48 protein-coding genes and 1 pseudogene (2 of these 49 cut by a window edge) are annotated in these 57671 nt (G+C 56.7%); 21 read left to right on the top strand and 28 right to left on the bottom strand.

Annotated elements, in window-relative coordinates:
- From ACYAR8_RS18205 to ACYAR8_RS18180, 6 genes are all read right to left on the bottom strand, one after another.
- Nucleotides 1-1510, bottom strand: partial view of an adenylosuccinate synthetase gene (locus ACYAR8_RS18205; protein WP_463580630.1) — the 5' portion only. It extends 164 nt beyond the left edge of the window; only the first 1510 of its 1674 coding nucleotides appear in the window; its start codon is at nucleotides 1508-1510; its stop codon lies off the left edge, out of view.
- Nucleotides 1511-1513: 3 nt separating this feature from the next.
- Entirely contained in the window at nucleotides 1514-2053 is a 540-nt protein-coding gene (locus ACYAR8_RS18200) for a phosphotransferase-like protein (protein ID WP_463580629.1), read from the bottom strand.
- A 253-nt stretch (nucleotides 2054-2306) separates the two neighbouring features.
- Nucleotides 2307-2948 carry an HAD family hydrolase gene (locus ACYAR8_RS18195; protein WP_463580628.1) on the bottom strand — a complete coding sequence of 214 codons (642 nt, stop codon included), beginning with the start codon at nucleotides 2946-2948 and terminating at the stop codon, nucleotides 2307-2309.
- A 60-nt stretch (nucleotides 2949-3008) separates the two neighbouring features.
- Nucleotides 3009-3398, bottom strand: a complete 390-nt coding sequence (locus tag ACYAR8_RS18190; RefSeq protein ID WP_463580627.1) for a DUF6957 family protein — start codon at nucleotides 3396-3398, stop codon at nucleotides 3009-3011.
- 406 nt (nucleotides 3399-3804) lie between these two features.
- Nucleotides 3805-4059: a hypothetical protein gene (locus tag ACYAR8_RS18185; protein ID WP_463580626.1), complete on the bottom strand. Its 255-nt coding sequence runs from the start codon at nucleotides 4057-4059 to the stop codon at nucleotides 3805-3807.
- Between the two features lie 106 nt (nucleotides 4060-4165).
- On the bottom strand, nucleotides 4166-4897 hold the full coding sequence (locus ACYAR8_RS18180; protein ID WP_463580696.1) for a metallophosphoesterase: 732 nt from the start codon (nucleotides 4895-4897) through the stop codon (nucleotides 4166-4168).
- A 281-nt stretch (nucleotides 4898-5178) separates the two neighbouring features.
- Here ACYAR8_RS18180 and ACYAR8_RS18175 point away from each other — a divergent pair, with 281 nt between their 5' ends.
- Nucleotides 5179-5634, top strand: coding sequence for a helix-turn-helix domain-containing protein (locus tag ACYAR8_RS18175; protein ID WP_463580625.1), 456 nt, complete (start codon nucleotides 5179-5181; stop codon nucleotides 5632-5634).
- Between the two features lie 321 nt (nucleotides 5635-5955).
- On the opposite strand, the gene ACYAR8_RS18170 is transcribed toward ACYAR8_RS18175, so the two are convergent.
- On the bottom strand, nucleotides 5956-6468 hold the full coding sequence (locus ACYAR8_RS18170; protein WP_463580624.1) for a hypothetical protein: 513 nt from the start codon (nucleotides 6466-6468) through the stop codon (nucleotides 5956-5958).
- Between the two features lie 233 nt (nucleotides 6469-6701).
- Here ACYAR8_RS18170 and ACYAR8_RS18165 point away from each other — a divergent pair, with 233 nt between their 5' ends.
- Nucleotides 6702-7154: a helix-turn-helix domain-containing protein gene (locus ACYAR8_RS18165; protein WP_463580623.1), complete on the top strand. Its 453-nt coding sequence runs from the start codon at nucleotides 6702-6704 to the stop codon at nucleotides 7152-7154.
- 349 nt (nucleotides 7155-7503) lie between these two features.
- Here ACYAR8_RS18165 and ACYAR8_RS18160 read toward each other — a convergent pair whose 3' ends face one another.
- Nucleotides 7504-8493 (bottom strand): toll/interleukin-1 receptor domain-containing protein, encoded by a 990-nt coding sequence (locus tag ACYAR8_RS18160; RefSeq protein WP_463580622.1) that lies wholly within the window; start codon nucleotides 8491-8493, stop codon nucleotides 7504-7506.
- A 253-nt stretch (nucleotides 8494-8746) separates the two neighbouring features.
- Between ACYAR8_RS18160 and ACYAR8_RS18155 the strand changes: the two genes are divergently transcribed.
- From ACYAR8_RS18155 to ACYAR8_RS18145, 3 genes are all read left to right on the top strand, one after another.
- Complete coding sequence (locus tag ACYAR8_RS18155; RefSeq protein WP_463580621.1) at nucleotides 8747-10300, top strand: TIGR04141 family sporadically distributed protein; 1554 nt, start codon at nucleotides 8747-8749, stop codon at nucleotides 10298-10300.
- 475 nt (nucleotides 10301-10775) lie between these two features.
- On the top strand, nucleotides 10776-11342 hold the full coding sequence (locus tag ACYAR8_RS18150; protein ID WP_463580620.1) for an SLATT domain-containing protein: 567 nt from the start codon (nucleotides 10776-10778) through the stop codon (nucleotides 11340-11342).
- Complete coding sequence (locus ACYAR8_RS18145; RefSeq protein WP_463580619.1) at nucleotides 11339-12703, top strand: reverse transcriptase domain-containing protein; 1365 nt, start codon at nucleotides 11339-11341, stop codon at nucleotides 12701-12703. The genes ACYAR8_RS18150 and ACYAR8_RS18145 overlap by 4 nt, the downstream gene beginning before the upstream one ends.
- Before the next feature lie 64 nt (nucleotides 12704-12767).
- On the opposite strand, the gene ACYAR8_RS18140 is transcribed toward ACYAR8_RS18145, so the two are convergent.
- The 4 genes from ACYAR8_RS18140 to ACYAR8_RS18125 form a co-directional block, all read right to left on the bottom strand.
- The gene (locus tag ACYAR8_RS18140; protein WP_463580618.1) at nucleotides 12768-15389 is read right to left on the bottom strand and encodes a UvrD-helicase domain-containing protein; all 2622 of its coding nucleotides are present in this window, start codon (nucleotides 15387-15389) and stop codon (nucleotides 12768-12770) included.
- Nucleotides 15390-16277: 888 nt separating this feature from the next.
- On the bottom strand, nucleotides 16278-17483 hold the full coding sequence (locus ACYAR8_RS18135; RefSeq protein ID WP_463580617.1) for a hypothetical protein: 1206 nt from the start codon (nucleotides 17481-17483) through the stop codon (nucleotides 16278-16280).
- Nucleotides 17484-17862: 379 nt separating this feature from the next.
- Nucleotides 17863-18672 carry a hypothetical protein gene (locus ACYAR8_RS18130; RefSeq protein WP_463580616.1) on the bottom strand — a complete coding sequence of 270 codons (810 nt, stop codon included), beginning with the start codon at nucleotides 18670-18672 and terminating at the stop codon, nucleotides 17863-17865.
- Between the two features lie 192 nt (nucleotides 18673-18864).
- A complete protein-coding gene (locus ACYAR8_RS18125) occupies nucleotides 18865-21225 on the bottom strand; it encodes a hypothetical protein (protein WP_463580615.1) in 2361 nt (786 codons plus the stop codon).
- A 293-nt stretch (nucleotides 21226-21518) separates the two neighbouring features.
- Between ACYAR8_RS18125 and ACYAR8_RS18120 the strand changes: the two genes are divergently transcribed.
- The gene (locus ACYAR8_RS18120; RefSeq protein WP_463580614.1) at nucleotides 21519-22022 is read left to right on the top strand and encodes a ProQ/FinO family protein; all 504 of its coding nucleotides are present in this window, start codon (nucleotides 21519-21521) and stop codon (nucleotides 22020-22022) included.
- A 54-nt stretch (nucleotides 22023-22076) separates the two neighbouring features.
- Here ACYAR8_RS18120 and ACYAR8_RS18115 read toward each other — a convergent pair whose 3' ends face one another.
- Nucleotides 22077-22589: a hypothetical protein gene (locus ACYAR8_RS18115; protein ID WP_463580613.1), complete on the bottom strand. Its 513-nt coding sequence runs from the start codon at nucleotides 22587-22589 to the stop codon at nucleotides 22077-22079.
- Between the two features lie 423 nt (nucleotides 22590-23012).
- Here ACYAR8_RS18115 and ACYAR8_RS18110 point away from each other — a divergent pair, with 423 nt between their 5' ends.
- On the top strand, nucleotides 23013-23690 hold the full coding sequence (locus ACYAR8_RS18110; protein WP_463580612.1) for a hypothetical protein: 678 nt from the start codon (nucleotides 23013-23015) through the stop codon (nucleotides 23688-23690).
- Between the two features lie 223 nt (nucleotides 23691-23913).
- Complete coding sequence (locus tag ACYAR8_RS18105; protein ID WP_463580611.1) at nucleotides 23914-24822, top strand: restriction endonuclease; 909 nt, start codon at nucleotides 23914-23916, stop codon at nucleotides 24820-24822.
- Nucleotides 24823-25093: 271 nt separating this feature from the next.
- Here ACYAR8_RS18105 and ACYAR8_RS18100 read toward each other — a convergent pair whose 3' ends face one another.
- From ACYAR8_RS18100 to ACYAR8_RS18090, 3 genes are all read right to left on the bottom strand, one after another.
- Nucleotides 25094-26362, bottom strand: coding sequence for a hypothetical protein (locus ACYAR8_RS18100; RefSeq protein WP_463580610.1), 1269 nt, complete (start codon nucleotides 26360-26362; stop codon nucleotides 25094-25096).
- Nucleotides 26363-26967: 605 nt separating this feature from the next.
- The gene (locus ACYAR8_RS18095; RefSeq protein ID WP_463580609.1) at nucleotides 26968-28470 is read right to left on the bottom strand and encodes a hypothetical protein; all 1503 of its coding nucleotides are present in this window, start codon (nucleotides 28468-28470) and stop codon (nucleotides 26968-26970) included.
- Between the two features lie 526 nt (nucleotides 28471-28996).
- On the bottom strand, nucleotides 28997-30019 hold the full coding sequence (locus ACYAR8_RS18090; RefSeq protein WP_074889433.1) for a zinc-dependent alcohol dehydrogenase family protein: 1023 nt from the start codon (nucleotides 30017-30019) through the stop codon (nucleotides 28997-28999).
- Nucleotides 30020-30493: 474 nt separating this feature from the next.
- Here ACYAR8_RS18090 and ACYAR8_RS18085 point away from each other — a divergent pair, with 474 nt between their 5' ends.
- Genes ACYAR8_RS18085 through ACYAR8_RS18075 form a run of 3 tightly spaced genes read left to right on the top strand, consistent with a single transcriptional unit; the run spans nucleotide 30494 to nucleotide 32626 of the window.
- On the top strand, nucleotides 30494-31408 hold the full coding sequence (locus ACYAR8_RS18085) for a LysR family transcriptional regulator (protein ID WP_065990323.1): 915 nt from the start codon (nucleotides 30494-30496) through the stop codon (nucleotides 31406-31408).
- Between the two features lie 39 nt (nucleotides 31409-31447).
- Complete coding sequence (locus ACYAR8_RS18080) at nucleotides 31448-31825, top strand: hypothetical protein (RefSeq protein WP_463580608.1); 378 nt, start codon at nucleotides 31448-31450, stop codon at nucleotides 31823-31825.
- A 3-nt stretch (nucleotides 31826-31828) separates the two neighbouring features.
- Entirely contained in the window at nucleotides 31829-32626 is a 798-nt protein-coding gene (locus tag ACYAR8_RS18075; RefSeq protein ID WP_463580607.1) for a hypothetical protein, read from the top strand.
- Between the two features lie 7 nt (nucleotides 32627-32633).
- On the opposite strand, the gene ACYAR8_RS18070 is transcribed toward ACYAR8_RS18075, so the two are convergent.
- The 3 genes from ACYAR8_RS18070 to ACYAR8_RS18060 are packed head-to-tail and all read right to left on the bottom strand — an operon-like array spanning nucleotide 32634 to nucleotide 35189.
- Nucleotides 32634-33881: a DUF4303 domain-containing protein gene (locus ACYAR8_RS18070; protein WP_463580606.1), complete on the bottom strand. Its 1248-nt coding sequence runs from the start codon at nucleotides 33879-33881 to the stop codon at nucleotides 32634-32636.
- Nucleotides 33882-33908: 27 nt separating this feature from the next.
- Nucleotides 33909-34262 carry a hypothetical protein gene (locus ACYAR8_RS18065; RefSeq protein ID WP_074889441.1) on the bottom strand — a complete coding sequence of 118 codons (354 nt, stop codon included), beginning with the start codon at nucleotides 34260-34262 and terminating at the stop codon, nucleotides 33909-33911.
- Nucleotides 34263-34322: 60 nt separating this feature from the next.
- The gene (locus ACYAR8_RS18060; RefSeq protein ID WP_074889443.1) at nucleotides 34323-35189 is read right to left on the bottom strand and encodes a hypothetical protein; all 867 of its coding nucleotides are present in this window, start codon (nucleotides 35187-35189) and stop codon (nucleotides 34323-34325) included.
- 339 nt (nucleotides 35190-35528) lie between these two features.
- On the opposite strand from ACYAR8_RS18060, the gene ACYAR8_RS18055 reads away from it, so the two are divergent.
- The 3 genes from ACYAR8_RS18055 (at nucleotide 35529) to ACYAR8_RS18045 (ending at nucleotide 37361) form a co-directional block, all read left to right on the top strand.
- Entirely contained in the window at nucleotides 35529-35978 is a 450-nt protein-coding gene (locus ACYAR8_RS18055) for a DUF7832 domain-containing protein (RefSeq protein WP_463580605.1), read from the top strand.
- A 248-nt stretch (nucleotides 35979-36226) separates the two neighbouring features.
- Nucleotides 36227-36733 (top strand): DUF4303 domain-containing protein, encoded by a 507-nt coding sequence (locus ACYAR8_RS18050; RefSeq protein ID WP_463580604.1) that lies wholly within the window; start codon nucleotides 36227-36229, stop codon nucleotides 36731-36733.
- Nucleotides 36734-36755: 22 nt separating this feature from the next.
- Nucleotides 36756-37361: an SMI1/KNR4 family protein gene (locus ACYAR8_RS18045; protein ID WP_463580603.1), complete on the top strand. Its 606-nt coding sequence runs from the start codon at nucleotides 36756-36758 to the stop codon at nucleotides 37359-37361.
- A 7-nt stretch (nucleotides 37362-37368) separates the two neighbouring features.
- Here ACYAR8_RS18045 and ACYAR8_RS18040 read toward each other — a convergent pair whose 3' ends face one another.
- Nucleotides 37369-37989 (bottom strand): hypothetical protein, encoded by a 621-nt coding sequence (locus ACYAR8_RS18040; RefSeq protein WP_463580602.1) that lies wholly within the window; start codon nucleotides 37987-37989, stop codon nucleotides 37369-37371.
- A gap of 216 nt (nucleotides 37990-38205) precedes the next feature.
- On the bottom strand, nucleotides 38206-39114 hold the full coding sequence (locus tag ACYAR8_RS18035) for a LysR family transcriptional regulator (protein ID WP_463580601.1): 909 nt from the start codon (nucleotides 39112-39114) through the stop codon (nucleotides 38206-38208).
- A 99-nt stretch (nucleotides 39115-39213) separates the two neighbouring features.
- Here ACYAR8_RS18035 and ACYAR8_RS18030 point away from each other — a divergent pair, with 99 nt between their 5' ends.
- The gene (locus ACYAR8_RS18030) at nucleotides 39214-40383 is read left to right on the top strand and encodes a mandelate racemase/muconate lactonizing enzyme family protein (protein WP_463580600.1); all 1170 of its coding nucleotides are present in this window, start codon (nucleotides 39214-39216) and stop codon (nucleotides 40381-40383) included.
- 87 nt (nucleotides 40384-40470) lie between these two features.
- On the opposite strand, the gene ACYAR8_RS18025 is transcribed toward ACYAR8_RS18030, so the two are convergent.
- The 6 genes and pseudogenes from ACYAR8_RS18025 to ACYAR8_RS18000 all read right to left on the bottom strand — a co-directional run bounded on the left by ACYAR8_RS18025 (nucleotide 40471) and on the right by ACYAR8_RS18000 (nucleotide 47724).
- Complete coding sequence (locus ACYAR8_RS18025) at nucleotides 40471-41511, bottom strand: alpha/beta fold hydrolase (protein WP_463580599.1); 1041 nt, start codon at nucleotides 41509-41511, stop codon at nucleotides 40471-40473.
- Between the two features lie 456 nt (nucleotides 41512-41967).
- Nucleotides 41968-43227: a type II toxin-antitoxin system HipA family toxin gene (locus ACYAR8_RS18020; protein ID WP_463580598.1), complete on the bottom strand. Its 1260-nt coding sequence runs from the start codon at nucleotides 43225-43227 to the stop codon at nucleotides 41968-41970.
- On the bottom strand, nucleotides 43220-43534 hold the full coding sequence (locus ACYAR8_RS18015) for a helix-turn-helix domain-containing protein (protein ID WP_074889692.1): 315 nt from the start codon (nucleotides 43532-43534) through the stop codon (nucleotides 43220-43222). The genes ACYAR8_RS18020 and ACYAR8_RS18015 overlap by 8 nt, the downstream gene beginning before the upstream one ends.
- A gap of 248 nt (nucleotides 43535-43782) precedes the next feature.
- Nucleotides 43783-46185: a TonB-dependent siderophore receptor gene (locus ACYAR8_RS18010; RefSeq protein ID WP_463580597.1), complete on the bottom strand. Its 2403-nt coding sequence runs from the start codon at nucleotides 46183-46185 to the stop codon at nucleotides 43783-43785.
- Between the two features lie 68 nt (nucleotides 46186-46253).
- A complete protein-coding gene (locus tag ACYAR8_RS18005; RefSeq protein WP_463580596.1) occupies nucleotides 46254-47219 on the bottom strand; it encodes a FecR domain-containing protein in 966 nt (321 codons plus the stop codon).
- Nucleotides 47216-47724, bottom strand: a pseudogene (locus ACYAR8_RS18000) (sigma-70 family RNA polymerase sigma factor). The gene ACYAR8_RS18005 and the pseudogene ACYAR8_RS18000 overlap by 4 nt, the downstream one beginning before the upstream one ends.
- A gap of 419 nt (nucleotides 47725-48143) precedes the next feature.
- Here ACYAR8_RS18000 and mexE point away from each other — a divergent pair.
- The 6 genes from mexE to ACYAR8_RS17970 all read left to right on the top strand — a co-directional run bounded on the left by mexE (nucleotide 48144) and on the right by ACYAR8_RS17970 (nucleotide 56985).
- Nucleotides 48144-49385 (top strand): multidrug efflux RND transporter periplasmic adaptor subunit MexE, encoded by a 1242-nt coding sequence (gene mexE / locus ACYAR8_RS17995; protein ID WP_463580595.1) that lies wholly within the window; start codon nucleotides 48144-48146, stop codon nucleotides 49383-49385.
- A gap of 12 nt (nucleotides 49386-49397) precedes the next feature.
- Nucleotides 49398-52589: an efflux RND transporter permease subunit gene (locus tag ACYAR8_RS17990; RefSeq protein WP_074889479.1), complete on the top strand. Its 3192-nt coding sequence runs from the start codon at nucleotides 49398-49400 to the stop codon at nucleotides 52587-52589.
- On the top strand, nucleotides 52589-53986 hold the full coding sequence (locus tag ACYAR8_RS17985) for an efflux transporter outer membrane subunit (RefSeq protein ID WP_463580594.1): 1398 nt from the start codon (nucleotides 52589-52591) through the stop codon (nucleotides 53984-53986). Before ACYAR8_RS17990 ends, ACYAR8_RS17985 begins: the two co-directional genes overlap by 1 nt.
- A 229-nt stretch (nucleotides 53987-54215) precedes the next feature.
- Nucleotides 54216-55313, top strand: coding sequence for a tetratricopeptide repeat protein (locus tag ACYAR8_RS17980; RefSeq protein ID WP_463580593.1), 1098 nt, complete (start codon nucleotides 54216-54218; stop codon nucleotides 55311-55313).
- Nucleotides 55314-55496: 183 nt separating this feature from the next.
- Nucleotides 55497-56198, top strand: coding sequence for a haloacid dehalogenase type II (locus tag ACYAR8_RS17975; protein WP_074889488.1), 702 nt, complete (start codon nucleotides 55497-55499; stop codon nucleotides 56196-56198).
- A gap of 421 nt (nucleotides 56199-56619) precedes the next feature.
- Nucleotides 56620-56985, top strand: a complete 366-nt coding sequence (locus ACYAR8_RS17970; protein ID WP_074889491.1) for a histone-like nucleoid-structuring protein, MvaT/MvaU family — start codon at nucleotides 56620-56622, stop codon at nucleotides 56983-56985.
- Between the two features lie 491 nt (nucleotides 56986-57476).
- Here ACYAR8_RS17970 and ACYAR8_RS17965 read toward each other — a convergent pair whose 3' ends face one another.
- Nucleotides 57477-57671 carry the 3' end of a DUF4946 domain-containing protein gene (locus ACYAR8_RS17965; RefSeq protein WP_245760055.1) on the bottom strand. It continues 309 nt past the right edge of the window, so only the last 195 of its 504 coding nucleotides appear in the window; its start codon lies off the right edge, out of view; the stop codon is at nucleotides 57477-57479.

Here is a 57671-nt window from a genome sequence, read left to right as displayed (position 1 = left end):
CGAACCTGCGCGCCTTGCTATTGGAGGACTTAAGATAATCGGCAAATGTCAGGACGATATCCGTTGGGGCATTCAGGGCGCACGCTTTTCGAAATTGATCCCATTCGAACCATCCGACCCGCCGGCTGCGCTTGGTGGTGGAGGTTTTCTCGGCAGCGTTCAGTGCATCGGCTTCAAGACCCGCAAATGCGGCGATGGCATCAAAAGTGGTCGCATGTTTGAGCGTGCCGGAGGTATGGCCAGCCTCACCATCCGGGTCGCCGACACGAATAGGCATGGGCCGAATCACCATTAGTATCTTGCGGATCCTGCTGGGCGATATCCCAGCCTCAGCCAAGCATCCCGCAACGTTCGTGTCCCTGGACGTCACATGAGGGTAATCACCGTGGAAAATACTCAACCCGCTACCCTGGGTGCCCTCCAGCAAAATTGAATGGCCGCTGCTGTAGGCCTCCTCCAAACGGTCTAACGTGCAACCGTGGTAATTCCCGGGAGTGCCAACGTATGGACGAAGCTCCTCAACATCTCGTGCGAGCCGGATCTCCTTACCCCTGCTCAAAATACGCCGGGCAGCGGCTGCTCCACTTCCGCTGCCTGTTGATGCAATGGTCGAGACCAGATGCCCACCCCTCTCCGTAGCGATATCATCCTCATCGATTATCGTGGCCTGCGGATCAATGAAAAGACGATCTTCACCAATACCGCACTCATTGATTTCCTTCAAAAGCCCAGGTAGATGAATCGTCATGCCAGGGCCGAGAAGCAAACGTGCCGTCACATCTCGCGAACCTGAGGGCAGATGGTGGTAGATATAGGGGCCAGCAGAACTAGCAACCGTATGTCCGGCATTGGGCCCACCGACGCGGATCATTACGTCGTACTCGCGCGCAAGGTAGGAGACAATATTGCCCTTCCCTTCGCTGCCGTACTGCCCGCCGATCAGCACATCCACGCATCTAATTTCGGGCGGCGTGTACAAATGCAGCCGCGCGGCCACCCGTACAAGCGTGTCGTTGGAGTCCGAACGCTCGGTGTAGACCCGCACGTCCGCATCATCCTTGAGCGCCTGGATATCTGCCTGCTCCTTGAGTTGGTTTACCTCATCGTAGGACAATGGATTGGCTTGTCCCTCGATTCGCTTTGCGTAACGCGCATGGAGCGTTGCGTCGCTTGCATAGAGGTGCACATGCACTAGGTTCGCTCCAAAGGCCTGTCGAAAATCCAATACCTGCGCGGGGGTATTCAGGTGATCAACCACTAAAGGACGGCCACCTTTTTCCTGCTCGCACATTGCTCGGGTTTCCCGAAGCATCCACTGATCAATTTCTTCCGCTTCGTGACGACGATCAGAGATGTCGGGTTGCGCGATACGAAGGCGCCAGTCGGGATCATCGATGGCTCGACGATCGAAAACCACGGTGAAGCCGAATTCCTTCTCCAACAAGCTGGCCAATCCACTCTTGCCGCTACAGGTCTTGCCGCTGATCACCACGATCTGCCGAGTTTCCATGTGCTACATCTCCCAGACTTTCATTATCTGATCCGCAATTCGAAACGGGGTGTACGTATGTGTATCGAGAACTATGTCCGCAAAACCGGAGAGCGAACGTGCGCTCTGCTCATTGGGATGCGCCACGCTGGCGATGTATTCGTTGAGATCAGCTGTGCCGCGTGCAACGTACCTCTGCTGCAGGACAGACTCGGGCGCGCAGATGTGTACGTGTTTCACCGCATCGCCGAAACGGATTCTGAATAACTCAACCTGACGGGGCTTGCGCACGGCATCCAGCAACCAGTTCTCAACGGCTGGCCGACCGTGGATGGCCGGGCTTGCCACAGATTCTATGAGCCAGGAGAAGTCAGTCGACATATCGAGGGAGTCACCGAGCTCTTGGAGGCGATGACGATCAAGTGGCTCATTGCGGGCAGCCAACTGCGCGCGCAGAAAGGAGCCACTGCTGATGGAAACAAACCCATGGAATTCTTTTAGGGCGGCAGAAATTGACGTCTTGCCACTCGCAATCGGGCCACTTAGAAGAAGTATTCGCTTCACATTTAGACGATCCCTGTCTCGCTAAATCAATTTAGCGCTAAAGCGTAGCTTAATCGGCGAAAAGGATCGGAATTTTCAATCCGCAGCCAAGCAAGCCCGCGCCCAGTGGTGCTGACATACGTAGTTTTACGCCGCTGCTGCGACGATGAGCGTCCCATCCCGGCCGTAAGAAGGGATCACCGATCGGTGATTCTGAGCTGGCCTCGCTAGCTGCCCGAAAAGCTCAATCCGGTGCAGACAGCGGCTCATGAAGCTATATTTCGCCCTCACGGCCTATTACTAGCTCGGCAAATTGCAGGAGATTATTGACAGCCCCCCGACCTTTACGGTCAAGGCGTAGCCCGATCATCCCGACCAACCTCGGCCCATCCTGGTCACATCTCTTTGAATCACCAATCATCACTACCCGCCCCCGCTCACCGCCAAATACATGCCCTGGCTCGACGTCCATTTGGCTGCAAATCGATCGGTAAATTGAGGGTTCGGGCTTCATAACGCCAAGTTCGAAGCTGAACGCGTACCCGTCCATTTCCGGAAACAGGCGCCTGACTACAGGCCCGTAAGGCGCGCCTAAATTTGAACAGATACCGAGCCTCAACCCCGCGTCTCGTAGACGTGACACTGCCTCAACAGCGTCGGAATAGGCCTCAATTGACGCAAGCTCCTGCTCCATTGCCCGATTCATTTTCCCCCTCTGCTGCAGGGTTAGCTCAATGCCTAGAAATGATGCCATCTCGTCGAATGGCAGGTTTGTCGTCATTACAGAACCAATGCTTTTTGAGCCTAAAACAACCCCTTGTCGACGGCCCTCCCTGAGTAGCTCCCGGTAAGGGTTAGTCGGGCGATTGATGCGAAGGATTGTCCCGAATGCATCGAGCACCACTGCAGCAATCATTTAATTAGCTCCTTGTGAGCAATCCCGACCAGAATCATCACCCTTGCCCTCCGCTACGCTTCAAAACAATCGCACAACAGCTGACAAAGACATGGACGTCCGGCGCCCATTCCCGAGCAAGACATAAAGCTTGTTTTCAGTTTGGAAAAACATGTCGTCAGTAAAACTGATCATCGGCGTCGTACGAAACCAATGCGACGAGGTCGTAGTGGAGCTGTCGTACACCGTATCGAAAACCAGCAGCATGGTCGGCTTCTTCCCTTCAGCCGCCAGCTCTTCTACAACAAGATCAGGCGCATTAAGGTCAAGCCACACCCACTCCCTTGGGATGCAGAAGCTTCGGCCTGGAAATCGCTCTTGGGTAATCCTAATTGCCTCATCCAGCTCAATTCGGCCTGCTGCAATGAATGTGCTTGGGCCGATCATTTGGCCTATATCAAAACCCTCCATCGTCGCTCCTATTTTCATTTAGCCTTTTCGGGACGCTCGCTATGCTCTTCAGCGGGCGAGATCATCACGCGTACCTGTCCCTCCCGCTACGTGCGTTTCAGTGCACAATGCCGTTAACCACCGTGCCCGGAATCAGAAGGCTGCCAACTGCAAAACAGGGTTCGCCTTCGTCCTCAATCAGCAGGTAATGACTGCCGGAGAAAGTAATCACAATCGTCCAGCCCTGCTGCTCCTTAACCCTCCTGATTCGGGATGTTCGGATCAAACGTCCATTTTGAAATCTGCCACTGTGATCCACGTACACCCTCCCAACCAAGCACGGGTAGTCGACCTCAGGCCTTCGCAGAAAAGCACTGACAGGGCTTCGAATTTGATAGCTGCCGCAACGAGAACTTTCGCTGGCCAATCAACTGTCGTAGCCATGGGTTCGCCCCCCTACTCCCTGCTCGGTCACGACGACGTAGTGATCCTTGCCGTCGACGGTCTGGAGCAATATGTGGCTTCCTCGAGCAGCAATCTGACGTACCGAGCGAGTTGCTACTGTCATGCCGTCTAACAATGTTCCCGATTGATCACAGAAGACGGTTGCCGCGTACCGATTGCCGATGCGGGCCGCATTCACCAGGTAGGCATCCACTAGGACACCCCAGTCATGGGCCATCGCTTGGATAACCTCCTTTGGCAAGTCGGACGTGTTCGGCGGTTCGGATCGTAAAGGTGCACCGCCGGCAGCTGCCGTTAAGTTTGATTTCAAATGCAAGCGCTCCTTAGATCTCTATTTCAAGCAAGGGACGGAAGCCCGTTGACTCACCGGGATATCCGCGCGGGTTAGAGATAATTCGGCAGCCTCCCAGCTCGATGTCGACCGCTTCGTGCGTGTGTCCAAACACCCAGAGATCCGCATGTTCTATGAGGTGAGGCCAGTCGTTAGTGTACGCCGCAGTAAGATGCCCCTCATGTGTAGATCCGCTCACAGCTGGACATGGAGCATGGTGGGTAACGACGATTGTTTTGCCGTTGAATGACTTGTTGAGCTCATCGGTTAGCCATTTTTTTGCCCGGTGGTTGCGGGAGATCAGGTCGTCCGGGCGAAGACGTCGAAAGTTTTCGACGCGAATGTATTTAAAGTCGTTCATAGATGCCCTAGCCAAGCTGGAGGCCGCCATTTGGTCGCCGCTTGATGAAAAGTCTGTCCATCCAGTGGTACCTAAAATTCTGACGTTGCCATGCACCAGGGTTTCATTTTCGAGCACGTGCACATGGCCGGCCGCTGCATCTTTCATCTTTTCGAGCGTCCGATCGATGTGGCCGTCGTAATACTCATGATTACCGCACACGTATGCGACCGGGCAGGCGAAAGTCTCATTGGCCCACTTCACCCCCCTCGCCCTCTTGTCGATGTCACCGGCTAAAATCACGAGGTCGACCGCTGGCTCGATCGCGGGAGGGTCAAAGCGGGCGAACTCATGGTGCAGGTCTGAATAGATCCTCAGCTTCATCAGCGTTCCCAATGTCGATTGATACGTCTGCAATCCCGCTTGAGCTAGGACACAGATGTTCATGTGCCCTGCCAGAAGACATGCTTAAATTCGATTTACCAGATAATTGATATTTGACCATCCGGTCTCAGCCATTGCCTCCGCGCCCCATCCGGAGCTGGGGCGGCATCGGGGCAGCTCTTGGCGGAAGCCCCCTACCGTCATGCCCGTTAAAATCAATATATAGATTTGAGTGGGCATTGGCAAACCCGGCATATCATTGCGTTTGCACGAGAACACTGATGATGTCGCTACGCCAAGCGTTCGCAGCAGCGATGAAGCTCCTTAGAGAGCACCACAAGCTCTTGCAGCAAGAAGTGTCTACCGAGCTCAGCCAGGCCCGAATTAGTCAGCTGGAATCTGGCCAGAACAGCCCAACATTAGAGACAACCCAGCGGGTTGCCGAGGCCCTGCGGCTGACTACGACGTCGTTCGTGGCCACTGTTGTCGCGGTGCAGGAAAAGATCACACCCCGTCAGGTTCTCAACGAAGCCCTCAGAGAACTTGAGTCTCTCGGGCTGCTTGACGTGGACATTTCTCAATTCTCCCCCAAGTCAACTCATCCGGTTTCACAAAAGTCAGCCAACACGCGTGCGGAGGTGCAGAAGCTCAAAGCTGCAGGGCATAGGCATGTAGATGTTGTGAGAATGCTGGGCATCGGGAAATCTACGGTGACGCGGTACTGGCGAGAGGATTGAGTGTGGGTAGGTATCAGACGCTGACTTCGAATTGGCAGAGGAGCCTTGGTGCGGGGCACGGGCTATCAGGGCAACCTTCATGCAAATCAATCGTTAAAGAAGGACATCACAGCGCCTTTCATAACCCAACCGCTCAGCGTCGAATAGGCACCTTCAGTTCTCTCAGAAGGTGGCAAGCAACCAGACTCATGCAGCCAATCCAAAGGCACGAATGCCCCCCTCAATAGTAAGATGCCCAAGTCGACCTAAGCTTTTTCTGACCCTACCCGCGGCAAAATCGTATGTATCGTCGGGCACTGCCAGTGAATGTGCCGACCAGCCCTACCGCGCCCAGCCCTCGCCCACCTGAACACCATGAAGCGAGAGGTCTTGCAGCAACTGCTTCCGGCTCAAACTTGCCGGAATCTTGAAAATATTTCTATAGGCAAAATACAGACCCATGGGAATGATCGCCAGTCCGATACCAAAGGTGGCAATACCAGCGATAAAACCAGACGGGATGGCTAGAACCCCATACATGATTCCGGCCACAAATCCGGATCTTGCAAGGTCGCGGACTTCATCAAGGTCGTATTCGACCGTCCCGTCTTTGGTTTCAAAAGCAACCACCACGACTGCGGATTTACCGATGTGTTTGATAAACCAAGTTCTTGGCACATCCTGAGTCATCGCCCCTTTGCGTTCTAGGTATCTCGGCACGATCAGGTCTTTGTAATAGAAGATTCTGCCAGCCTGATCTAAGAGCCTAACTTTTTTGTAGAGAGTCGCAGCGGCTTGAGAAGCGTGAGAATCATAATTCTTGATCGTTACCGTGATTTTTTTCAGATCTGACATCTGGCCTTCCTTAGTGCCTAGGCTGGTGTGCTGTGAGTTGCTATACGTGGCGTGAACCCTTCAGCCTTGAGAGATCCCGGGCGTGATCTCGCCGGAGGTCTTGAGTCGAAGGTCTTGTCCTCTTAATGGGCACGACTAGCCGTACCAATAATGGCAATGCCCAATCAGGTCGATATATAGATTTGTTTGGTCGCAGGCAAACGCGGCATACCGTCAGCTTTTGAGACGGCAGAATGTCGATACAGGAAGGCTTTGCGGCGGCGCTGCGGTGGATACGGGTTACAAAAGGGCTTAGCCAGAAAGACGTGAGCGGCGCTGTGGCTGCGTCCCATGTCAGTCAACTCGAAGCGTCTAAGACAAGTCCTACCATTAAGGTCGCCGGCGATCTGGCCTTGGCGCTTGGTTTGTCGCCTTCCGCGCTGCTGGCTGCTGCCGCAGCGTCTGACTCGGGCGCTACGCCTAGAGCTGTCCTGACGCAGGCAATTGACGAGTTAGAGCGTCTTGGGCTGATCGATACGGTTCCGCCAGCATCGGCGCAAGGTACCGATAGCCCTCACCCGACTAGTGCCCGGGCTGCTTTTACGCGCACCCAAGTCCAGGAACTTAAGGCCAAGGGGTTGAGCCAGGTGGAGGTTGCTAGGGATCTGGGTATTCCAAGATCGACGGTTCAGCGGCACTGGCGCTAAAGTCGTGCTTAGCACTATGAGCAAGCCAAGTCACCGTTCATAGCTCAGTTAAGCGCATATCGTAGCTTTGCTACGCGGCATGGCTTAAGGCTTGAGTCAGAGAGAGGCGTATTTGGCATGGCGGGTATCAACTCCTGCATTCAGCCAAGCTTGAAACAGCCCTAGGTCTCAGACATCTGCATAGATGTGTCAATGGAGAGTCCATAGTGAGCCTGGTGGCTGAACCGTTACAGCTAGCGCTTGGTAAAAAGACGCGGGGATATGCCATTCGCCGGCCTTTCGGGCCGGGAGCGGAGCTGCTGACATTGCTGCCACAAGCTGAACGCCCGCCTTCGTCCCCAGAGGTCGGCTAACGCTGCAGCCGTTCCAAGAGACGTTCCCAGAACATTTCTGCGGCCCCTTCCTGGCTCAATTTACTTGTGCGGCCTGTGAACGCTGAGCTCATCAATGTCTTGAAAAAGACTGCTTGGTCGTCAGCATCCACCGAGAGAATCTCGTTATAGCTATTTCCTGTCAGCTGGCCCGAATATGTAATGCTGTTTCGATCGTAGTTTTCGCCAATAGCGATCGCGCACTCTACAATGGCCTTCCCATCACGGTAGATGGATGCGGTGAACCGCACATCACTGACTTTCCGCAGTGTCCCCTGGATGCCCGGGTTACGTGCTTGGAGCTCCGCGAGGGAATTCTCAAAAAAACGCTGGATGTAATCAAAGCTCCCATGCGCGAACTGGTCTTTATCGAAATCAGTAAAGCTCTTGCGAAGCCTCAGATTGCTAGAGCGCGGTGCCGACATCGCTGCGGTGGCCGAAGTAACTAGGGACGGCTGTGCTGCTGATCCCGGTCTAGCTAGCGGGCTAGATTTCTCTGATCCAGCCTGGAGAAGCGCGCGTATATGCCGAACCACATCAGTGTAGGCCTCGTCAGGGTTAGTCCAGCTCGTGATCGGCTTTGCATCCCTGGGGATGGCCAGCAGTCCACCCAATGGGCTATGGCTCCAATCACAGGCTCTCAAAATTATTGGCACGACTTTGCACTCCCCACTAGCCTGGCGTTCAAGCGCCCGCTTCATTTCGATGGAGTAGCAATAATGAGAGCTCAGGAAGCTCGCGCTCACCAGTAGCAAGATGACTTCCGCAGTGTTGATCTGGGCGTCTATCGTAGCGCTGAGATCCTCGCCAGGAAGAATCCTGCGATCGTGCCAGGACTCCACGTAGCCCTCATGCTTGAGGGACGCCAAGTGCTTTTCCAACTGGTCTCGTAGCAGCTCATCCTCATGGCTGTACGAAAAAAAGACCCGTGCCATACCCGCCCCTTTAGTGAAGTTATTATTGGACATTAGCATGTCCCTTCGGCCCTAGGGAGATGGGGCAACCGCACACCAACAAGCGCCATCGACAATGTGCGGATCCATGCGTTCTGCTCGCGCTCCAAGACAAAGCTCGCCGCTCACGCTTGAAATCACGGATAGAAGAAAAACTCGTTTATCACCATACCTTCCCAGTTTGCTCAGCTAATCTCCAGGCCAGTCGGCTGGATGCCCAAATGGCCAGTATCGATTTTGTGTAAGTGCGATCAGTTAGGGAGGACTTATGAAGATCACTATCAACGTTTTTTTGCTAAAAGCAGGACGAACAGTTCTTGATGCTCTGTCAGATGACGTCACTTTGCAACCCATCTCATTTTCTTTGAATGGGATAGACTGTCTTTTCTACCATGAAACGAATCCATCACATCCTAAATGGACTCAGCTGTTCAATAACGTTGAGGAAGTGGCGCAACTGGATTTAAGGGGGAGGTCATTAAAAGCCCTATTAGTGATGGCGGTTCAAGGCCGGATATTCTGCTTCACATTTGGCCATGCCCGGCACCTGATTGATGGGCTTGGGATTGAGCGCTACTTCGGCCTACGAACAGCGCTGAGCCTCACTGATCCTCTGCTTATCAAGTCGCTTGAAAAATCTAATATTGACCGGACTCCTTTGCGTTCCAAGGCACAATCTTCCAAGCGTCTGTCCATTTCAGAGTTCGAGTTCAAGTTCGACTCAGAGATTCTGAAATCCCTTACAGGGATCGTCCAAAACTATCAAGACGATGGCGACTACGTCAGCGGTTCTGACTCTCTGGCTCTTCACTCGGATGTCACTTTGGAGGAATTCCCAGAGATCGCTGCTCGCCTATTGAACGCCTACGGGGACGAAACATGCAAAGAGAGATACCCGTGGATGGATTTCATCGTCCCTGTGCGAGATGCAACCCTTGTGGGGCAGCTCGATGATCAGCTCGTAACTGCTGTGAACGCAAATGACTTCGAACGAGTGAGGGCAGCGCCGCCCATAATGCTGCCTGATGACGTAAGCGGCTTCGGATATCGCAAGCACAATTCTCGGTCGATGAATGGCCCAGCAATTGCCTTTGACCTAGATCTCCAGCAAGCCTTACAGGCCAAGCAAATGGTAGGTCAGATCACTCTCCAATCACTGAACTCCGAACGCATCTACTTGTACGGTGCGGACGAGCAAAAAATTGCGGTATGGCCAATGTATAGCTGTCTAGAGGCGGAGATTGAGTTGGACAACAAGATCTACCTGCTCAGCGAGGGGGATTGGTATCAGATTGACCGCGACTACACCGAGGGAGTGAACCGATACTTCGCTTCGGCCATTCCGTCCGACTTGCAATTTCCGGTATATGGAACCGACCATGAGGGCCCGTACCTGCGTCGGGTCGCTGACAACATTAATTTTTTTCTGCTGGATCAAAAATTAGTTCGGTTGAGCGGCGCTTCTAGTCCATTTGAGTTCTGTGACCTGCTCACTCCAGACAACCACATCATCCATGTCAAAAAATATTCGTCTTCCAGCGTTCTGAGTCATCTTTTCTCACAAGCGTACGTTTCTGCCGAGGCGCTCATCAATGACCCCGACGTGACAGTGCAGGTCAATGCCCATCTCGCCCTGCTTGGGGAGTTTCAGTTTGCGTTCAACTCTGCAGCCCAACCAAGAAATAAGATCGTATTTGCCATCATGCAAACAAACCGGGACTTGCACATGCCTTTCTTCTCGAAGGTGAATTTCAGGCAGTTCGCGCAGCGCCTGACCGCTATGGGGTACCAAGTTGAGGTATGTCGGATCGGCAGTCAGTAGGTAAACGTCGATGAAAACTGACGCACGCGTCGGGCTCTCCACGAGCTTATCCGCGCTATCAGGGCCGTTAAGCGGCCATAGCCGAATCGGCAGGGCCCTGCGATGGGAGGCGTAGCTAGTGTCATATCTCCATAGCAACGCTTAGCGCTCTACCGCATGGCCAAAACTCAAGATGTCTCAAGACATCCTGTCGAACCTCGGGGCGAAGGAGGTTCATGTAGCCGAGCAGCGTGAAACGCTGAGGCCATTCATAATGAGGCCGGCTGGAGTGTTCAAGCTCTGGGAGGCTTCCACTGCCTACTAATAGCACTGTAAAATCAGTCGAGAAGGGGTGGGTATTTCCTCTCGTGCGAACGAGGGCGGTTCTGATAATTAACAGCCTCGGCTGTTGGGCTTCGGCCCACTGATCCCTATGGGATGTTCAACGGTACTCAAATCCCCCCGCCTCTTCACCAAATTCTATGGAGAGATGTGCTTGAAAAAGGATAGCGTCTGGTTCACTTACAAGGCACGTATTCAGGCCCATAAGCGCCTGGAGTGGCTGGACTTTCACTCACAGCTCTTGCTGGTATGGTACGCGATCCTCAGCACGGCGTTGGGGGTGCTGACCATCAGACACAGCACGATCCTTGGCCCAGATACCGATGTCATGGCGACGATCCTTTCGGTTGCCCTGCTGGGAATTTCACTTGCGGTTGCGAACCGCGACTTTAGGGGCCGCGCGATGCTGATGCGCACTAACTATCTTGCGCTGCAGAAGCTTCATCGGGGACTGCCCGACGGCTCGCCCACCTCCCCACCCCATCCGCCAACACCCGAACAGATCAGCAGATATGACGAACTGCTCGCTGAATCTGAAAATCATCGGGAAATCGATGATCGAATCGCACGTGTTTTTGCGAACGGCCCCACTACTCGACCGCTCACAGGCTATGAGTATTTCTCCGCCGCGCTCTGGCTGACTATGCGATTTCTCATCACGACGCTGCTGTATGTTCTTCCCGTGCTGGCAGGCCTCTATGCCTTCTGGAAGCAGCCATGAGCGCGGCCAGAAGTTTTAAGAAAATCTTCACCCGAAAGCGTCTTCAGGAAATCTACACCGACAGGATCAAAAACTCCGGGGCTATCGGCCTCGACCGAGTGCGCCCGGCTAACCTCGATAAGCACTTGACCGCTGAGCTTGATCACATAATCAAGAAGGTTCACCGGGGGGAGTACAGTTTCACGGCATATAAGGAAAAACTGATCCTCAAAGGTGCCTCGTCCCCACCTCGACAGATATCCATTCCAACCGCCAGAGACAGAATCGTCCTGCGCGCGTTATGCAATTGCCTATCTGACGTTTTCCCCACGGCCAAACTCACCCTCCCTCAGATTGTAATCGAGTCCTTAAAAACTGCGCTCAGTTCGGGCTTGTATGCCGAATACGCCAAGATAGACCTTAAGAGCTTTTACCCATCCATTCCTCATCAACTGGTAGCAGCTGCAACGCGCAAAAAAATCCAGAAACCCGAATTCAGACAGCTGATTACCAACGCGCTCACAACACCCACCGTGTCCGAATCCAAGGGAAGTAAAGGGGCCGATCGTCCAAGCGTCGGTGTACCGCAAGGCCTCGCCATTTCAAATGTGCTGGCGGAGATTGCGCTGCAAGGCATTGATACCCTCTTCGGGTCTCGGACGGGAATTTGGTACAAGCGTTACGTTGACGACATCCTGATTTTGGGGGCGGCGGGCGTGGCCCGTTCTACGGCTAACGAGCTGATAGCAGAACTGAAAACCATGGGGCTCAATCCCCATGGTTTCGAAGCGGGATCGAAGTCCAAGGTAGAGAGTTTGACCGACCCCTTTAGCTTTCTCGGATACCAGATTCAGATCGGCGAAGTTCTCATTCGCCACGAGAGCATTCTCAGATTCGAGTCTTCGATCGCCAAAATCTTCACGGCGTACCGGCACAAACTTTTAACAGCACGACGTCCTGCTGATAAGGAGCGGGCCGTTGCCTATTGCCAATGGAAGCTGAATCTCAGGATCACAGGCTGCATATTCAAAGGCAAGCGCCTGGGATGGGCTGCCTACTTTTGCCAGATCACTACCACTTCTCAGCTGCGAGCCATCAATCACACGGTCAGGAAGCTTACAAATCGATTTTGCCCAAGCGGTGAGATCCACCCGAAGTCTCTGATCAAGACCTTCTACGAGCTGCAGCGGGGGATGAAAGCCAATAACGGCTACATCCCGAACCTTGATGCCCTCAAGGTCAGCCAGAAGCGCGAGATGCTTGCCATGTGGCTTGGCGATGACGCTCTCAAGCTGAGTGAAGCTGAGGTGGAGCGACGATTTGAAATCAAAGTCAGCAAGGCGGTGCGGGAGCTAGAAGAGGATATCGCTCAAACCTCCTGACCAGTCACCGCGCTTAATCCGTCCTGTAGGTTTCCGTGATGCTCACAGGGAGGTCAAACAGGGCTCAGCTAGCGCCCTTTCCGGCTTTGCGTTTGATTCCATCCGGTGTGGGAGCAGGGCGCGGGGTCACGACATTCCAGTAAGCCTCACGCCCCTTAATGTAACGACTCGCCTTCTCAGACGCAGGCACCTTTTCTTCCCAAGAAATATACCAATAGCAGTATGTGACGGCCCGAGTGATGGCGACGTAGGCTGTTCGCAGCGCCTCGTGTTGCTGCGCCTTATCGTAACCATATTCATCTCCTGGGCTTGCCATACCGGCTTGGCTATAGAAATCATTTTTGGAAGGGGATGAAGTGGTGACCTCACAATCCCCCAGTAAAAAGACTGCATCAGCCTGCAAGCCCTTCGAGGAATGGTAGGTCAAAAATTTGATGGCCTTGGCTCGCTTGTCTGTTCGGGCTCTCTCAAGAACCTCCCTGAGCTTTGTTTGGGCATCTGCCTTGGTATCGCGTTTGCGGTAAAGCACCAAGATCGAGCGCCCGCTGTCGTAATGGTGTTCGGCCATCTCGACAAGGTGTGCCCAATCCACTTCTCGAACCTCGACCGGCACTTGATTGCCGATAACACGTTTATTGACAGCAACACCGTGTTTGTTGTCAAAACCAGGCGTCTGGTTAACGATTGCTTCAGCCGCGTCCACCACCATTTGATGGGAGCGGTGGTTCTCTTGCATGAACACCTGTGTATGCTTCGGCGACTGAAATTCCTTGTCGAACTCCGTCAGAAAACGCGGAGAGCTCCCGCGCCATCCGTAGATGCTTTGCCAGTCGTCTCCCACTGCCATCAGTGATGCATAAGCGGGTGCGCCGAAAGTCTTAGCGGTAAGCCCGCGCCGCTCGATTTCGCGAAATGTCGCCCTCACCCACGAGATCGTGTTCGCCCCGACATCCTGAAACTCGTCAATGAGCAGCGTCGTCATCGGACGAAGTACGCTGTCTGGCACTGCCCGGAAATTTTTCTGACCACGTTCGCTAAACATTGCGAACATACTGTTGAACGTCATTACAGGTGGGCTCATCTCCAGCAGTCGATTGTTGAAAGTAGCCCAGTAAATGCTCATGGCGTAGAAAAATGGCGCATCGGGCTCACCCTCGTAAAAGGCCATGTTTTTCACTGCCTCGATGGCGTCCAACCCCAGGTTTTCGATGAAGGAGGCCGTGGAGAAAAAAGCCTCCAGAATGTAGCTGGAGCTGATCTCGCCCGTCACCTTGTACCGAAATTTCGGGCATCCATTCACACGACCTTTGAGCGCTGCAACCGACTGCGTGGCATCGACGTAGCTGTTCAAGTAGACAACCTTTGGACTGCAGAAGGCTTGAAACAGCGTCCGCTTATCACGCACATGTTTGCGCATGTACCAGCCATACTGGTGATCAAGCTTAAGTTCATCCGGCTCGGTGTCATCGACCCCAAGTATGACGTAGGTATCATACTCACGGATGTATCCGTTGACCTGGAAGTCTTTTCCAAGTAGCCGGAGGGTCTTCTGAGTCGGCTCTATTCCATCAATTGGCCAATGTCCGGCAGCTTGCCAAATACCTTCAAGCTGAGAACATAAGGCAGCATCAATGCTCGCCATTTGCCAAGCTTTATCCTGACGTTGCAGTACGTCAGGGTGATCTTTTTCCATCGAATCCAGTAGCAAGGAGCGTTGATAGAGCTCCCCGATCAACGCGCGAAAGGCTTGATCGGTTTCAAAAAGCTCTTGGTAAATAGTGTTCATCAGATCGAGCTGAATCTCACCCAATTTGACCTGCAACATTGATCCGTCACGCTCATCCTCATCCGGCTTGTTGTCCAAAAACTCGAAAGCCTTCACGTCACTCAAGCCATCGATGCTTTTGGCAAACGAAAGAATGCGAGAGTGGAATGTACGAACAATCTCCAGCGACTTTTTCTCGCTGACTTCATAACCCCAGAGGTCGAATACCTCGCGGACTTTCTTCGCGAAGTCCAGCTTTGATTCTTTCGTAAAGGTGACGACAGTCAGCCCCGACAAATCTATCTTTAAATAGTGATAGAGAACGATCAGCCGCAACACCATGGTGGTGGACTTCCCACTACCAGCGCCGGCAACAACGGAGGTGGTCGGAGTGGTGGACAAGATCATCTTCCACTGATCTTCAGACGGAGGTTGATCAGGAAGATAAAGCTTCACGTCCTGCCGGATCTCCTCTGCCATCTCTGGAGTAATCGCAAATCGCCAGTCCTTGAAAAGTGCAGGCGCCTTAACGCCCGGTGCAGCGGGAGTGGCGGCGGCACCAGGTCGCAATTCGACAATAAGCCTCCCCTCGTCCAAGCCTTGGGCATGCCCCTGAGTGAAGCCCTCCTTCAGACCTTCGCTTTTGCCCTCCAAGTGCCCAGCGCTTAGCCCTTCAGCCCTGCCAGACTCCAGCCCATGTTTCTGACCCAGACTCATCCCCTCTTCCGTACCGACCTTAAGCCCCGCTTTCCACGCAGAGGCCTGTTGAAAACCAACGAGGTCGAGGAAGCCATTAGCGAGAAAATTAAAAAGGCCGCGATTGACTGGCTGCAGGCTATGGGGAGATTTGCGCGTATCGTCGCCATTTGACCCGGCGATCTTTGGTTGCTGATGAATAGGTTTTTTTGGCGGCGAATCCACTAGAAAAAGGCTCCGTGCAGGCTTTGAGCGGGCCAGCCCCCCGGCGCCGCTGCTTCGAGAAAGGCCACAGACTAACATCATAAGGGCAGCGCAAAGGCTCCAAAGCAAGACATAGCGGACTGATCTGCAAAGATAACCTGGCTTTCAAGCCCATATGGGAGCCGGCAGTATTGACCACACCGGCGCGCACCAACATCAAGCAACTGGAGACGGATCAATGAGTTCGTATGGTGGGTACATCGAAAGGTTGGCCAGGAAAGTTCAGGCACGTTTGCAGGGCATAGAGGCGATCTACAATTTTGACCTCGATGATGAATTTGAGGCCGCGATTTGCGCATTGCTGGAGGATACGGCGACACATTAGCTCGAAATATATCTACAAAGACTCCGTCGCAAGCTTGTTGCCCTGGGCGGGGGGCTAAGAAACCACGGAGGTCTCAGGCCGCGAAAGCGGATAACCCAGCACCTGCTTGCCATGTACGTGGCGATGGCACGCCCTACCCCCTTTGTTCTGCTTGGCGATTAGCATAAGGACGCTGAGTAAGGGGGAGGCGTTTAATGCCAACTGCACAGGTCTACGTAAACGGAGTTGGAATATTGAGCATTTGTAGGCAGACAGGGCACCGTTCGATAGACACCAATTGAATTTAACCACAACGCTTTCAAAGAAAAGATTGGAGCGTAGTGGTGGGAAGCAACGGGGAATTAGATCCGACGAAGCACGGAATGCTGGAGCCGTAGGCGTCCGGCTAACATACATCCTCACCGCAACGCTCAGGGTAACGACACCCACCCAATTTGAGCTACACGCCTTTCCATTTGAGGTAATCTGGGGCGGGCCAGCTGCTACGAGGTGAGGGCGAAATCATCGCCCCGACCTTAGTATGCCTAGTACGAGTACTGGGCATCCAACAACATTTCGCAAATTGTACTGAGACGTTTGACATCTTTAAAGCGTTCTGCGGTGAGCAACTCGCCCAAAGCCCCACGTAAAAAGTGATTAACGATCAAATTCTCGCTCGACATTTCTTTGTCCCCACCGTGAACAATGGCAGATCTCATGCCGTAAACCTTTTTTGTAAGCTTGGCGATTTCTTTACGAGCTGAAGCATCCTTTGCCACGATGAACGCGAATAGGTCTGCCACATTTTGACCGATGCTTTTCTGGAAAAGTGCGCCGTCATCACGAGAGAATAGAATTTCCAAAGCGATGCAAGTGTAGAGAATGGAGTTGCGGATATCTCTAGTAGATGCCGACTCTCCTAAGGCTAGTGCGGCATTTAGGATTCGCGCTTCAAGATCGTTTAGTTTAGCTCCTGCGTGCTTGCGCTCGTAAAGCCCCCATAGCTTTCCGAGCACCTCTCTGGAGGTAAAAAATTCGTTGTTCACAGGAATTTTTTCGATGTGCACATTTTTTATATCTGCGGAGGAGATTCTTCCTTGCTCGTCCTGAACCTGGTACGAGTTAGTGCTTACATACATCCGCTCAGGCGACAAGTCCGGTTTCAGCGGAAGTCCCGTTTCAATAAGTATGCTTTTGTCTTGCTTGCCGGTAAGAAAAATTATTAGTTTCGAGAAGTTTAGAAAAGCATTCTCAGCTTTTTGGAAAGCAATTTCCTGATCGTAGACGTCCTTGACTGTCGTGCTAATGTACATGCCCGACTGGTTAGCCATGGGGATCTCTAGATCCTGAAGGAAACCAAAGCGGAAGCATGCGAGCTCGAATGATCTGATACCTTCATCAAGTCGTAACCCGGAGACAGGCACGCTTACCGTCATGGATGTCGACTTTTGATCTAGTAGCTCTTTGAAAAAACCCTCAGACGACCCCGGTATTTCACCCGATCGCTTCAAGCCCGGGAGGCGATCTTCGATAAATTTGTGAATAGTCTTTCGACTGAAACGACTTGCGATCTTCGAATTATCAGAGGCCAAGCTCTCCAAGGCGTTGTAGTAGGAAGCGCTGTCGGTGGCGACGACGGAAGTACCATCCGAAGCCCCCCATGATTTAAACGAAGCTTCGTTCACTAAGTCAGCAGAGTTTACAACTTTCAAAAGCTCCATTACGGCGGTCATTTTTTTTGAAAAGCTCAACGCGATACTCCCTTCCTGGTTGTCTTGTCAGGGCCATTCAGTTGACCCATTAGGAACGCGCCGCAACTTTAACACCTATCGTTACGGCTATCGATGTTAAGTATCCGGCGAACTCACGTGCCTGATTTAGGCTGGCACCCGACAGTGCGGCAGCAACGCCCTACTCAATGCCCTCGGCGTCGGCAGCCGCATCAGGAGATGTTCGAGAGATGCACAGAGACCATCCCCATTCATAAGCGCTGATTGGATCAGGCAGCATGACTGCAGACGTCCGTTTCTCGCTGCGTACCGACCTGGAAAACGATCAGTTCAAGCGACCTACCGGCCACAGCCGTATCTGTTTCTCATCTTGGTTGTTTCAGGATCTCACCGGCCATGTTCAGGCCTTTTTAGCCTGCCGTTGCCGCTGCCGAAAACGCTTGATGAAGTCGGCATCCACCATCTCGTCAGCAGCCAAATCCAGACCGCAGTTCACAAGCGATGCCAAAGCCCCATCCGAGAGTGCGAAGCTGTTGGGAATGAAGCCGCACTCCCTGACACGATTGTCGTCCAGCCGGGCGAGGAACGCTTTCACGAAATCTGAACGGCCCGATTTCCGGCTTTCAGTAGCAGCCTCGGTAGCCGGATCATTGGCAGTCACCTCAGCCATCTCCGCGTCCATACCGATGGCCTGAACCACCTCACTCAATGCCGGCCAGTATTTGAAATCATACTGGTAGCAGATTCGATCGAGGTCATCTTTCACGTAGCTTTGGAAGAGATCGTTGTGCTCCGATGCATCCTTGACGACATCTAGGATGTGGTAGTGGGCATTTGAGCTAAACCCGCAGTGGTTATGAAGCTCATCACGGCGATCCAGCAGTGCTGCCAACCGATCAGCGAGCTCGCTGATTCCACTGTTGATCCCTACGAGCTCTTCGCGGGCCTCACGAGCGGCTCGGTTCTTTTGAGGATTCCAGCCGTCAGCGGCATGCACGAAAACATCCCAGAACATGTAGAGAGCCCGAGGCTTCAGGGACAAGGAGGCATAGACTTCTTCATACACGTCTGCCAACTCGATACGGCGGTTGAGCATGCCGCCGATGATGTTGCTGATGTTTGGCCAGATGCAATTGGCCTGAAGATTTTCCATCATGCTGCGCAGCAGCGTCTCGGTCAGCTGAACAGCTTCGGTAGGGGTGTGGGACACTCGGGTATTCCTGTATGAATTGAGTGTCCCAAGGCTACCTTGTAAGGTCGGAGGACTCGGTACCTATTGAAAATTTTTCTCCAGTTCAATAGGTACTTGATGCAGCTTACGCTTCGGCAAGACCAGGGGCCGATATGATCCAGCCTGAGTACCGCCACTGAAGTGTGGACTCCGGACAGTAGCCTCATAGGATTACTTGCCCTTGCGGGGTATCTGAGACAGGACTTTGCCCATCTCGTCTAAAGACTCGACCAACGACTCCAGCATCTGACGACCTTGCATAACAGGCTCAGCTTTCTGATCAACGCCAACCAGATCGAATGCCTGTGCGAACGCGGACGACGGTAGATGAGCGTCTGCCTGCCGAAGCTCGTTGATACCTACCAGCACCTTGGTCAGCGCCCTCGCCTGCTCAAGGGTGCACCCCTTTTGCAACGCAGCCTCCAAGTGCTTAACCGAACCGGACTTCATGCCCTGGGGAGTGGGCGCAATCGCCGACAACGCTTCTCCGTCTAGAGACTCTACCGTCACCCTGGCAAGATCTTTGGCCAATTCGAGCACTCCGGCTTTCTCCAGAGCACGGAACCGATGAATCCGGCGAAAGATTTCATCCAGGGCGTGATGTGCCCCAAATAACTGATTCCCAGTTAACCTATGAAATGAAGCGTTGAGAGCCTCATACACCGGGCGCAGCTGCATTTCTGGAGCCTTGGTGGATGCTGGATTGGCATTGGCCTGCGAGGCGCGCAACTCCGCTGACAAACCACCATCCGGCACCAGATTTGCCCCAGCCCAGACACGCTGCTGCCAACTAGGAAGCAGCCCAATATCCTTGGCGTATACGTTGATCAGCCCCAGATCGTTCAAGCCAAAATGGACGCTGTGTTCGGCTGAAATGCCAATGCGACCGGTGTCTCGGGTATACCAGCTCAGTGAAGATCCGCGATAACTTCCAAGTAGAGCTGTAACATTTGGACGGAACCAGAGCCAGCGCCCAGAGTGCTCCAATTCATCGCCGCTCAAACGCTCCCCAGACCCATCGACCGCGAAATCCACTTTCGTAAGCGGCTGCTCTCCCTGTACCCGCTCGCTAACCCGCCCAGGCTCGACAACTTCGGTCTTCCAGAGATATCCATTCAGATCGTAGAGCTTCCTGCCTGTGTGCTGGATCGACCAACTCTTCGAAACAATGGACTCTTCGTCAGGCGGCCCCAGGACGGGTACTTCATCATCTTCGTCGATGTCCGTGCGAGAAACATGAAGCACCCCCATGGATGAGCCGAAGGGCTTTCCACCTTCGTGGATTGCGTGGTTCACGCCTTGCCACTTGTCCTCGCCTTGTAACTCTTCCACTACTGCCGAAGCCCATTTGATATGGGAAGCATCCGCCACAATCTGCCGGCGGCTCCGAAAGCTCGAAATCAGTAGATACAGCCCCCGAGCCTTGAGATAGTCACGAAGATGCTCAACACGCACATCCATCCTGATGGGGCTTCCATCCTCATCGCGCACCAGCCTCACAACCTCCTGAAAGCCTTCGGAGGGTCGTAACCAAACGTCACCTTGGCGCTGCAACCCTAAGGAAATGACAAAGTCTTGATGCAGATGCCACTCAGTAGGCGCAGCACTATCAAAGGTCTGCTCAATTACAAGCCCAGTGCCTACTGCGTTCCCACGATGGCTGCCCCAATCACCCGCTCGGTAGTAGGTGGTAATCTTCTCTGGCTCTACACGCTCGGCAGCCGGGATGGCAGCTTTGGGATTGGCAGGCTTCAGGCGTGCCTGAATACGTAAGGTTAGATCCAGATTCGTGAAAGGCACTCGTAGAGAAACTAGCTGCTTTCCCTGACCGACCTCAGAGTGTGTGAGGCTCCCTGAACTCTTGGCTAAATCTACATCTACTGATTCTTCCCGGTCTGGCCAGCTGTACTGCGTTACCTCGCCACCGGCAAAGGCGTTGCCGCCGATCTGATCCCAACCCACGTCGGCGACCTGCTGTCGGTGTCCAAGATCAAACATCACTGAGCCGACGCCATAGTACTCGTCGAGATAACCTTCCGCGCCAGACTCACCCTCCTTGCTGAGCACCGAGTTAGCACGAAGCGTGATCCAGGCTTTGTCTGTGACTGACGACTTTCGGATCTTGGTCATTTCAAACCAAGTCTGGGGCTTGCGCTCCGCTGTCTTTGGTATAACGCCCAGCTGCGCCCTGGCTACGGCTTGATCTTTCAACACCAAGACGACGGCTAGATCGCGCGCATGATCGATCGCGGCCAACGTCTCACGCAGCATTTGACGTGTTCGCTCCGTCGGAATCAGCTGATCGATTGCGTCGATAGGATAGAAGACTCCCGGATCATCAAAGCCGTTTGTATCGGAATGCCATAGGACGAAGCTTGGGCCCTGCGCAATAAGCTCCCCCGTGCGGCTGCGGTCTGACCAGACCGTACGCCAGTGATCCACAGTTGCGTCGACGATACCATCTTGGTCATCGAGCTCATGCCTATCTTCAGGGGCTTGAGCCGGTATCTCACTTCCTTGATGCTTTTCCATCAGGCCCTCTTTGATGCTTCGCCAACCAATAGGCGGGAATTAAAACACGAGCACCTAAGGGCCTTGTAGAGCGTTCTCGACTCCAAATGCTGAGCTGACGGGGAAATCACGTAGTGAGTAGCTTTGACTTGCTGCATCCTCACTCAACGCCATGAATGCCACCTGCTGAAATTTGCCGGTATCAGGCAAGGTGCTATGACTCATCAGCGGCGATTGCCCGGTTTAAGCTGCACCCATGCACGGCATGCCCTATCCTTTCACCTCGCCACCAACCTCCAAGCAGCGATTTGACGATGGGTTTTGAACAGCTAGCTGAACTACGCGATCGCCTGCGGGCTGAAAAAGAGCAGGCAAAACCCGACATTGCTCCACGCTCCAGTCGACAAGCCTCCACGCGGGCAAAGGCACGCAATGAAGAGCCAGCAGTGGATGCAATCCGGCCGCTGCAAAAGCATTTTCCGTTAGCGTTCCCTGTTAATCCCTCCCCTAAGGTTCCGCTCAAGGAAGGGATCCTTAAAAATGCTGAACAGCATCTGGAGCTACTAGGCATAACACACGAACAGCTCAAATTGGGCATTTCTACCTGGTGCCGAGGAGCTCGATGTTGGGCCAGCATGGTTAAGAATGCAGCGCGCTTAGATTTGAGCGGGCAAGCGGCCGGCGTTGTAACCGCCTCTCAAGCGGTGTATGCGCGGCCGCAAGCAGCGCGCCAACTTGGACAAGCTCGAAAAGCTAGCGCGAAGCAAAAAGTCCGCGCTACGGCCCCGCTGCCGCGACCCGAAAGGGTAAGCAAATAAACGCCTTGCCATGCCCTCCCCAGCTTTCTTGAACGCGTTAGGTCAAATAGCAACTCAAGAGTGGCGCAACGATCGTAGTTGATTCTGTCGGCGGGTGAACGGATAGGTAAAGACCAGAAATCCAACCATCCCGATCACATCAGCAACAAAATTCCCACAAGCCTGGGTAAATGGGATGCGATTGGTAATAGGGTCGATCCACATCTCGTTAGCCATCGAGGCTGCCAATATGAACAAAACACCCACCGAAGGCTTCCAGCTCACGCCCTCCCTGAAGTCACGTGCGATCGAGCTCCCCATGGCGCGGATCAACTCCAGCGGCCAGAAAAACCAGCACGTGGCCGAAAATCGAGCAACCGTCTGGGTCAAGGCTAGGCGCTTGATGTCCGAACGCTCGAACGAGAAATAACTCATGAAAAATGGAAAGGTAAACCCATACAACGCATGACAGAAGTTGTAGTTCCAGGCGATCACATCAAATACACGACCTTGGATTATGAGAAACGCAAAACTGATCACGACGCCAATAAGTAATGGGACGACAACACCACTTCTTTTCAACCGCATAGCTTTCTCCGTAAGACCGTCGTTGGCCTGTGCAGAAGGCTACACGCATGGAATAGTGAGGCAACTCAAAATGCCCTCTCGAAAATCTGCGGTTACGTCCAGCGCAGAATCTGTTCCGGCAGGGGTTAGCGGGATAGTCCTCAACGCAGGCTGAACCAAGATCGACCCGACGTCATCTCCAGTGAGCGGGTGCCCGTACTATCATGATTTTGGGCCATCAAGCTTTCAGTACCAGCAGCTCATTTCGCGAATGGAGAACACCACATGCAAACGGAATGTGAAGAAAACAGCCGTCGAGACGAGACTGAGCAGAGATCGGTTTGTCTTTTCATGATGTGGGAGCCACATCGGCAGTCACTGGTTGACTCTCATCTTTTCTAGGTAAGGCAGGCGGAGAAAAAACTACTGAGCCAGTTCGAAAATATGGAGGAGGAAGCGGAGCAGGCATCGGAGGATTGGCTCGCCAAGAGTGCTCATCGCTTCAACCCTGACAGAGATGATCCAGGATCGTTTGAGGAAGATGCATACCACGAGGGGGTGGGGTTCTACTTGCTGCTCAGCGAGCTACGCAATCAAACCATCCTCAGCCTGATCGCTGGCATCTTTCACGGTTGGGACAAAGAGCTGAGGTCATGGATCGCCAAAGAAGTACACCACTGGCATCTAGGAGACGCCGTCCCAGCGAAGATCTGGTCTGCAAACTTCGATCAGATCGTCGAGCTCGTCAGTGACTTCAGACTGTCACCGCCGGATGCTGAGTACCTGCGAATCCTCAGCGCTTGCCGCTACGTCGTTAACGTGTACAAGCACGGCAAGGGATCGTCTCTTCAAAAACTCAAAAAGAACCACCCGGAGTTTTTTCCAAGGCTTGACGATCAACACTTCCCACACGATTTAAACCTCGACCTCACCGACCACACCGACCTTGTGGTGACCGTAGAGCATTTCAGACGCTTCTCTGGAGCGATTGTGGACTTCTGGAACGGTATCCCTCACAAAGTCGGTGAGACCGACGTGGAGACCGTCCCCGATTGGCTTGGCGAAGCGATTGAAAGGGACAGAAAAGCCGAGCTCCAAAAAGCTGGAAAACTGAAGAAATGAGATCCCGCTGGGAAGCCGTCGATTAAGTATTGGAGGTTGGGCTTCATAACGAGGCATTGGATCAGAGTGAGAGTGTTGCCAGCTGCAAATGAGCCGAGCGTTACCCCCCAAAGAACTTGCGTGCTCCGAGACATCATGTCTCTGATACCTAATCAAGTCGCCATGTAGTAGCTCTCAAAGTTGAGACCTACACTAAGCACATCCTTCCAGGAGCAGATGCCCCGTGAGCTTTCCATCCGATATCAAGCAGGCCATGCGGCAATGCATTCTCAAGCTGCTCTGGCCCAAAGACGACATCGTTAGTTTCTTCGAAAGCAACAGCTGTACGAAAGCAGATATCAAGGCACTAGGGGACTACAAAGCTCAGGCGCGAGCCAACATCATCGATACGATGTTTTCCCACCTCGCGAGCAAATCCGACTCAGGCCTCGGCCAGTTCCGAGCCATGCTCCAATCACTCATCACCTGGCAACACTTCGATGACTACTACTTCGTCAAGCTGGCCAAGCTAAATCGCCTGGAGGCTGAAAGTGCTATCACCCACCTCAAACAGCTTCAGGAAATCCGAGACCACCGAATTCAGGAGCAGCGCAGAGAGCAAGAGCGCCGGGAGAGTGAAAATCGTACCACCAGCACCTCCCTGGTTGACCTCAAAGCACAATTCATAGCGTTGCTCCAGGGTAGTCTTACTGGAAGCAAAAGGGGTTACGCGTTGGAAGGTCTACTCCACGAGCTTGCGCGCCTCTCGGCCTTGGAGGTCACTGAAGCATTTCGGGAAAATGGGGAGCAGATCGATGGCGCCATCAAGTTCGACGGCGAGCACTATCTGATCGAAGCGAAATGGCAAGACAAGGCTGCAGCCAATGAACCTGTGTATCAGTTCGCGTCCAAGATCGAAGGCAAGATGTACGGCCGGGGCTTTTTTATCTCGATACATGGCTTTAGCGAGCATGTGTTGACCTCTCTCACAGCAGGGAAAGCGCTCAAAACCATTTTTGTAGATGGAGGCGATCTCATTCTCGTATTGGAAGGGCTGCTGAGCTTCACCCAGATGCTTGATCGCAAGGTGAAAGCAGCCCAAACCAGAGGACTGATCTACGTGGATGCCATCAGCGGAAAAGCAAAAGCTTAAAGTGACCGATGATGAGTAGTCGTAGGGACTCGCAGTATACGCGCCGCAATCGGCTCAATGAGCCAACTACACTAGACGATCGTGAAAATTCAATAAGCCGTCTCGCTAGGCTTTCAGGCACAGCTTCGAAAAAAGTGCCAGACAAGAGAGATTAAGGGATTTGCACGAAGGGATAGCTGGTTCAACCCCGATCCCAGACTCCAAACTGGCTGCACTGTGTTAATGAGCCTATGAGCCTTGGCTTTCACCCCATCCAGGATGGTGGCCGCTGCTATTTCAGGCCGTCCTGGTCGCCTGACGCACCCTCATCATTTTGGAGGTGCTGCACCTTGTCATTCGAAGCAACGGCAGTGTCGAATAGTGCTACCTTTTCGGAGATCGGTTGCCTTACGCGGGGAGACGTGTAGGAAATCTTTGGCACGGTGTCTGCCCCGCTGCCCTCAGACCTCCTGCGGTGGACTGTTATTGCCTTCTGAATTCGACGGGCGGGTATGGGAGACGCATGGGCAACCTTGTACGCAGCGATATCACAGCCCCAAAACTCTGAATACATGTAGTCATGTACCTGAAGGCGCCTCACGTGAGCTATTCGTGCAATTAGTCCGGATGCAATCAGCAGCTCACGCAACTTAACCTCTTTGGAGAAAGCTAGTGCGACGAGAAAAAAATAGGTGAATTCAATATGCGTCAGCTGGGAGCACACCAGCTCACTGTATCGTTCCAAGGAAACATGGCTCGGGCGGCTCTCTACAAGATGATTCAGGAGGACTGACAGTGTCTCCACCAACCTGGTTTGTCGATCGATCTCAACCGCAAGAATTTTAAAGTTTCTGAAGTACAAATAGTCTAGGAACTGAATATCGTCTGTAGTCAGCTCACGCTTTCGGTAACGCCCCTGGATGTCGTGCGGGATGTTATTCACCCGATCAGCCTTCACTGCAGACATGGCTCTGGAAATAGAGCCTTCCAATACGGATCTAGCCTTGAGCCCGCCTTTAACCGCCGACAATTCATTCAGTGTCTGCGTGTACAAACCTAACAACCGATGAAGAGTTTCTTCATAATGGCGTCGCTCTTCGCTTTCTCGCTGAACCTTGATCTCCGCCTCTTGGTGGGCGAGCTGGCGCTGCTGAAGAATTAGCGTGACCACAACGCCTCCGAAACCGAGGCCAGTGAAAAGTGAGTTGAGCACGCCAAAACTATCACCGAACTGTCCCCTCTCCTCGAAACTAGTACCTTTGATCGGAATCCAGCCCACATAGAAAGCGACAAAAATGAAGCCCGCCGAGATAATCGGAATGAGCCACCATGACGCCCTGAGCTTGCTGGCAAAACCCTGCCAGATTTTGTTCAGGCATGTGCTAACGACTAGTTTTGAGGAAGACATATGACGGGATGACCTCAGCAAATTTCGTGCAGTAAGCGGATATCGTGTCATCGATGATAGCCAATAGCCGCCCACGCCTGCTATCCCTTCGCCCGGATAGGTCAATGCTATCGGTAGTTCAACGGTGCGGCTTTCAAATTCGCGTGTATTCATAGACCCCCTGCTCGAGGTCGACGTTTGCTGTCGGAAATTCCGCTAAAGCAGGAGTTGAATGTTCTGGAAGCTCCGAGCGGCGGCGGAATGTGAGGAGTCGCCGCTGGAGTTCCAACACATGAGTTTCGCGATTATTGCAGACCATGCCTGCTGCTTGGGGGGTATTCAGATTCTGGGGAGGACGCTCGAAGAGTGCGGCATGAACATATCGATATTGGTCGCCTGACGGGGATTTATGATGTTCGGTGACAGAACATCGTGAAGCTCAAACCTACAGCAGAACGCTTTAGCAACTACCCGCTAACGATGGCTGGAACTTAACATGTACCGTTCGTCTGGAAGGTGATGGACTAGAGGCTAGCGAAAAGTCAACGTTGACAGGATTCTGGGGGCGGATTTTGTGGCCAAAAAAGGGCTGGGAGTGGCGGTTTTACTGGGTTAAGAGGCGAGTCATAGAAGCATGTCAACGTTCATTACCCTTGGATAAGTATATTGTTATTCATCGAACACCCCTTCCATGCGCAAGGCGCAGGGTCATTGAGAAAGAGCCCCGTCGACCGCCCGAGGCTCGGCGCATCACGTCGCGTCAGTTCACCGTGCAGCCTTCAGCGCCCCGAAATCAGTTCCGTGGTCCGGGCGCCGGTGAGCGGATCGACCGTCGCCACCCGCCGTTTGTCGGGGTCGCTGGCGCGTACCCGGGCGATGATCGAACGGTCGTCGTTGAAGTCCACGTGGCGCTTGGCGTACAGCGATTGCAGTCCCTTCAGACTGAGGCCGCTGACTTCCACCAGCCAGTGCGGCACCAAGTCCGGGACGATCTCACCGGCGAGGGTTTTGTGCAGATCGCTGAGCCCCACCAGCATCCCGGGGTGATAGCGACGCAGGAAATCCTCGAGCCGCGCGCCGGCGTCGACAAAGGGTGAGAACAGCAGGCACACCCATTGGGTCTCGCCCAGGCCAAAAGCCTCCTGACCGTAGCCTTCGGCAAGCTGACGGCGATCGTCAATTTTTTCCGGACTGTCGTAGGCGGCCAGCGCCTGGGCGATCAATCGCGCAGGCATGCGTTTGCGGCGCATCATGGCCCCCGCCAGTTCCAGGTACTCGGCGATGCCTTCGCCGTACGTACGCCCCTCGATGAATTCGGCCTTGAGCCCGCGCAGGTGGGCCATCAGCAGCGGGTTGGCGCAGTCGGACTCACTGAAGCTGAACGCCAAATCATCAAAGCGGAAGCCCAGAAAGTCAGTGAGCAGCCCCCAGTGTTCCTCGGTGCGAAAGCCGATGAGGTCCGCAGCGGTCAGCAGGGTCGGGGCGATGGTTCGGTTCAGGTAGACCGGTGGCCGGCTGTAGCCTGACGCTTCGGCTGACTCGCCGTATAGCTCCTCGTAGTAGGCGCGCCCGACCCTGTCGATAACGCTCATTGCTCCGCTGAAACCCAAGGTGTGCCAGGGCTCGACTTTCTGCCCGCCATGGCGTGCCAGACGCATGATCCACGTTGCGTATTGCTTCTGCTCCTTGAGGGAGTCGCCGCTGATCACCGCGTTGACGCCGTCACCCCAGCTGGCCGCGCGGACCATGAAATCCGCCATGCCCAGATAACAGCTGTTGCAGAAGGTGGTCCGCGCATCACCTGCCGTCAGGTGCCCGCCCAGCAGCAGGTCGGAGCGATTCTGCTCACGACCCGCCGTCGAAAAGGGCAAGTCGGGCTCGAAGATCTGCACGTACTGATGATCGATCACCAGCAGCTCGACCCTCGGGTCGTCGTGTAGAAACAGCGCTGAATAACAGCGGTCGATGTTGCCCATCACCGCCGAGGTAATGCCCGCATGGCGCATGTTGGCCACCCGCAGCCTGAACGTTGCCGGCCCCCGTGCGGCGATGCTCAGTTGCGCGGCGCGCAACATGGCCACGGTATAGGCGCTGTCCTTGCCACCGCTGAAGGCCACCAGCACTTTATAACCGCCGATCCTGTCAATTCCGCCCGCAGCAACAATCAGACGCTGAATCAACAACTGCAGCGCTGTTCGCTCATTACGATTCAAATAACCCGAGAGGCGCTGCAGCACTTGCTGATAGACGTAATTCATGGCTTGTTCGTGCATTGAACTCATGGCTTCGATACCCGACTGATCAGCCTGGCAACACGGTGCGCTATAAGAAGTTTTATACCGAGGCATAGGGCAGGCCCGACACCCATGGGGGCGGCGGACCGATTGGCAGGCAAAGCAGAGGGCGGCAGGTCAACAAGCATCGACTCGTTCCTTGAGCATTTAATTATTGAAACTATTATCGACGCATACGGAACAATTACAAGCCAGTCATCACCGACGCGTAAATGTTCTGTTTTCGACAAATTCAAACGTATATTAAACGGGAGTGTTTAAATCAGCGTTTATTAAAGCAAACACTGTCTGGGTTCGAGCCGTTCACAGGACTATCAACATCGCACTTTTAGCGCGTTGATAAATAAATTAAACACCCATAAACAAAAAAGCCTTCCTGAACATCCGGGAAGGCTTGAGTGAGACAACGTGATCCGTGACTGACAGGGCGGATACCTTCAAGCGGGTTTCCGACACCTCAATCCCGACGCCGGATCAAAAGCGTCGAGCATTCAATGAGAGCGATGGTCTGCGCTCAGGATGGATCAACCTCAATCACCACACGACCGCCCACCGGGCAACCGTCCATCAAACGATGGGCTTCGATCAATTGATCGAAGGGAAACACTTTGGTGATCTGCGGCACCAGCATGCCATCAGCCGTCATCTGGTTGATGTCGCGCAACGCACGCTTGATCGCCTCTTCGTCCTGCTTGATGCCGAGCTCCGGCTTGCCGGTGAAGTTGCCCACACAATGCACGAAGAACTGAATGTTCTTCTGAAACGCTGCACACGCCGGGAATGGTGTCTGATTACCGCCTTGCAGGCCATACAAAATCAGACTGCCACGGGGCGCCAGTACATCACCCAGAATCGACATCTGCGGGCCACCCAAACCGTCGAGGACGATGTCCACGCCACGGTTGTCGGTATAGCGGTTGATCGTCAGAAGCAAATCCTCTTCTTCGGTCACGATCACCTTGTCCGCGCCCATTTTCAGCAGGTATTCGCGGCATGCTTCGGTCTTGGTCGCCGCAATCACCTTGATGCCGAGGGCCTTGCCCAGTTGCAGGAACGCGGGCCCGGCGCAATGGCTGGCATCGGTGACCAGCGCGGTTTGTCCGGCTTTTGCCCGTGCCAGTTCAACAAACGCAAAGTACGCCACCAGCATCGGCGTGTAGTGAACGGCCGCCTGGTTAGGCGTCAGCACGTCCGGATAATGAGTCACGGACGTACGTGGCAACAGGATCAGTTCGCCATACACCGGGTACACATTGACGTCAGCGGCAGGGAAGCTGGCGACCTTGTCGCCCACTTTCAGGTCGGTTACGCCATCGCCGATGGCGGTGATGACGCCCGCCATTTCGGAACCCAGACCGGCCGGCAGGCGCGCCTGGGATGAAGCCAGATTTTGTCGCCACAGCACGTCGTACCAGGTGACGCCGATCGCCTGAACGCGCACTTGCACCTCACCGGGTGCAGGCAACGCGACCGGCAGCTCTTCAACTTTGAGCACCTCGGCCGGACCGAACTGATGAAAACGGATCGTGCGGGACATTTCGAACCTCGCCTTATGAACCTTGATGCCCTGAACTCTATCCGGACGCCGCCGGTAACACTATCAGTGGCTATTAATAGTCAACATGCCTGCTGTCGATTCTGATGGTGAAAGCGGTCGCCGAATCTGTAGCAGCCGTCCCGGGCCTGCAGGACGCACATTGTTGGGTGCGCACCGCGACATTGCAACCCGGAGGCCGAACATAGATGAATTGCGGGCTCCAGGCCGGCTGCAACCCCCCGGATTACAAAGGGCCAGTACGTAGTGACGGGGCTGGTTCTGCCGGTCGATGTTTCATCTAATCGCGCCAGCGGGCGTGGCGGAAGCGCATTTACAGACACGCGGGAAAATTCAACGATGCAGACAACCGGTATTTACCCGTAATATCCCTGCCTGAGTTGAACACGTGGCGCGCGTCTGGGCCGCCGCTGCTGTTTGGAAAATGCATCGACCCATGTCCCCGAGACCCCCGTCATGAATCGCAACGACCTGCGTCGCGTCGACCTCAACCTGCTCATCGTTTTCGAAACCCTGATGCATGAACGCAGCGTCACCCGCGCTGCCGAGAAGCTGTTCCTCGGTCAGCCGGCGATCAGTGCGGCGTTGTCTCGATTGCGCGGGCTGTTCGACGATCCGCTGTTCGTGCGCACAGGGCGCAGCATGGAACCCACCGCGCGGGCCATCGAGATCTTTGGCCTGCTGTCCCCTGCCCTGGACTCCATTTCCACCGCCGTCAGCCGCGCCGCCGACTTCGACCCCGCCACCAGCACGGCCGTGTTCCGCATCGGCCTGTCCGATGAAGTCGAGTTCGCCCTGCTGCCGTCACTGCTCAAGCGTCTGCGCTCGGAGGCGCCGGGCATCGTGCTGGTGGTACGCCGCACCAACTACATCCTGATGCCCGCGCTGTTGTCGTCCGGCGAAATCTCCATCGGCGTGAGCTACACCGACGACCTCCCCGCCAACGCCAAGCGCAAAGTGCTGCGCCGCAGCAAACCCAAATTGCTGCGCGCCGACACCATGCCGGGGCCGATCACCCTGGACGACTTCTGCGCCCGCCCCCACGCACTGGTGTCCTTCGCCGGTGACCTGGGCGGTTTCATCGATGAGCACCTGGAAAAAATCGGTCGCAAACGCCACGTCGTGCTGGCGGTTCCGCAGTTCAACGGGCTGGCGACGCTGATTGCCGGGACCGACATTGTGGCGACCGTGCCGGACTATGCAGCGGCGGTGCTGACGGCTGCGGGTGGTGTGCGCTCGGAAGAGTTGCCGATCGAATCGCGTACGTTTGAGCTGCACATGGCCTGGCGCGGGTCGCAGGACAATGATCCGGGGGAAAGATGGTTAAGGTCGCGGATTCAGATGTTTTTTGGCGATCCGGATAGTTTGTAATGGATGGCCGAGCACCGTTATTGAAGAGCGACGCCAACAATGAAACATCAGCTCCCCTACTACGCACTGTTTACGGTGATGCTTTCACTGTTCTGCCAACCCGCCTGGCCATCATCGTGGCAAATCTGCAGGATGGAGTTGCGTATTACCGATGTCATGACTAACCCATTTCCACAGTTGCAGGCCGAGATCCTGGACGTGAGCGCAAAGACCGCCAATGTCGACTGCCCGGAGCGGGGGACGACTATTATGTTTACGCCGGAAACTTCGGACTATCAGGCTGTGCTTCCACGCCGAAGCTGGCCTAAAAAGGGACAAGTAGTGCGCTTTGATTACCGGTACCTGGACGGCACCTGTAAAGGCGACGGTAATGCTTATCCTTGCCGCACCAAGCACTACTCGCTGCCGAGGCGTTGAACGATGCATCATAAAAAACTGCTGGGCTATCTTCCCGGCGATCTGGTTGAGCCGATCACCCATGACGTTGCGCGGGTCACTGCCAGGGAGATGCTTGCCCCTGAAAAAATTCCACATGAGGTTCTGACTGCACAGGTGCTCAAGCGGGTGTTCCTGCGTTGGGGTTGTGTGTTGAAGGAGCCCGGTGATGAGGCGAACCCACACTACAAAGACCTGGTTTGCCTGACCATGGCGGCAGTGCTTCATCGTCACGGATTTTGCGATGAGGCGTTGACCCTGACTGCGCTGGACTCGGTCGATAGGCTTAATGAACATGTCGTGCTGAGCGATACCTTCGAACGCAACAGCGATGCCATCAAAGCGCTGATGACTTCGCCACCTACACCTTTGGTACGACGTCCGCCTGTGGCCAAAAACGTAACGTTCTGGCGAGAGGGCGACGCCGCGTCAGTGCAGATTGGTGAATGGTTTTATGCAATCTACGTCCATAACATTCTGGGTAATCACGAGGCACCGATAGTCGAGATATACGACTTCGCCTCACGCCAGCGCCCAGAGCCTGAAGACCTCCGGCAGTGCAAGGCCAAAGGGCAGCGCTACGATGATGGCGTGATGCGCATCGAACATCACGCGCCCTATGGGCTGCGGGATGTACCGGACAGGGCCAGGCAGTTTCAGCTTATCGCCAGCGGCTTGCCCGCTCCCAGTGTTGATCATTTGCAACCATCAGTTGGGCTGTTCGTCGTAAGCGACCCGTTCGCCCTCTTGCAAGACATGCAGCACGCGTTTGGTCACCATTGAACAGCCTTTAGCGCCGCTGCATAGCCTCAAGACCAAGGCCCGCGATGTAACACACCTGCTCATCGGTATCCTGAGTTGCCCGGCGTAGGGCCTCGATTGCACGAAGCGCGGCGTCGGGCAGCAGGCCACGGTTGTTCAATGCACTCACAGCATGACGACGAATCGCCACGTGGGGTGAAGCCAGGCCGCGCGAGGCTTCGCTGACATCGGCAGTGGTGGTATCGATTTGGCCGCAGGCGTCTTCAAGGGTCTCTTCAACCGCAGCCCGAACTTCAGGGCGCTGCTCAAGCAGACGCTCAAGGGGCCTGTAGTTCAGCACCGGTGGCTTCACGCTCCGCCAGCGGAAACCGTCGAAGTTAGCGCAGATACCCGAAACAGCGATGTCGGGCGCTTGCTGCATCAGCCAGTCGACATCCTCGAGATAACCCAGGGCCGTCGCGCACCAGTTGCGCGTCGATTGCTCATTGGCCTCCATCGCTTGTCGGCGCAGGGTCTGGATGACGGGCTCATCAGCAATGCCGGCCAGCCCGAGAATGCGCGCTGCAGGTGTAGGGTTTTTATGCCCGTTGACCTGCTCGATGAGCGCAGCCTGCGCGGGGCGGCCGTTGGCAATCAGCCAGCGCTCAGCGTCTTCCCCCGAAATGCCATGCGAACAGTGTAAGCGGCTAACATAGAACGCGGCCTGCTCGTCGTGCGGCCAGACAGACACTTCCCGCAGTGTATTTTCAATGGCCCATTCGACAGGGAAATTATCCTTGAACTGCTGGCGGGTGATGCTGCGCTTAGCCAAGGCAATATCGCCAGCAAAGTCATGGAAAATCACCACGAAGCCAGGCGTCACACCAGGGTGCTGGCTGAAATGTCGACCCAGCGCCCTGGCGGCACGGCTAACGGTGACCAGAAAGCGTCGCTCAGCCGCTTGCCACTGGCGCGGGCCAAGGCGATTGGCATGTGCTTGAAGCTCATCGTCAAGCGGCGTGAACTGCGCAGCAGCGCAGATCTCCCAATCCCATCGCCAGTCCGCCGGGTTCCACTTCACCGAGCTGAAGCTTTCATCTTCCTCATCGGGGTAGTCTTCGCTGAGTGCTTGCACGCTGTTTGCGGCAAAGCAAGGCAGCGTCAGAACCGCCTCTTCTTCCCGGTAGCTGGCATGAAACGCTGCGGCGTACAAAGGGCTAACGCCTTCATCGAGCAGTGTTTGCAATGTGTCTCTGGCGGCGTCGAACAGTGCCTGTTCCAGGGCTTTCCAATTCATCATTCAGCTCCTTGCTGACTACTGGGTTCAGCCGAGCAGGTCGAGCATGCCCTCAAGGGTGCTCTCCAGGCGGGACAAGTCGATGTGGGTGCCATCGCCATATTCGGCGGTCCGCCGCGCGCATTCAATGATCACCGTGAGTCCCAGACGTCCCCGGTGGCCCGGGTATTTACGCAGCTTGAGTTCAACCCGGGTCGGGCTTAGCCAAGTGCTGCGGTCTGCCGACCACAGATCGTCCTCGAAGCCAAACACCACATTCCCGTTTTGGGTATCAATGATTTGCGGCGGGAACACCCAATGGGAGTTGCCTGCTTCCCACGGGATCGCCTGGACTTGGTAGCGACCGTCGGGAGACAACGACAGTAATTCAATGTCGCTCATGGGTGTGCTCCTGCAAAGGGCGTTGGCGACGGGGCCATGCGAACAGTAAGCGACCCGCCACTACCAGTCGCCCCGCCACTGTTCGAGAAACTCTGTGTCTCTGGACAGACCGACTCTTTCCCCCAGTTGGTACAACACCTCCATCAGGGATTCGCGCTCTACCGTTTCAATCTCATCTTCAAACTGGTTGATTTGCAGCATCGCGTTTTCGAACAGCAGTAGCGCGCGATCACCGGCATCGGGACCCTGCAATTTCAGCACTTCAACATAAAGCGCAGAAACCACGGGGTAAATTTTTGCCAGAACTTCTTCATCCCCTTCCAGCAACTCAAGTCCGGATTTCACCTGCGGTTCAGATGTCGTCACCATGGGAATTTCCTTGCGGTACAGGAGCAGCGCATCTGGCGTTTTTAGCGCTGGGAAAGTAAATTTTTTGGATTCATCCCAGTTAATGCCCGTGTGGTAGAAAAGTCGCAGCCTTTGCTGCAACTTGACGGTATCGCCCTGAAGGCCGCAGAACTCATGACTTTCTATGATTGCAAAATCTTTGTCAGGGCACAGATCAGACTTCAATACCGTCGCCCCGATGTTCGAATAAAGGTCGGTCAACTCTATGAGGTCAGCCGTGTATTTGCCCTCTGAGACCCACCTGAATGAAAGCATATTTTTCAGTATCGGGCGCTCATTCATCTTCACTTCATCTGCGGTTAAAAACCTTCGAAAAAGTGCCTTGAGCGGGTCTCGAGCAACCCACATGCAAAACAACATGGGGCTGGTGTTTAAATCTATGCCGTCCCATTCGTCGACAGTTCTGAAGACATCAAAAAGCTCCAACAGGCCGTGCTCTCGCATCTGGGCAAGGGTATAAACGCCCTCTTCCACTTCAACCACAAACACAGCGTCATCAATCCACTTGACTGCTTTCAACGCACATACTCCTTGTTTTTTATGGCTCGACCTTCAGCCTTGGCATCCAGCTTCGGTTCTTCCACAAATACGAGGTCAATCGGGTAGTGCTCGACTATCTGCGCCATAACACCTGAACCCTTTACGCGACAGCTCGAATCCGCAGACTATTGAACCATCATTTCCAAAGACGATCTCTGATGGGACTCAGAGCCCGAGCCTTTAAGGAAAAATACCTTCATGAAGGCACTCAGACTCACCAACAGCAACGCGCCATCGGCCCAGATGCTCTGAGGGACTCGCTGCGGGCATCATCACCCAGTCACAGAAGAACATCTGCCCCCTATCACTGGAGCACACATGAAATACGACGATGCCTCCTGGCACTACGGGGGCACCTTCCCCAAACATCTGCCAAAGTCAGCTGGCGCCACGCATATCGGTATGTTTCTCGCGTGGATGCTGATCAATGATCTCGCCAGCGAAGAACTGGAGGAAGACGCCGAGAGCGAACTCGCCCAACTCAAGGATCGCACCCTCACCGGGGCACAGTTCGTTATGACCGTGCTGGACGAAAAACTGACTGACCAGGAGTTCTCTGAAGCCGGCAATGCGTTTGCCGTTGCTTATTACGAAGGTTTGAACAACGACAGTCGTTACGTCGACGACTACCTGCTGACCTTCGGTGTCGGCCTTGGAGCCCTCTACGGCGTTGAGGACAGCTGGGCTAATTACGATCAGCTGTCTGGCGTGATGGACGCACGCTTCGCGGCCTGGAATGCAGCCGGGCGGCCTGAATATATTATTTGAACGTGCTTTAGATGACCTGCTGGCGCAGGTGGCAGCAACCCCTTCGGCAGTGCCCGCCAGCCTTGAGCTGATCGCATCACTGCCCTCACCCCACAGGCTGTGATTGTTGTCTGCCTGATGGGGTGGTTTGACGCTTGACTGAAGAGCCCGACGTGAGGCCCTATAAAAAAACGATGCGTTCCTGAAATGCAGTCGAGACCTGCGCTGATGCCCAATAATCGTTAGCCATACACAGCGACGAGAGACCCATGGACACTTTGAATATCGAGCAGTGTCAACAAGATTTTTTCAAAGCGTCCATGAGCGCCATTGAACAGTTTCGGTCGGACTTTCCGAACACGCAGATCTGTGGCTTTGCGCTGTATTCCGACGCCGACGCACGAACACTGGCACCCTCTTTCAACACCCAAGACCATCTGACGCGTGTCCAGGCGGAATACCCCGATGATGCGAAATACTTCAAGTGGTCCCCCGCCGAATGGAGCCACGAAGCCTACGGCGGGGATTGCTTTAACGATCTCTCGACAATGCTCTGGAACATGGCCGACGCGACCACCGACAACAACTTCGTGGCGCATCGCAGCCTTATATTTGAGCAATGTGTCATCGCCCTGAAAAAACTGACGACGACGTTCGACACTGCCATTTATGTATTTTCGGTTTCTGACTTTGAATGCGTGGAGGACGAGATCGCCTGGGTAACCGCTCTCAACACTCCGGAAGAGGCCTACGAATTCAGAACATGGCTAGAATAAGCGTCGGCGGGAAACTCGGATCATGAGCCTCGTCGATACCTACCTCGCCGGCCTGCGTCAGTCGTTAGTGGCCGAAGATCTCGATCAACTGAAACATGCACACGGAGCTTCGGCGGCAGACCTGCAGCGACTCAGCAAGCGTTACCCATTGTGCCCCGCAAGCCTGTTGCAACTGCTCGGCCAGATTGACGGCACACATTATCGGGATTACCCGAACGGCGAGGTCATGGTACTGATGCTGGGCTCCGACCTGCCCGGCTATCCCTACTACCTGAGTTCGGTAGAAGACATACTTGCAGAGGCTGACGGCCTTGATACTGAAAGCATCGTAGAACTTTATGAAGGCTGGTTTGAAAATGGCTGGCTGGATCAGGAGATGGATCTGATCGGAGAAGGCATTGACCCTACGGTGGGCATGAATGAGCGGCTGTGTTTTTCACACTGCATCAACAACGGGGGCACTTCGAGGTTGTACATAGACTTCAATCCGGCGCCCGGCGGCACGGTGGGTCAGGTCATGCGCTTTCTGCATGACCCAGATAACTATGAAGTGATTGCGCCGAGCTTCGATCACTACCTGCAACAGTTGATCGATGACGACTACGCGTTCATTCGCCCAGAGCCCTAAAGCCGGCTTACTGCCACGGAAATGAGCGGTGGGTCACTCGCTGCAACGGAACCGAAAGCGCGGAGAAACGCGCTTCGACTTGCATGCACCGATCACCGTTCATGCGCTCTCCCAGGCACAAGGGCAACGCCCGACAAGCCTGCAACGCACTGGCAATGTTGATCTCAAGGACAGCGCTGACCTCTCGCGCCGCGACACCCAACTGGTCAGGCGAGCATTCAGCAAGAAACAGGTCGTACTCGGCGTATAACTCGCGCGCCAAACCGGGTTCTGCTGCCTTCGGGTCATCACCACCGGGCACCTCCAGGAAGGCATCTTGCTCAGAGTAATGCTCAAGGGCGATAGCGTAGTCCTCCAGGCTAGAGTGCGGCTGCTGTCGCTTCTGTACACACAACACGTCCGCAAAACTAGCCGCTTCCAGGCATGCCGAAAGCTCGAATCTGTCGCCAAAGTCCAACACGCGACGCTCATCGTCTTCATCAATATTCGACACCAGGTAAAACCGGCTCTCCAGCAACGCTGCGTGCCCTTGAACGTAGACCCACGCGTATCGCTGCCATAGGGCTCGATCGTCAGAGCATGCAGCAATAGCCTCTACTGTCTCGCGAAACGAATAAAGCTTGAACATCCTGCCAACTCTCCTTGCATGTCACTGTAGCGCCCAAACGGATCAACCCGACTCGTGGTCTGAAACTTCAGAAGCCGGAGTTTGCCCATTTTATGGTTGGTATGGCGCCTCTAAATGGAGGAATACTTTCACGCCATCGGATTAACGTTTTCGAGTACCACCCCCGCTCTGGTTAACATTTTCGAGTCTTGATTAACGGTTTGACAGCGGATCGCATCAGCCAGCTCGTCCGCCCAACGCCAGCCCCACGTCACCGCCCGCCTCGGCCCAAAACCCCTCCGCCGCCTGACTCAATCGCGCCTTCGGCCGGGTCAGGTGAATTTCCAGCGGAATGTCCCAGCTCTCATCGAGCGCTCTGACCAGGCGCCCTTCCAGCACTTCCTGTTCGGTAAGGCTTTTCGGCAGCCACGCCACGCCTTTGCTTTCCAGGGCCATGGACATGAGCACCGCCGCAAGGTGGCTGCTGAACAGGGGTTTGAGGTGAAGGTAATCCTCCTTGCCCCGTAGTCGGTGGGCGACGATACGCCCCAGCCCGGATTCATGGGTATACGCCAGATACGGCAAGGCCGCCGGCGCGGTGCCGAATTGGGTCGATCTGCTCGCCAGGGGCACCAGCACGTCCTCACCGACCTTCTTGCTGATGAACTGATCAGGGGCCAGCAGCGGCGGCACGTCGGGGTGGCGATGGCAGAGCAGAAACTGCACCTGACCGTGGATCAGCATCTGCTCGCAGACCGCCATGCTGTCGGAGTGCAGCTGCACGGCCTCGATGAGCGCGGCGTTTTCCGAGCTTCGCAGCCACTTGGGAAAGAAGGTGAACGACAGCGAATGCGTCGCCGCGAACTTGAGTGAGCGTGCGGCCATCCCTGCCACTTCCTGGGCTTCGTTGCGCATCCGGTACAGGTGCCGGGCGGCCTCTTGAGCGCTGGGCAGAATTTGCCGGCCTGCCTCCGTCAGCGTTGCGCCTTGGGGTGTGCGCACGAACAACTCCACACCCATCCAGTTCTCCAGCGAGCGAACGCGGCGGCTGAAGGCCGGTTGGGTCACGTGCCGTGCTTCGGCGGCACGGACAAAGCTGCCGTACTCCGCCAGCGCCGAGAGATCTTCTAGCCAGACAAGTTCCAAGGGGCCATGCCTCCTGTGCATAGGGTGCGGCATTAATAGCATTGGGCGGGTCGCGTCGCAAAGCCTAACGTGGGGTCACGAACAACAAGAGGAACCGTCATGCGCATCGTCGAAATCCGTGAAAAAACCGTTTCCATCGCCTCGCCCATCGCCAACGCCTACATCGATTTTTCCAAGATGACCTGCTCGGTCGTGGCGGTGATCACTGATGTGATTCGCGACGGTAAGCCCGTCATCGGCTACGGCTTCAATTCCAACGGCCGCTATGGCCAAGGCGCACTGATGCGTGACCGCTTTCTGGCGCGCATCACCGAAGCGAACCCCGACACCCTCATTGATCACGCAAACAATAACCTGGACCCGTTCGCCATCTGGAACGCCCTGATGACCAACGAAAAGCCAGGCGGCCACGGCGAGCGCTCGGTCGCGGTGGGCACTATCGACATGGCGGTGTGGGACGCGGTCGCCAAGATTGAAGGCAAACCGCTGTATCGCCTGCTCGCTGACCGTTACCGCAACGGCGTGGCCGATGACAAAGTCTGGGTCTACGCCGCAGGTGGCTATTACTACCCCGGCAAAGACCAGACCAAGCTCAAGGCGGAGATGCAGGGCTATCTGGATCGCGGTTATGACGTGGTCAAAATGAAGATCGGCGCCGTGCCACTGGACGAAGACATCCGCCGCATCGAGGCGGTGCTGGAGGTGGTCGGGGACGGCCGTCGTCTGGCGGTCGATGCCAACGGCCGTTTTGATCTGGAGACCGGCATTGCGTATGCCGAAGCCATCAAGCCATACAACCTCTTCTGGTACGAAGAAGTCGGTGACCCACTGGACTACGCGCTCCAGGCCGAGCTTGCCAATCATTACGAATTGCCCATGGCCACCGGTGAAAACCTGTTCTCCCATCAGGACGCCCGCAACCTGCTGCGTCACGGCGGCATGCGCCCTGATCGTGACTTTCTGCAGTTCGACTGCGCGTTGTCCTACGGACTGGTGGAATACATGCGCACCCTGAAGGTGATGGAAGATATGGGCTGGTCGTCACGGCGCGTGGTGCCCCACGGTGGTCACCAAATGTCCCTGAACATTGCCGCCGGCCTGCACCTGGGCGGCAACGAATCCTACCCGGACGTGTTCCAGCCCTTCGGCGGTTTCGCTGACGGGATCAAGGTGGAAAACAGCTACGTCGGGCTGCCGGATATTCCGGGGGTCGGCTTTGAAGCGAAGTCCGCCTTGTACGCCGTGATGCGCGAGTTGGGTGAAGGCTGACTGGCGATGGCATCAGCCCTCTTGCCCCACAGCTGATCCGCGAAATGCTCCGGTCATTGCACCTCCAACGGGGCATGACCGGCGTCGTTACGCCTGCAGCTTTCGCGACAGGAAATCCCGAATGTACTGCGCAACCTCCGGCGCATGGGTCTCCAGTGCAAAGTGTCCGGCGTCGAGCAGATGCACCTCGGCACTCGGGATGTCCTTGCGAAACGCTTGCGCGCCCGGCGGGATGAAGGCCGGGTCGTGCTTGCCCCACACCGCGAGCAAGGGTGGCTGGTGCTTGTGCAAGTACGCCTGGAACGCTGGATAGGCCGCCACGTTGCTGCGGTAATCGAGAATCAGGTCCAGCTGTATTTCCTCTGCACCGGGTCGCGACATGTAATAAATGTCCAGGTTGTAGCCGTCGGGGGAAAGCTTCTCGGGATCAGAACCCGTGCCGTATTGCCATTCGCGGATAGTCTTGGGCGACAGCGAGGGGCGACAGGCTTCGCGGTTGACGGGCGAAGGATCACGCCAATAGGCCTGCCACGGGTCCCACTGATCGCTGAAACCTTCAAGGTAGGCGTTGCCGTTCTGGCTGATGAGGGCCGTGACCTTTTCCGGGTTCGCGGCGGCGAGACGCAGGCCGATGGGCGCCCCGTAATCGAAGATGTACAGCGCGTACCGCTTCAACCCGAGGGCCTCGGTGAACCCCTCGACCACTTTATAGAGGTTGTCGAAGGTGTAATCGAACTGGCCTCGCGGCGGCACCTGGGTGTTGCCGAAACCAGGCAAGTCCGGCGCGATCAGGCGGTACTCGCTGGCGAGCAGCGGCATCAGGTTGCGGAACATATGGCTGGCGCTCGGAAAACCGTGGAGCAGCAAGAGCACTGGCGCATCTTTCTCTCCGACTTCGCGGTAGAACACCTCGACATCGCCGACCTTTTGCGTGAGAAACCTGACACGGAAGGCATCGTCGGACCCGGCGCCGCTGCTCCGGCGGGAAGGATGTGAGACGGCCGAGGCCGTGCTGGCAAATGATGCGACGACGGCAGACGCCGCTCCAACCGCGGACGCTTGCAAAATGCTGCGCCGGCTGACGCCGGGCTTGCTGTTCGAGGAGTTGACGGAATCGGCGGAAGTCATTGGAAGCCCTGCATGAGTGGATTCATGATGAAGCCTATTGCCTACAATGAAGACCGTGAATCACCAGAAAACTCAACTCACCATTTCTGATTGTGCAACGTTGTCAGACCTGCTGCGAGTATCGATAGCAAACAGGTACCCACTGACATACCGCGCGCATGAGCAGGACCGGTTTTAGCCGGGAATGCGTCAATGGTCACGCTGCAGATGTGAGGACATTCATGCCGGCCTCTTCCCGGCTAAAGCCGGTCCCACTAAAGGCACCGCGTATCCCGTTAGGACCGTTTTTAGCCGGGAGTGCGTCAATGGTCATGCTGCAGATGTGAGGACATTCATGCCGGCCTCTTCCCGGCTAAAGCCGGTCCCACTAAAAGCACCGCGTATCCCGGTAGGACCGGCTCAGCCGGGAAAGCGCCATACGTCACACCGGAAAGCCGATGTCGGGTGTAGCATTTATCAGCGCAATAACGCGACGTTTTCGTCGATCCGCGCCTGCAGCATCACAACGGTTGCCGGAGTGATCAAGCCGGGGCTGGTCTGCTCGGCGATCTCCGCAAATCGACTCGCCACATCGCAAATTCCGTCAATCACCCTGCCCGCGTTCTCCGCTGACACCTCGGCCTCATCCGCAAGCCGGAGCATCGCCTTTCGATCAATCGCCAGCGCCTCTCCCAGCACGTCCATCTGGTGATATCCCCCCGGTCCCTCGCAGAAGGTCACGTCGTAGGCCGGCGCCAGCGTCCAGGTGCCGGACGCCGACATGAGGTAGGCAAAATTCTTCGGATGATCGTCGCGATTGTTGAACGCGATATTGAACACGGCGCGCTCGAAGGCGATGGCTTTCTCGCGGACGTCGTTGGTGCAGAGTTGCGTCGCGCGCAGGAAGTTGACGTAGTCCAGCGATCCCGGCGAGGTGTAGTCCGCGCCGGTGAACGCGGCGAGGCTTTGCATGGGTACTCGCTTGCCCTGGATGCGGTCGAAGCGTCGGCTGGCGAATGCTGCCAGGCCGTTGGGCAATACGAAATGCTCAGTGTCGGGCGTTTTGATGCCGCATAAGCGCAGGCAGTGGGCGTAGACCATCTCGATGGCGCAGACTTCGGCGTGCTCGCCTTTGGCCGGAAACTTGATCAGCCAGGCTTCGAAACCCGGTGTCGCGGCGGTGGTGAAGGCGCCTGTTTCGGGATCGCGGTAGACCAGCGCCTTGGGCCGTGCGCCCTGGGGCGAGCCGCCAACCAGCATCAACGTGTGCAGGAATTCTCCGCCGTCACCCTGGACCACTTCCTGAATCTCCGCGGCCAGCAACTCGATGGGCACATGGGCCTGGGCCTCCAGTCCCTCGGGGGCGACAGGCTCGAACGACATCGCACCCATGGCAGTATTCCCGATGTAGGCCAGCCGCTCCAGCGGCCCGATGCGCGCCGCATTGAGCTGACGACGCCTGAACAAGCGGTCCATCAGCAGCATGCCCCAACCATCCGGCAACGCGTCGTAGACCGGCCCCGGCAGACCAAGCTGGTGGGCGGCGAATCCACGGCGCAGGCGCGGCCCCTCCAGCGGCAGCGTGTAACTCGACAGCTCCAGGCCTCTGGACCTCGCCTCGTCGCTGTACTCGAAGACAATCTGCGGACGCCCGGTGATGGCCGTCGTCGACACTAATGTGCCCCACAGCCAGCGCTCGTCCCAGCCGTTGTAATACACCTCGACCTGCTCAAGCATCGCCCGACTTCCTGATACGTTGGCGCTCGGCAGCGGCTTCGTAGCGGCGAATGTCATCCAGGCTGTCGAGCCTGGGCATGAACAGCCCTTCCAGCTCCCTGGTTCGGCCGAGGACCATGGCGACGCGGACCAGATTTTCGAAGCTGACATTGCGCCCGGCTTCGAGATTGGAAACGGTATTGACGCCCACGCCGGCGCGACTGGCGACGTCGGCCTGGGTCATCTCCAGCGCAAGGCGCTCGGCGCGCAATCGGACGCAGAGGCGACTGACGATTTCACCGGGCTTGCTGAAGCTTAAATCCAACATGAGGGCGCACAGTCCGTCTGCCATTGATGCGAGCCAGTATGGGCCAGCTCTTTAATGACTTCAACGCCTGTAACTCCATCTTGATGGGGCTTATGGCAGATTTATGGGCTTAGGACACATTTTAATGGATTTAGAATTCGAACAACGCTTCGAGCATTGGCACCGGAGATATCTGCTTCAGCAATGGGGCAATGTGCCGGGCGCGAGCCTCGTCTTCGCCCAGCGTTGATCCGGGCGGTTAACTGCATTCAAAAACCGATGGTTGCTGACAGCAGGTAGGTTCTGGGAGTGGCCAGCGTCAGGCCGGGCTCGCTGTCATCCGAGGCGCCCGCGGAGGCCCAGTAACGCTTGTCCATGATGTTTTCGATATTGGCACGCAGCGTGATGTCCTTCTGGTCGACCTTGAAGGCGTAGCGCGCACCTGCATCGAACCGCTCGGAAGAATCGATGCTTTTGCTGTTGGCCTGATCCAGATACTGCGAACTGGTGTAGATACCCCGGCCGGTCAGGGTCAGGCCCTTGACCTGCGGCACGTCCCACTCGACACCCAGGTTGGCATTGTATTCGGGCGTGGCAGGCGCCCGGTTGCCGTCGAACTGACCGTTGACGGTGTGGGCGAGTTTGCTGTCGATGTACATCACCCCGCCCAGCAGGCGGAAGCCCTTGAGGGGTTCACCGAACATCGTCAGCTCGACGCCGTCATTCTGACGTTTGCCATTGGCGCCGAAGACCCTCGACGTGGCGTTGGTCTCGTAAGCCGGCTGCTTGATACGAAACACACTGGCAGTGAACGCATACGATCCCAAGTCATACTTGGCACCGACTTCGAGCTGACGGCTGACGAACGGCGGGAATATCTCGTCTTCATTAATCGAGGTAGACGGCGCGATTTTGCCTTGGCTCAGGCCTTCCATGTAGTTGGCGTACACCGACAAGTCATCAGTGACCTTGTACAGAATGCCACCTGAAGGCGAGACCTTCTCCTCGTCGTAGGCGGTGTCGCCCTTGACGTTGTCAGTCCAGTCATCAACCTTGACCCGCTGCCAGCGGGCACCGAGTGTCAGCAGCAGGCGGTCATCGAAGAAACCCAGGGTGTCGGTCAAGGCCACACCGCTGAAACGGTTTTCGGTGTAGACCCTGGCGTCGGATCGAGTCGGGTTGACCGGAGTCGGCGTCTCTATCGGGTCGTACAGGTTGCTGGGCGAGGACGCATAACGCGCGCCGCCGTTCTCGAAGTCCATGTAGAAATAGCTGGCAGCCAGATTGACCTCGTGGCTGACCGGGCCGGTGTGGAACCAGTTGCGCACCCCGGCGTTGGCCGTCCGGACATTTTCGTCACGGGTAAAGTCGCGGGGTTGCACGCTGAAGTCGCCGGCATTGTTGGTCACCGACACCCCATGGCGCAGGAACTCGTGGTTGCTTTTGCGCGCACCGACCCCGCCATAGAGCATGACCGAATCATTGACGTCGTACTCGGCATTCACCGTCCCGAAGGTGTCCCGGGTGCGCGCCTTGCTCCAGGCCTGCGCATAGTTGTCGCGCACATCTTTGGCGTCGGGCACTTTGGCATTGGCACCGACTTGCACACGCTCTTGGGGTGCGTCGGTGTCACGTTCGGTGTGGCCGATATCGGTCGACAGGCGCAAACGCTCGCCGCGGAAATCCAGCCCCAGCACCGCCATCTCGCGGTCGACGCTCTGGTGGTCCCACTCGGTATCGCCAGATTGCTTCACGCCGTTGAAGCGGATGCCAAACCTGTCGTCTTCACCGAACCGGCGAGCCACGTCCACAGCGGTGCCGACCTGCCCCTTAGACGCATAGCTGGTGGTGAATTCGGTGATTGGCTTGTCGGTTGCCCGTTTCGGCACCACGTTGATGCCGCCGCCGACACTGCCGCGGGGCGAGATGCCGTTGATCATCTGGCTCGGGCCCTTAAGGATGTCGACCCGCTCGGCCATTTCCATGTCGATGGTGTAGGTGGGCAGAATGCCGTAAAGACCGTTGTAGGAAACGTCACTGTTGAACAGGCTGAAACCACGAATGGTGAACTGCTCGTAACGCCCGCCCGCCGGGTTGGTGGAGCGCACCGACGGATCACTGGCAATCAGGTCGCCCAACGTGCGGGCCTGCAGGTTTTTCACCGCCTCCTGGGTGTAGGTGGTCATGCTGAACGGCGTTTCCATGAAATCCCGCGAGCCGAGCATGCCTTGCGAGCCTTTGCGCGCGACCTGACCGCCTGCATATTCCTGACCGTCTGTGGCGCCGCCGTCGCCGATAATCGACGTCGGCGCCAGCTGCATGCTCGTGCTTTCAACGGCAGGAATCAGCGTGTACGCCTGATCGCCCACGGACACCAGTTGCAGGCCCGTGCCCTGCAACAGTTGCGCAAAGCCTTCTTCGACTGCGAAGTCGCCCGACAGCCCGGCGCTGTTGCGTCCGTTCACCAACGCAGGGTCTACCGACAGGTTGACGCCGGCCTGTCCGGCAAACCGGGTGAGCGCGGCACTCAGCGTGCCAGCGGGCACCTCATAGGCTCGCCTGTGCGCGGTGTCGGCCCAGCTGGTCGAGATGAACAGAGGCGTTGAGTTCAGGGTCAGCAACAGACTGAAATGCAGCAGCGGCCGCAAACGATGGGAAGATACTGCGGACATAAAGGGAAGCTCTCGTCATTTTGTTCACTACCTGGAATGACCAGTGGGACGAAAAAAAGGGACAGGCTTCACGCACTATTTTTTGCGGGTGTGTTTTTTCGGGGGGCCAGGGTGACCCAGTAGCGGGTGCGCCTGTGAATCTCTACCGGCAGACTGGCTGCCAGCAGTGACAGGACCCGGTCAGTGTTATCGAGCTGGAAACTGCCGGTTACCCGCAATGCTTCAAGCTCGGGCTCCCAGCGCAGCAGGCCGGGGCGGTACCGACCGAGCTCTCGCAGAAAATCACCCAACGGCTGATTCTGCGCAGTCAGCACGCCGTCACGCCAGCCAGGCAGCATGGCGTCGAAGGCGGTGACCGGCCCTGCTCCGTTTCTTAACAGGCTGATCTGCTGTTGCGCCTGCAAAAGCAGCGCAGGGCCTTGCAACGGTTGGACCTGCACCGAGCCGCGGACCACCGAGACCCGGCAGTCGCTCTCGTCCAAACGCACGCAGACTTCACCCTGACTGAGCACGATACGACCGTATGGACCCTCGATAGTCAAAGGCGCGCTGCCCGGCACGTTAAGTGCGATTTCTCCGCGTATCAGCTTTATCTGCCGGGCACTCAGATCGACATTGACGGCGCTGTCGGTGTTCAGCTGCAGGACACTGCCATCGGCCAGGGTCAGGCGCTGGTGTTCACCAATGGCGGTGTGCAGGTCGGCGCGCCAGACCTCCAGCGGTAACTGACGTCCCAACAGCCATACCGCCGGAGCCAGTACGACAACGCCCAATATGCTTTTCAGCGCGGCGCGTCGAGCCTCGTCGGGACGGTCCAGCGTCGCCATCGCCAGATTGGCCGGCAAGGCCGAAAAGCGCTGGCGCAGTTGCTGAGCCTTTTGCCAGGCGCGCTCGTTGTTAACCGCACTGTCGCGCCAGTGCTGCAGCTCGGCATGATCTTCCTCACTGGCACTGCCGGATTCCAGCAGCGCCAGCCATCGTGCAGCGCTGCGAACCACCTCGCGCTCTTCATTAGAGGGTGCCGAACGACTCACCAATCCACCAGCAGGCAGTGCTCGTAAGCTTGCGCCATGTAGCGCTTGACGGTGCGCTCGGACACATCAAGGCGCTGGGCAATGTCGCGATAGCCCAGGCCTTCGAGCTGACTCAAGAGAAATGCCCGGCGTACCGGCGCCGGCAGACCGTCCAGCAACTCGTCGAGTGCTTGCAGGGTTTCCAGCAGCAGCCAGCGCTGTTCGGGAGAAGGCACGCTGTCCTCAGGCAACCGGGCCAACGCCTCCAGATAGGCCTGCTCAAGACTGCGCCGCGTGTAGAAATGCTGAGCAGGCGCTTGCCCACGGTCAACAGATACGCACGTGGTTCCTGCAGATCGGCGATCTGTTGCGAGCTGGAAAGCACTCGTAAAAAAGTATCCTGACTCAGGTCCGCAGCATCCCAGGCATTGCCCATTCGCTTGCGCAGCCAGCTTTCAAGCCAGCCGTGGTGGTCGCGGTACAGGGAATGCAGGGTCCGCGGAGTTAGCGTCGCTGTGTCAACCATGACAAGAGCCTTGAGCGATGGATGCGCCAAATGAGAATGATTCTAATCATTGGCCTATGCCGAGTCCACGCTCTTTTTTGATCTGCCCCTTTCGATTGCGCACATCCTCCGTGTTTGGGGCCTGAAACGCGGGACGTGCATGAGTGGGACTGGCTTTAGCCGGGAATGAATCAGCGATCACCCTGCAAATGTGAGGGTGTTCATTCCGCCCCCTTCCCGGCTGAAGCCGGTCCTACTAAGTCACCGCGGATCCAGGTAAAACAGGCTTATGCTGCATGACGGTGCAGACTATCGATTTCAGACCTTTTATTACGCCGAACATCATTACGAATGATAGTTACCTTCGCGTCATTCGATTCGTGCAATAACACCCCCGAGAACATTATCCGCCCATCTCAATAACATCGGCGGATTCTCCCATGCTTCAGTCTTTAACTCCTTTGCGCTATCCCCTCGCCGCGTTGACCCTCGTGGTCATCAGCGCGTGCGGCCGGACGCCTGAAGCGACGGTTGCGCCGGCGGCGTCGAAAGTCAATGTGGCCAAGGTGATCGAGCAACCGGTCAACGAGTGGGACGAAGTCACCGCCCGCCTGGAATCGCCGGAAACCGTTCAGGTTCGCCCGCGTGTTTCCGGTCAGATCGATTCGGTTGCCTTCACTGACGGCGCTTTGGTGAAGAAAGGCGACCTGCTGTTCCAGATCGACCCCCGCCCGTTCGAAGCCGAAGTGCATCGTCTGGAAGCCCAGCTTCAGCAGTCCAGGGCCGCGGCCCAGCGCAGCACCAATGAAGCCCAGCGCGGCGAACGCCTGCGCACCAACAATGCGATCTCCGCCGAACTCGCCGACTCACGGACCACCACCGCCCAGGAATCGAAAGCCGCCGTTGCGGCCATCCAGGCGCAGCTTGACCTGGCGCGTCTGAATCTGAGCTTCACCCGCGTCACGGCGCCGATCACCGGCCGCGTCAGCCGCGCGGAAATAACCGCCGGCAATATCGTCACCGCCGATCAGACCATCCTCACCAGCCTGGTCTCGACCGACAAGGTCTACGCCTACTTCGACGCCGACGAACGCGTGTTCCTCAAGTACAACCAGCTGGCCCGCGACGGCAAACGCGGCGCGACCACGCCGGTGTACATGGGCCTGTCCAACGAAGCCGAAAACCCGCACCTGGGTCAGATGAACTTCGTCGACAACCAGGTCAATCCGCGCACCGGCACCATCCGTGGCCGCGCCGTGTTCGACAACAGCAAGGGCGAATACACCCCGGGCCTGTACGCACGCCTGAAGCTGGTCGGCAGCGGCACCTACTCGGCCATGCTGATCAAGGACGAAGCGGTCGGCACCGACCTGGGCAAGAAATTCGTGCTGGTGGTCGACAAGGACAACAAGGCGATCTACCGCAGCGTCGATCTGGGGCCGAAGCTTGAAGGCCTGCGCATCGTGCGCAGCGGCCTGACCAAGGACGACCGCATTGTCGTCACCGGCCTGCAGCGCGTGCGTCCGGGTTCACCAGTTGACCCGCAGGACACACCGATGGCCAGCGCCGAAACACTCACCGCATTGCAACAACAACGCCAGGCGCTCGAAGCCAGCAACCAAACCAAGGCCCAGCCGAAGCTGGACGCCAAGGTGGCTGCTTCCGCCACGCCACGCGGTTAAGGGACACACTCGATGAATTTCTCCAAGTTCTTTATCACGCGGCCGATCTTCGCGGCGGTGCTCTCGCTGCTGATCCTGATCGCCGGCGCGATCTCGCTGTTCCAGCTGCCCATCAGTGAATACCCGGAAGTCGTGCCGCCGACCGTCGTCGTGCGCGCCAACTTCCCCGGCGCCAACCCGAAAGTGATCGGCGAAACCGTCGCAGCGCCTTTGGAACAGGCGATCACCGGCGTCGAGAACATGCTCTACATGTCCTCCCAGGCGACCGCCGACGGCAAGCTGACCCTGACCATCACCTTTGCGCTGGGGACCAACCTCGACACCGCGCAAGTGCAGGTGCAGAACCGGGTCACCCGGACCGAGCCAAAGCTGCCGGAAGAAGTGACGCGCATCGGTATCACCGTGGACAAGGCCTCGCCTGACCTGACGATGGTGGTCCACTTGACCTCACCGGATCAGCGCTACGACATGCTGTACCTGTCCAACTACGCGGTCCTCAATATCAAGGATGAGCTGGCACGCCTGAACGGCGTCGGCGATGTGCAGCTGTTCGGCATGGGCGACTACTCGCTGCGTGTCTGGCTCGATCCGAACAAAACCGCTTCGCGCAACATCACCGCGACCGACGTGGTCAACGCCATTCGCGAGCAGAACCGCCAGGTCGCCGCCGGTCAACTGGGCGCACCGCCCTCCCCGAGCGCCACCAGCTTCCAGATGTCGATCAACACCCAGGGCCGTCTGGTCTCTGAAGAAGAGTTCGAGAACATCATCGTGCGCGCCGGCGACAACGGCGAAATCACCCGGGTCAAAGACATCGCCCGCGTCGAACTGGGTTCCAGCCAGTACGCGCTGCGTTCGTTGCTGAACAACCAGCCGGCGGTGGCGATCCCGATCTTCCAGCGCCCGGGCTCCAACGCCATCGACATTTCCAACGAAGTGCGCGGCGAGATGGAACTGCTGAAGAAGAACTTCCCGGAAGGCATGGACTACAGCATCGTCTATGACCCGACGATCTTCGTGCGCGGCTCCATCGAGGCGGTGGTTCACACGCTGTTCGAAGCGCTGATCCTCGTCGTACTCGTGGTGATTCTGTTCCTGCAGACCTGGCGTGCTTCGATCATCCCGCTGGCCGCCGTGCCGGTGTCGTTGATCGGTACCTTCGCGGTCATGCACCTGTTCGGCTTCTCCCTCAACGCGCTGTCGCTGTTCGGGCTGGTACTGGCGATTGGTATCGTCGTGGACGACGCCATCGTGGTGGTGGAGAACGTCGAGCGGAACATCGAGCTTGGCCATGAACCGATGGAGGCCACACAGATCGCCATGCGCGAAGTGACTGGCCCGATCATCGCCACGGCCCTGGTGCTGTGTGCGGTGTTCATTCCGGCGGCGTTCATCTCCGGCCTGACCGGGCAATTCTATAAACAGTTTGCGTTGACCATCGCCATCTCTACGGTGATCTCGGCCTTCAACTCCCTGACCCTGTCGCCTGCCCTGGCGGCGGTATTGCTGCGCGCTCACGATGCGCCGAAGGATGGCTTCTCACGCTTCCTCGACAAGCTGTTTGGGGCCTGGCTGTTCCGGCCGTTCAACCGTTTCTTCGTCAAGGCCAGTAACGGTTATGTGAGCACGGTGGGTCGGGTGATCCGCGTCAGCGGTGTCGCGCTGGTGGTGTACGCCGGCCTGATCGTCATGACCTGGCTGGGTTTCTCCACCACGCCAACCGGTTTCGTGCCGGCCCAGGACAAGCAGTACCTGGTGGCCTTCGCGCAACTGCCGGACGCCGCGAGCCTGGACCGCACCGAAGACGTGATCAAGCGCATGTCCGACATCGCGCTGAAGCAACCGGGCGTTGAAAGCGCCGTGGCCTTCCCGGGTCTGTCGATCAACGGTTTCACCAACAGCCCGAACTCCGGCATCGTCTTCGTCACGCTCAAGCCCTTCGAAGATCGCACGGCAGCCGACCAGTCGGCCGGTGCCATCGCGGGCGCCCTCAACGGTAAATATGCGGGGATTCAGGAAGCCTACATGGCGATCTTCCCGCCGCCGCCGGTACAAGGGCTGGGCACGATCGGCGGTTTCCGTCTGCAGATCGAAGACCGCGGCAACCTGGGTTACGACGAGCTGTACAAAGAGACGATGAACATCATCGGCAAGAGCCGCAGCGTGCCGGAACTGGCTGCGCTGTTCACCAGCTACACGGTGAACGTGCCCCAGGTCGATGCCGCCATCGACCGCGAAAAAGCCAAGACCCTCGGTGTGCCGATCAGCGACATCTTCGACACCCTGCAGGTCTACCTGGGCTCGCTGTACGCCAACGACTTCAACCGTTTCGGCCGGACCTATCAGGTCAACGTCCAGGCTGAACAGCAGTTCCGTCAGGACGCTGAACAGATCGGTCAGCTGAAAGTGCGCAACAACCGCGGCGAAATGATCCCGCTGGCGACGCTGTTGAAAGTCACCAACACCTCTGGCCCGGACCGCGTCATGCACTACAACGGCTTCATCACCGCCGAGATCAACGGCGCGGCGGGTCCGGGTTTCAGCTCGGGTCAGGCGCAGGTGGCGATGGAAAAACTGCTCAAGGAAGAACTGCCCAACGGCATGACCTACGAGTGGACCGACCTGACCTACCAACAGATCCTGTCGGGCAACACCGCGTTGCTGGTCTTCCCGCTCTGCGTACTGCTGGCGTTCCTGGTACTGGCCGCGCTGTATGAAAGCTGGAGCCTGCCGCTGGCGGTGATCCTGATCGTACCGATGACCCTGCTGTCGGCCATTGCCGGTGTGATCATTGCCGGGAGCGACAACAACATCTTCACCCAGATCGGCCTGATCGTACTGGTGGGCCTGGCGTGCAAGAACGCGATTCTGATCGTCGAGTTCGCCAAGGATGAGCAAGACAAGGGCAAGACTCCGCTGGAGGCTGTGCTTGAAGCCTGCCGCCTGCGTCTGCGGCCGATCCTGATGACCTCCTTCGCGTTCATCATGGGTGTGGTTCCGCTGGTCCTTTCCAGCGGCGCCGGTGCCGAAATGCGTCATGCCATGGGCGTGGCGGTGTTCTCCGGGATGCTCGGTGTGACCTTCTTCGGTCTGCTGTTGACGCCGGTCTTCTATGTACTGATTCGGAACTACGTTGGACGCAAAGAGGCGCGCAAGGCGGCCAAGGCTCAACGCATTCAGACCACCGCCCCGGAGGCTCATTGATGAAGGCTGCAAAACTCTTCCTGCCGAGCCTGTTGGTGCTGGCGCTGGCGGCCTGCGCCGTCGGCCCGGACTACAAGAAGCCGGAAACGGCGGCGGCCAACATCCAGGCCGCCACCCAGCGCGCCTACGACCGCAGCCACATCGAAACCATCTGGTGGCAACAATTCGACGACCCGACCCTGAACAAACTGGTCGCCGAATCGCTGCAGGGTAACCGCGAGTTGCGCGTTGCCTTCGCCCGGCTGAAGGCGTCCCGGGCGATTCGGGACGACGTCAGCAACGACGCCATGCCGGTGGTGACCAGCCGCGCGAGCAGCCAGGTCGGTCGCAGCCAGGTGCCAGGGCAGACTGAACAGCGCGTCAATCAGGAACGTTACGATCTGGGCCTGGACATGGCTTGGGAACTCGACCTGTTCGGCCGCATTCAGCGCGAACTGGAAGCCAGCGATGCCGACCAGCAGGCGGCCGAGGCGAACCTCTATCAGCTGCAGGTGACCATGATTGCCGAGCTGGTGGACGCCTACGGCCAGCTGCGTGGCGCACAACTGCGTGAGAACATCGCCCGGGACAACCTGAAAAACCAGCAGGAGTCCCGCAGAGTCACGGCACAACTGCGTGACGAAGGCGTCGGCAATGAGCTCGACGTGGTGCGTTCCGACGCACGTCTGGCGGCAGTCGAAGCGACCATTCCGCAGCTTCAGGCCGAACAGGTCCGCGAACGCAACCGCATCGCCACCCTGCTCGGCGAACGTCCGGACGCCATGACCGTGACCCTCGCCCCGGCCAAACTGCCGGCGATCTCCAAGGCCCTGCCGATCGGTGATCCGACCAAACTGCTGGAAAACCGTCCGGACGTGCGCAGTGCCGAACGGCAACTGGCGGCGCAGACCGCGCGGATCGGCGTGCAGACGGCTGACCTGTTTCCAAGGGTCAGCCTCAGCGGTTTCCTCGGCTTCACCGCCAGCCGTGGTTCGCAGATCGGTTCCGGCGCGGCTCAAGCGTGGGGCCTCGGCCCGAGCATCACCTGGGCTGCGTTTGACTTGGGCAGCGTAAGGGCGCGGATTCGCGGCGCCAACGCCGATGCCGAAGGCGCGCTGGCTAACTACGAGCAGCAAGTGCTGCTGGCCCTGGAAGAAACCGAAAACGCGTTCAGCGACTACGACAAGCGTCAGCAGCGCCTGGTGTCGCTGGTGCGGCAGAGTGAGGCCAGTCGTTCGGCGGCCAATCTGGCGAACATCCAGTACCGCGAAGGCACCGCTGATTTTCTCGTGCTGCTGGACGCCGAACGCGAGCGTCTGGCCGCCGAAGACAGCCAGGCTTTGGCCGAGATCGATCTGTACCGCGGCATCGTTGCCATCTACAAAGCCCTGGGCGGTGGCTGGCAGCCGAACGCCTGAGGTGATGGGATGAACGGCGGGATCCTTTGACCGGCAGCTGATATTCAGCGCTGATCTGCCGCCACGATCTGCCGCTCTCGAAGGCCCCGGACCCACAAGGTTCGGGGCTTTTTTCTGGAACATTGATAGACACCGTACGAGCGGCCTAGGGGCCAATCAATTCCCCACAGCGTTTGACACCCGGCAGTCTCTCCCCGAAGCTGCTGCACACGCAAAAACGGAAACCGATATGTCTGAATCGTCTTCCCGGCGCACACCCGCTCAGCTCAAGGCGCGACGGCGCTGGCAGGTGGCAGTTGCGCTGGCGCTGTTGCTGCTGGTCATCGCCATGGCGATGCTGGTGCGAAACTGGCACGCGCCGCCGGCCGCACCGCAGGTCAATCACAGCTACGCCGAAGCACTGGAGCAGGCCCATGGCGGCAAGCCCGGCGCCGCGCGGGTGCTGTATCAACAATTCAGTCGCACCGACCTGTCCGAAATCCGCCGGGCCGGCCTGCTCGCCGAGCTGGTCAATTACCCGGGCCCCCAGGCCCTGAAAATTCTACGCGGCGATCTCACGCGCCCTGCTCCGCTGGTTCAGCAGGCAGCCATCCAGACGGTGACGTCCATGCTGCCGGAGGAACAACGCAGCATGCTGATCGGCCCGCTGCTGGACGATCCCGACGATGTGGTGCGCTTCAGCGCGGTGCGGGCTCTGCTGCCGTTGAGCCCGGATGAAGTGGGCCTGTATTACGGCGCTTTGCAGGAAGCCGCTCAGCAATATGAACAGGCGCTGACCGCCCAGCCGCCTAGCGCGCAACGCCAGCTCGCGCTCTCGCGGCTCTACGCCAACAACGGCACCCCGCAAAAGGCGATCGAGGCGCTGGAACTGGCCACAAAACTGGAACCGGATAACCTCGAAAGCGGATTGGCGTTGGTGCAGTTGCTCGACCAGCAGGGCCAGGCCGATCGGTCGCGCCAGCTGCTCGCCCAGTGGCTGGAGAAACAGCCCCAGTCGTCCCTGGCGCAACACGCCCTTGGCCAATGGCTATTGCGTCATAAGCAGAACGAATACGCCCTGCTCCCGCTGACCCGGGCCATTGAGCTGGATCCTGACAACACCGGTTACCGTTACGACCTCGCCGTCGCGCTCCACGATCTCGACCAGCTCGAAGCCGCCCAGCGTCAACTGGAGGAAATACTGCGGCGCCAACCCGCCGACCGCCGCGCGAGGATTCTGCTGATTCGCTACTGGACCGACGCGGGGCAGCTGCAGAAAGTGCAGGTGCTGCTGGCTGAACTGGAACAGCTGAACGCCGATGACCCAGCTCTACAGCAGGGACTTTAGGGCATTCGGCACACGTCTCGGACTGGCCGAAGAACGCCTGCCCCTCCTGTCGAGCCATCGATTCATGTGAATGAGTACGCCGCCCCGCTTCGATCGGCTTAACCTTCCGCGATCCGGCACATCCGGGCTTCAGGCGACAAAACCGTCCCTGGAGCAGCGTGCACCCCTTAGAGGAGAATATTCATGGCAGTGCAGAAATCAGCGCCGGTCCTGGTTTTCGATGTGAATGAAACCTTGCTCGACATCACCGTCCTTGAGCCGCTGTTTGAGCGCGTTTTCGGCGACAGAGCCATTTTGCGCGAGTGGTTCGCCAACCTGATCCTCTACTCACAAACGATGACCCTGTGCGGCCGTTACACCCCGTTTGGCAAATTGGGCGTGGCCACGCTGCACATGGTCGCGTCTATCCATCAGGTCGCCCTCGATGCCCGCGACATAGATGAATTGCAGGCACGGATGAGCGCCATGCCTGCGCACCCTGACGTGCTGCCGGCACTTGACTGCTTGCGTAACGCGGGCTTTCGGCTGGTGACGCTGAGTAACTCGGCCAGCGGTGCGTCCCCTTCGCCCCTTGAGCGCGCCGGATTAGCGACATTCTTCGAGCGCAGCTTCAGTGTGGAGGCCGTTAAAAAATTCAAGCCTGCCCCGGAGACCTATCAAATGGTTGCCAGGGAGCTGAATGTCGAACTGGCCGACTTGCTTCTGGTGGCGTGTCATCTCTGGGATACGGCAGGCGCCCAGGCTGCGGGGTGCCTGGGCGCCCTACTGACCCGGCCGCACAACGCACCCTTACTGATCGACGGAGTGCCAGTGCCAGACCTGATGGCCCCCGAATTGGGCGCGTTGGCCGAGCAGATCATTCAACGCTGGGGCGGACCGGCATAGCCCAAGGCCTTCCTGGCTGATCTGCTTCGCTCGGGGCAAGTAGGCGGCTGTTTGTCGCTACCCCAGGAACGGATAGTTTCCAACGGCGCTAAAGTATAAGAAATTACTTACAACGTTTAGCGCCCATTATTGTTTTTTTGTCAGACCCGGTTATCGCCGCCGGGATGTTTCACTTAACAATTAGTCATCCGCTATTTTACAACGCGTAAAAAACGTGCATTATTTACTCGCGCCACAACTGAACTACCCCGTCGTGATTCCAACGTTCATCCTCATGAAGTTAGTGCCGACGGCTGATCCTGATGTGAAGGACAGGTAGAACGTGGCGACACCCAAAGCAGCAGACCCAGATGCGCGTCTTGTTGCCTGCATCGTTGCTTGCATTGCGCTGACAACAGCCATTAATTGCCGGAGTATCATTGTGTCCAGACTTGCCGAATTTCGCGCAGCAGAAAAAGCCCTTCAGGAGCAGCTGGCCCAGCTGGAGTATCTGAAGAACGACGTCGGATTGAAGAAGGAAATCGAGTTCGAGCAGCAGCTACAGGCCCTGATGAGCACGTACGACAAGACCTTGCGGGATATCATCGCCATCCTCGACCCTCACACAGGTGCCTCCAACTCCACGCCTGCGGCCCCGAAACGCCGTCGTCCGCGGGTCGTCAAGGTCTATCAGAATCCCCATACCGGCGAAGTCATCGAGACCAAAGGCGGCAACCATCGCGGTTTGAAAAACTGGAAATTACAATACGGCGCTGAATCCGTTGACTCCTGGTTGCGCGGCCGTTAGTCCTCTGGCCCTGCAACAACGGCCTGCAACATTGAGAAGAAGCTCTGCTCGCGGAGCTTCTCTGCAAGTGCAGGGTTATGGCAATGAAACGAGTGCTTTAACGCTGATGATTACGGCAAACGTCTTACGGATTTTAAATAATGCGTGCGGGTGCAGGCCTTGTATTTAATATTCAACCTGACAATTAGCTGAACAGATTCGTTTTAATGTGATATATCGCTTTCACTGCACCGCTGGCATATAGCATGCTCGACCGTGGCGCTTCTTCAGCTCGGTTAATACCATCAAGTATTATTGGATGAGCATCGAAGATGGCCATGAGCCTTCATGCCGCGACAGATGAATTTATCCATCGCAGCTAAATGGTCCGCTAGCTTCACATTTTTTTCACACCGGTTTGTAGAGGATAGAGGCTACTAAAGGATTAGTGCCCCAATGCCCGCTTCGGCGGGCTTTTTTATGCCCGCGATTTGTGTGAACCCCGCCTCGACCTACGGCGCCGACCCCAGGCGCAGGCCATTCCTGATCTGCAACACTTCGTCTTTATGGGCCGCATAGCCTTCCGCCGAGCCGGCGTATGACAACGACCACGCCAACTCCGGACTGGCCGCCGCCACCAGCGTCTGGGTCATGACGTGATTACCGTTCTGGGTGATCGTGCACGTGGTCTCCATCGCAGGGATGTC

Source organism: Pseudomonas sp. HP_01 (assembly GCF_055284355.1).
The sequence above is the reverse complement of the archived record's forward strand: the minus strand, read 5'-3'. Positions and strand labels throughout refer to the sequence as shown.

What these genes read in the sequence shown, in the direction of transcription:
- ACYAR8_RS18195 (WP_463580628.1), bottom strand. Translation starts at nt 2,948, where the DNA reads ATGATTGCTGCAGTGGTGCTCGATGCATTCGGGACAATCCTTCGCATC.
- ACYAR8_RS18190 (WP_463580627.1), bottom strand. Translation starts at nt 3,398, where the DNA reads ATGGAGGGTTTTGATATAGGCCAAATGATCGGCCCAAGCACATTCATT.
- ACYAR8_RS18185 (WP_463580626.1), bottom strand. Translation starts at nt 4,059, where the DNA reads ATGGCCCATGACTGGGGTGTCCTAGTGGATGCCTACCTGGTGAATGCG.
- ACYAR8_RS18180 (WP_463580696.1), bottom strand. Translation starts at nt 4,897, where the DNA reads ATGAAGCTGAGGATCTATTCAGACCTGCACCATGAGTTCGCCCGCTTT.
- ACYAR8_RS18175 (WP_463580625.1), top strand. Translation starts at nt 5,179, where the DNA reads ATGATGTCGCTACGCCAAGCGTTCGCAGCAGCGATGAAGCTCCTTAGA.
- ACYAR8_RS18170 (WP_463580624.1), bottom strand. Translation starts at nt 6,468, where the DNA reads ATGTCAGATCTGAAAAAAATCACGGTAACGATCAAGAATTATGATTCT.
- ACYAR8_RS18165 (WP_463580623.1), top strand. Translation starts at nt 6,702, where the DNA reads ATGTCGATACAGGAAGGCTTTGCGGCGGCGCTGCGGTGGATACGGGTT.
- ACYAR8_RS18160 (WP_463580622.1), bottom strand. Translation starts at nt 8,493, where the DNA reads ATGTCCAATAATAACTTCACTAAAGGGGCGGGTATGGCACGGGTCTTT.
- ACYAR8_RS18155 (WP_463580621.1), top strand. Translation starts at nt 8,747, where the DNA reads ATGAAGATCACTATCAACGTTTTTTTGCTAAAAGCAGGACGAACAGTT.
- ACYAR8_RS18145 (WP_463580619.1), top strand. Translation starts at nt 11,339, where the DNA reads ATGAGCGCGGCCAGAAGTTTTAAGAAAATCTTCACCCGAAAGCGTCTT.
- ACYAR8_RS18125 (WP_463580615.1), bottom strand. Translation starts at nt 21,225, where the DNA reads ATGGAAAAGCATCAAGGAAGTGAGATACCGGCTCAAGCCCCTGAAGAT.
- ACYAR8_RS18120 (WP_463580614.1), top strand. Translation starts at nt 21,519, where the DNA reads ATGGGTTTTGAACAGCTAGCTGAACTACGCGATCGCCTGCGGGCTGAA.
- ACYAR8_RS18115 (WP_463580613.1), bottom strand. Translation starts at nt 22,589, where the DNA reads ATGCGGTTGAAAAGAAGTGGTGTTGTCGTCCCATTACTTATTGGCGTC.
- ACYAR8_RS18110 (WP_463580612.1), top strand. Translation starts at nt 23,013, where the DNA reads ATGGAGGAGGAAGCGGAGCAGGCATCGGAGGATTGGCTCGCCAAGAGT.
- ACYAR8_RS18100 (WP_463580610.1), bottom strand. Translation starts at nt 26,362, where the DNA reads ATGAATACACGCGAATTTGAAAGCCGCACCGTTGAACTACCGATAGCA.
- ACYAR8_RS18095 (WP_463580609.1), bottom strand. Translation starts at nt 28,470, where the DNA reads ATGAGTTCAATGCACGAACAAGCCATGAATTACGTCTATCAGCAAGTG.
- ACYAR8_RS18090 (WP_074889433.1), bottom strand. Translation starts at nt 30,019, where the DNA reads ATGTCCCGCACGATCCGTTTTCATCAGTTCGGTCCGGCCGAGGTGCTC.
- ACYAR8_RS18085 (WP_065990323.1), top strand. Translation starts at nt 30,494, where the DNA reads ATGAATCGCAACGACCTGCGTCGCGTCGACCTCAACCTGCTCATCGTT.
- ACYAR8_RS18080 (WP_463580608.1), top strand. Translation starts at nt 31,448, where the DNA reads ATGAAACATCAGCTCCCCTACTACGCACTGTTTACGGTGATGCTTTCA.
- ACYAR8_RS18075 (WP_463580607.1), top strand. Translation starts at nt 31,829, where the DNA reads ATGCATCATAAAAAACTGCTGGGCTATCTTCCCGGCGATCTGGTTGAG.
- ACYAR8_RS18070 (WP_463580606.1), bottom strand. Translation starts at nt 33,881, where the DNA reads ATGAATTGGAAAGCCCTGGAACAGGCACTGTTCGACGCCGCCAGAGAC.
- ACYAR8_RS18065 (WP_074889441.1), bottom strand. Translation starts at nt 34,262, where the DNA reads ATGAGCGACATTGAATTACTGTCGTTGTCTCCCGACGGTCGCTACCAA.
- ACYAR8_RS18055 (WP_463580605.1), top strand. Translation starts at nt 35,529, where the DNA reads ATGAAATACGACGATGCCTCCTGGCACTACGGGGGCACCTTCCCCAAA.
- ACYAR8_RS18050 (WP_463580604.1), top strand. Translation starts at nt 36,227, where the DNA reads ATGGACACTTTGAATATCGAGCAGTGTCAACAAGATTTTTTCAAAGCG.
- ACYAR8_RS18045 (WP_463580603.1), top strand. Translation starts at nt 36,756, where the DNA reads ATGAGCCTCGTCGATACCTACCTCGCCGGCCTGCGTCAGTCGTTAGTG.
- ACYAR8_RS18040 (WP_463580602.1), bottom strand. Translation starts at nt 37,989, where the DNA reads ATGTTCAAGCTTTATTCGTTTCGCGAGACAGTAGAGGCTATTGCTGCA.
- ACYAR8_RS18030 (WP_463580600.1), top strand. Translation starts at nt 39,214, where the DNA reads ATGCGCATCGTCGAAATCCGTGAAAAAACCGTTTCCATCGCCTCGCCC.
- ACYAR8_RS18025 (WP_463580599.1), bottom strand. Translation starts at nt 41,511, where the DNA reads ATGACTTCCGCCGATTCCGTCAACTCCTCGAACAGCAAGCCCGGCGTC.
- ACYAR8_RS18020 (WP_463580598.1), bottom strand. Translation starts at nt 43,227, where the DNA reads ATGCTTGAGCAGGTCGAGGTGTATTACAACGGCTGGGACGAGCGCTGG.
- ACYAR8_RS18015 (WP_074889692.1), bottom strand. Translation starts at nt 43,534, where the DNA reads ATGTTGGATTTAAGCTTCAGCAAGCCCGGTGAAATCGTCAGTCGCCTC.
- ACYAR8_RS18010 (WP_463580597.1), bottom strand. Translation starts at nt 46,185, where the DNA reads ATGTCCGCAGTATCTTCCCATCGTTTGCGGCCGCTGCTGCATTTCAGT.
- mexE (WP_463580595.1), top strand. Translation starts at nt 48,144, where the DNA reads ATGCTTCAGTCTTTAACTCCTTTGCGCTATCCCCTCGCCGCGTTGACC.
- ACYAR8_RS17990 (WP_074889479.1), top strand. Translation starts at nt 49,398, where the DNA reads ATGAATTTCTCCAAGTTCTTTATCACGCGGCCGATCTTCGCGGCGGTG.
- ACYAR8_RS17985 (WP_463580594.1), top strand. Translation starts at nt 52,589, where the DNA reads ATGAAGGCTGCAAAACTCTTCCTGCCGAGCCTGTTGGTGCTGGCGCTG.
- ACYAR8_RS17980 (WP_463580593.1), top strand. Translation starts at nt 54,216, where the DNA reads ATGTCTGAATCGTCTTCCCGGCGCACACCCGCTCAGCTCAAGGCGCGA.
- ACYAR8_RS17975 (WP_074889488.1), top strand. Translation starts at nt 55,497, where the DNA reads ATGGCAGTGCAGAAATCAGCGCCGGTCCTGGTTTTCGATGTGAATGAA.